This window comes from Nonomuraea sp. N2-4H, from assembly GCF_045291505.1.
In the GTDB taxonomy this organism is placed as follows: domain Bacteria; phylum Actinomycetota; class Actinomycetes; order Streptosporangiales; family Streptosporangiaceae; genus Nonomuraea; species Nonomuraea fastidiosa.
In genome coordinates this window covers 57,317-114,114 of the sequence record NZ_CP147987.1, presented here as the reverse complement: position 1 = coordinate 114,114, position 56,798 = coordinate 57,317, and the positions used below count along the sequence as shown (strand labels likewise).

The 56,798-nt window shown below is 70.3% G+C and carries 54 protein-coding genes (1 of these 54 cut by a window edge); 23 read left to right on the top strand and 31 right to left on the bottom strand.

Annotated features, from left to right (window positions below; genetic code table 11):
- The first annotated feature begins 262 nt into the window (after positions 1–262).
- The 5 genes from WBK31_RS00535 to WBK31_RS00515 all read left to right on the top strand — a co-directional run bounded on the left by WBK31_RS00535 (position 263) and on the right by WBK31_RS00515 (position 5,357).
- Positions 263–1,252: a sigma-70 family RNA polymerase sigma factor gene (locus WBK31_RS00535; protein WP_364059236.1), complete on the top strand. Its 990-nt coding sequence runs from the start codon at positions 263–265 to the stop codon at positions 1,250–1,252.
- A gap of 42 nt (positions 1,253–1,294) precedes the next feature.
- Complete coding sequence (locus WBK31_RS00530) at positions 1,295–2,407, top strand: steroid 3-ketoacyl-CoA thiolase (protein WP_378785073.1); 1,113 nt, start codon at positions 1,295–1,297, stop codon at positions 2,405–2,407.
- Between the two features lie 44 nt (positions 2,408–2,451).
- Entirely contained in the window at positions 2,452–3,486 is a 1,035-nt protein-coding gene (locus WBK31_RS00525) for an MBL fold metallo-hydrolase (protein ID WP_364059242.1), read from the top strand.
- A gap of 25 nt (positions 3,487–3,511) precedes the next feature.
- The gene (locus WBK31_RS00520; protein ID WP_364059245.1) at positions 3,512–4,192 is read left to right on the top strand and encodes a FadR/GntR family transcriptional regulator; all 681 of its coding nucleotides are present in this window, start codon (positions 3,512–3,514) and stop codon (positions 4,190–4,192) included.
- A 217-nt stretch (positions 4,193–4,409) separates the two neighbouring features.
- Positions 4,410–5,357, top strand: a complete 948-nt coding sequence (locus WBK31_RS00515) for a DNA polymerase ligase N-terminal domain-containing protein (RefSeq protein WP_364059248.1) — start codon at positions 4,410–4,412, stop codon at positions 5,355–5,357.
- A gap of 204 nt (positions 5,358–5,561) precedes the next feature.
- Here WBK31_RS00515 and WBK31_RS00510 read toward each other — a convergent pair whose 3' ends face one another.
- The 7 genes from WBK31_RS00510 to WBK31_RS00480 all read right to left on the bottom strand — a co-directional run bounded on the left by WBK31_RS00510 (position 5,562) and on the right by WBK31_RS00480 (position 13,103).
- Positions 5,562–6,500 carry an aldo/keto reductase gene (locus WBK31_RS00510; protein ID WP_406674164.1) on the bottom strand — a complete coding sequence of 313 codons (939 nt, stop codon included), beginning with the start codon at positions 6,498–6,500 and terminating at the stop codon, positions 5,562–5,564.
- A complete protein-coding gene (locus tag WBK31_RS00505) occupies positions 6,500–7,489 on the bottom strand; it encodes an ABC transporter permease (RefSeq protein WP_364059254.1) in 990 nt (329 codons plus the stop codon). The genes WBK31_RS00510 and WBK31_RS00505 overlap by 1 nt, the downstream gene beginning before the upstream one ends.
- A complete protein-coding gene (locus WBK31_RS00500; protein WP_364059257.1) occupies positions 7,486–8,964 on the bottom strand; it encodes a sugar ABC transporter ATP-binding protein in 1,479 nt (492 codons plus the stop codon). Before WBK31_RS00500 ends, WBK31_RS00505 begins: the two co-directional genes overlap by 4 nt.
- The gene (locus WBK31_RS00495; RefSeq protein ID WP_378785076.1) at positions 8,964–9,986 is read right to left on the bottom strand and encodes a sugar ABC transporter substrate-binding protein; all 1,023 of its coding nucleotides are present in this window, start codon (positions 9,984–9,986) and stop codon (positions 8,964–8,966) included. The genes WBK31_RS00500 and WBK31_RS00495 overlap by 1 nt, the downstream gene beginning before the upstream one ends.
- Before the next feature lie 218 nt (positions 9,987–10,204).
- Entirely contained in the window at positions 10,205–10,945 is a 741-nt protein-coding gene (locus WBK31_RS00490; protein ID WP_364059263.1) for an SDR family oxidoreductase, read from the bottom strand.
- The gene (locus tag WBK31_RS00485) at positions 10,942–12,261 is read right to left on the bottom strand and encodes an enolase C-terminal domain-like protein (protein ID WP_406674163.1); all 1,320 of its coding nucleotides are present in this window, start codon (positions 12,259–12,261) and stop codon (positions 10,942–10,944) included. Before WBK31_RS00485 ends, WBK31_RS00490 begins: the two co-directional genes overlap by 4 nt.
- The gene (locus WBK31_RS00480) at positions 12,258–13,103 is read right to left on the bottom strand and encodes a fumarylacetoacetate hydrolase family protein (protein ID WP_364059269.1); all 846 of its coding nucleotides are present in this window, start codon (positions 13,101–13,103) and stop codon (positions 12,258–12,260) included. The genes WBK31_RS00485 and WBK31_RS00480 overlap by 4 nt, the downstream gene beginning before the upstream one ends.
- A gap of 455 nt (positions 13,104–13,558) precedes the next feature.
- Between WBK31_RS00480 and WBK31_RS00475 the strand changes: the two genes are divergently transcribed.
- On the top strand, positions 13,559–14,743 hold the full coding sequence (locus WBK31_RS00475) for a cytochrome P450 (protein WP_364059272.1): 1,185 nt from the start codon (positions 13,559–13,561) through the stop codon (positions 14,741–14,743).
- A gap of 1,077 nt (positions 14,744–15,820) precedes the next feature.
- Here the strand turns inward: WBK31_RS00475 and WBK31_RS00470 are convergent.
- The 4 genes from WBK31_RS00470 to WBK31_RS00455 form a co-directional block, all read right to left on the bottom strand.
- Positions 15,821–16,522, bottom strand: a complete 702-nt coding sequence (locus WBK31_RS00470) for a DUF559 domain-containing protein (protein WP_406674162.1) — start codon at positions 16,520–16,522, stop codon at positions 15,821–15,823.
- Between the two features lie 570 nt (positions 16,523–17,092).
- Complete coding sequence (locus tag WBK31_RS00465; RefSeq protein ID WP_364059278.1) at positions 17,093–17,503, bottom strand: DUF2000 domain-containing protein; 411 nt, start codon at positions 17,501–17,503, stop codon at positions 17,093–17,095.
- 212 nt (positions 17,504–17,715) lie between these two features.
- Positions 17,716–18,552: an SRPBCC domain-containing protein gene (locus WBK31_RS00460; protein ID WP_406674161.1), complete on the bottom strand. Its 837-nt coding sequence runs from the start codon at positions 18,550–18,552 to the stop codon at positions 17,716–17,718.
- Positions 18,545–19,123 (bottom strand): helix-turn-helix domain-containing protein, encoded by a 579-nt coding sequence (locus WBK31_RS00455; protein ID WP_364059284.1) that lies wholly within the window; start codon positions 19,121–19,123, stop codon positions 18,545–18,547. Before WBK31_RS00455 ends, WBK31_RS00460 begins: the two co-directional genes overlap by 8 nt.
- 52 nt (positions 19,124–19,175) lie before the next feature.
- On the opposite strand from WBK31_RS00455, the gene WBK31_RS00450 reads away from it, so the two are divergent.
- On the top strand, positions 19,176–20,009 hold the full coding sequence (locus WBK31_RS00450; protein ID WP_406674160.1) for an AraC family ligand binding domain-containing protein: 834 nt from the start codon (positions 19,176–19,178) through the stop codon (positions 20,007–20,009).
- A 208-nt stretch (positions 20,010–20,217) separates the two neighbouring features.
- On the opposite strand, the gene WBK31_RS00445 is transcribed toward WBK31_RS00450, so the two are convergent.
- Entirely contained in the window at positions 20,218–21,243 is a 1,026-nt protein-coding gene (locus WBK31_RS00445) for a GDP-mannose 4,6-dehydratase (RefSeq protein ID WP_364059290.1), read from the bottom strand.
- 250 nt (positions 21,244–21,493) lie between these two features.
- Between WBK31_RS00445 and WBK31_RS00440 the strand changes: the two genes are divergently transcribed.
- The 4 genes from WBK31_RS00440 (at position 21,494) to WBK31_RS00425 (ending at position 25,691) form a co-directional block, all read left to right on the top strand.
- Positions 21,494–22,747, top strand: a complete 1,254-nt coding sequence (locus tag WBK31_RS00440) for a glycosyltransferase family 4 protein (RefSeq protein WP_364059293.1) — start codon at positions 21,494–21,496, stop codon at positions 22,745–22,747.
- Positions 22,747–23,457 (top strand): methyltransferase domain-containing protein, encoded by a 711-nt coding sequence (locus tag WBK31_RS00435; RefSeq protein WP_364059296.1) that lies wholly within the window; start codon positions 22,747–22,749, stop codon positions 23,455–23,457. The genes WBK31_RS00440 and WBK31_RS00435 overlap by 1 nt, the downstream gene beginning before the upstream one ends.
- A complete protein-coding gene (locus tag WBK31_RS00430) occupies positions 23,454–24,503 on the top strand; it encodes a prenyltransferase (protein ID WP_406674159.1) in 1,050 nt (349 codons plus the stop codon). Before WBK31_RS00435 ends, WBK31_RS00430 begins: the two co-directional genes overlap by 4 nt.
- Positions 24,504–24,710: 207 nt before the next feature.
- Positions 24,711–25,691 (top strand): DUF1702 family protein, encoded by a 981-nt coding sequence (locus WBK31_RS00425; RefSeq protein ID WP_364059302.1) that lies wholly within the window; start codon positions 24,711–24,713, stop codon positions 25,689–25,691.
- A 24-nt stretch (positions 25,692–25,715) separates the two neighbouring features.
- Here WBK31_RS00425 and WBK31_RS00420 read toward each other — a convergent pair whose 3' ends face one another.
- The gene (locus tag WBK31_RS00420; protein WP_364059587.1) at positions 25,716–26,345 is read right to left on the bottom strand and encodes a class I SAM-dependent methyltransferase; all 630 of its coding nucleotides are present in this window, start codon (positions 26,343–26,345) and stop codon (positions 25,716–25,718) included.
- A gap of 85 nt (positions 26,346–26,430) precedes the next feature.
- Here WBK31_RS00420 and WBK31_RS00415 point away from each other — a divergent pair, with 85 nt between their 5' ends.
- From WBK31_RS00415 to WBK31_RS00405, 3 genes are read left to right on the top strand one after another with little or no spacing between them, the layout of a single operon-like run.
- The gene (locus WBK31_RS00415) at positions 26,431–26,883 is read left to right on the top strand and encodes a pyridoxamine 5'-phosphate oxidase family protein (RefSeq protein ID WP_406674158.1); all 453 of its coding nucleotides are present in this window, start codon (positions 26,431–26,433) and stop codon (positions 26,881–26,883) included.
- On the top strand, positions 26,880–27,071 hold the full coding sequence (locus tag WBK31_RS00410) for a ferredoxin (RefSeq protein WP_138716482.1): 192 nt from the start codon (positions 26,880–26,882) through the stop codon (positions 27,069–27,071). The genes WBK31_RS00415 and WBK31_RS00410 overlap by 4 nt, the downstream gene beginning before the upstream one ends.
- A gap of 42 nt (positions 27,072–27,113) precedes the next feature.
- On the top strand, positions 27,114–28,205 hold the full coding sequence (locus WBK31_RS00405) for a Zn-dependent alcohol dehydrogenase (protein ID WP_406674157.1): 1,092 nt from the start codon (positions 27,114–27,116) through the stop codon (positions 28,203–28,205).
- A 179-nt stretch (positions 28,206–28,384) separates the two neighbouring features.
- Here the strand turns inward: WBK31_RS00405 and WBK31_RS00400 are convergent, their stop codons facing one another.
- From WBK31_RS00400 to WBK31_RS00365, 8 genes are all read right to left on the bottom strand, one after another.
- Positions 28,385–29,392 carry a sugar phosphate isomerase/epimerase family protein gene (locus WBK31_RS00400; RefSeq protein ID WP_406675432.1) on the bottom strand — a complete coding sequence of 336 codons (1,008 nt, stop codon included), beginning with the start codon at positions 29,390–29,392 and terminating at the stop codon, positions 28,385–28,387.
- On the bottom strand, positions 29,389–30,540 hold the full coding sequence (locus tag WBK31_RS00395; protein ID WP_378785083.1) for a Gfo/Idh/MocA family protein: 1,152 nt from the start codon (positions 30,538–30,540) through the stop codon (positions 29,389–29,391). The genes WBK31_RS00400 and WBK31_RS00395 overlap by 4 nt, the downstream gene beginning before the upstream one ends.
- A 17-nt stretch (positions 30,541–30,557) precedes the next feature.
- Positions 30,558–31,607: an ABC transporter substrate-binding protein gene (locus tag WBK31_RS00390; protein ID WP_364059315.1), complete on the bottom strand. Its 1,050-nt coding sequence runs from the start codon at positions 31,605–31,607 to the stop codon at positions 30,558–30,560.
- Positions 31,604–32,611 carry an ABC transporter permease gene (locus WBK31_RS00385; RefSeq protein ID WP_406674156.1) on the bottom strand — a complete coding sequence of 336 codons (1,008 nt, stop codon included), beginning with the start codon at positions 32,609–32,611 and terminating at the stop codon, positions 31,604–31,606. Before WBK31_RS00385 ends, WBK31_RS00390 begins: the two co-directional genes overlap by 4 nt.
- Complete coding sequence (locus WBK31_RS00380) at positions 32,611–34,095, bottom strand: sugar ABC transporter ATP-binding protein (RefSeq protein WP_364059321.1); 1,485 nt, start codon at positions 34,093–34,095, stop codon at positions 32,611–32,613. Before WBK31_RS00380 ends, WBK31_RS00385 begins: the two co-directional genes overlap by 1 nt.
- Positions 34,096–34,107: 12 nt before the next feature.
- On the bottom strand, positions 34,108–35,265 hold the full coding sequence (locus WBK31_RS00375; protein ID WP_364059324.1) for an ROK family transcriptional regulator: 1,158 nt from the start codon (positions 35,263–35,265) through the stop codon (positions 34,108–34,110).
- Between the two features lie 245 nt (positions 35,266–35,510).
- The gene (locus WBK31_RS00370; protein WP_364059327.1) at positions 35,511–36,383 is read right to left on the bottom strand and encodes an SDR family oxidoreductase; all 873 of its coding nucleotides are present in this window, start codon (positions 36,381–36,383) and stop codon (positions 35,511–35,513) included.
- A 96-nt stretch (positions 36,384–36,479) separates the two neighbouring features.
- Positions 36,480–37,538 carry an MBL fold metallo-hydrolase gene (locus WBK31_RS00365; RefSeq protein WP_406674155.1) on the bottom strand — a complete coding sequence of 353 codons (1,059 nt, stop codon included), beginning with the start codon at positions 37,536–37,538 and terminating at the stop codon, positions 36,480–36,482.
- 46 nt (positions 37,539–37,584) lie between these two features.
- Between WBK31_RS00365 and WBK31_RS00360 the strand changes: the two genes are divergently transcribed.
- A complete protein-coding gene (locus WBK31_RS00360; protein ID WP_364059333.1) occupies positions 37,585–38,430 on the top strand; it encodes a glutathione S-transferase C-terminal domain-containing protein in 846 nt (281 codons plus the stop codon).
- Between the two features lie 275 nt (positions 38,431–38,705).
- Here WBK31_RS00360 and WBK31_RS00355 read toward each other — a convergent pair whose 3' ends face one another.
- The 3 genes from WBK31_RS00355 to WBK31_RS00345 form a co-directional block, all read right to left on the bottom strand.
- Positions 38,706–38,864 carry a hypothetical protein gene (locus tag WBK31_RS00355; protein WP_364059336.1) on the bottom strand — a complete coding sequence of 53 codons (159 nt, stop codon included), beginning with the start codon at positions 38,862–38,864 and terminating at the stop codon, positions 38,706–38,708.
- Positions 38,865–39,173: 309 nt separating this feature from the next.
- Complete coding sequence (locus WBK31_RS00350) at positions 39,174–40,457, bottom strand: MFS transporter (protein ID WP_406674154.1); 1,284 nt, start codon at positions 40,455–40,457, stop codon at positions 39,174–39,176.
- A complete protein-coding gene (locus WBK31_RS00345; protein WP_406674153.1) occupies positions 40,454–41,020 on the bottom strand; it encodes a winged helix-turn-helix domain-containing protein in 567 nt (188 codons plus the stop codon). Before WBK31_RS00345 ends, WBK31_RS00350 begins: the two co-directional genes overlap by 4 nt.
- A 74-nt stretch (positions 41,021–41,094) precedes the next feature.
- On the opposite strand from WBK31_RS00345, the gene WBK31_RS00340 reads away from it, so the two are divergent.
- From WBK31_RS00340 to WBK31_RS00320, 5 genes are all read left to right on the top strand, one after another.
- The gene (locus WBK31_RS00340; protein WP_364059345.1) at positions 41,095–41,739 is read left to right on the top strand and encodes a phenylalanine--tRNA ligase beta subunit-related protein; all 645 of its coding nucleotides are present in this window, start codon (positions 41,095–41,097) and stop codon (positions 41,737–41,739) included.
- Between the two features lie 204 nt (positions 41,740–41,943).
- A complete protein-coding gene (locus tag WBK31_RS00335) occupies positions 41,944–45,576 on the top strand; it encodes a multifunctional oxoglutarate decarboxylase/oxoglutarate dehydrogenase thiamine pyrophosphate-binding subunit/dihydrolipoyllysine-residue succinyltransferase subunit (protein ID WP_364059348.1) in 3,633 nt (1,210 codons plus the stop codon).
- Positions 45,577–45,819: 243 nt separating this feature from the next.
- Positions 45,820–45,999, top strand: coding sequence for a DUF6104 family protein (locus WBK31_RS00330; protein ID WP_364059351.1), 180 nt, complete (start codon positions 45,820–45,822; stop codon positions 45,997–45,999).
- 122 nt (positions 46,000–46,121) lie between these two features.
- A complete protein-coding gene (locus WBK31_RS00325) occupies positions 46,122–46,922 on the top strand; it encodes a DUF4097 family beta strand repeat-containing protein (protein ID WP_364059354.1) in 801 nt (266 codons plus the stop codon).
- On the top strand, positions 46,922–47,674 hold the full coding sequence (locus WBK31_RS00320) for a helix-turn-helix transcriptional regulator (protein ID WP_378785090.1): 753 nt from the start codon (positions 46,922–46,924) through the stop codon (positions 47,672–47,674). Before WBK31_RS00325 ends, WBK31_RS00320 begins: the two co-directional genes overlap by 1 nt.
- A gap of 918 nt (positions 47,675–48,592) precedes the next feature.
- Here WBK31_RS00320 and WBK31_RS00315 read toward each other — a convergent pair.
- The 7 genes from WBK31_RS00315 to WBK31_RS00285 all read right to left on the bottom strand — a co-directional run bounded on the left by WBK31_RS00315 (position 48,593) and on the right by WBK31_RS00285 (position 53,359).
- Positions 48,593–48,844 (bottom strand): oxygenase MpaB family protein, encoded by a 252-nt coding sequence (locus tag WBK31_RS00315; protein WP_406674152.1) that lies wholly within the window; start codon positions 48,842–48,844, stop codon positions 48,593–48,595.
- A gap of 5 nt (positions 48,845–48,849) precedes the next feature.
- Positions 48,850–48,933 (bottom strand): hypothetical protein, encoded by an 84-nt coding sequence (locus tag WBK31_RS00310; RefSeq protein WP_406675431.1) that lies wholly within the window; start codon positions 48,931–48,933, stop codon positions 48,850–48,852.
- A 172-nt stretch (positions 48,934–49,105) separates the two neighbouring features.
- On the bottom strand, positions 49,106–50,062 hold the full coding sequence (locus WBK31_RS00305; RefSeq protein ID WP_364059363.1) for a zinc-binding dehydrogenase: 957 nt from the start codon (positions 50,060–50,062) through the stop codon (positions 49,106–49,108).
- 162 nt (positions 50,063–50,224) lie between these two features.
- The gene (locus tag WBK31_RS00300) at positions 50,225–51,103 is read right to left on the bottom strand and encodes a hypothetical protein (protein WP_406674151.1); all 879 of its coding nucleotides are present in this window, start codon (positions 51,101–51,103) and stop codon (positions 50,225–50,227) included.
- A gap of 45 nt (positions 51,104–51,148) precedes the next feature.
- Complete coding sequence (locus tag WBK31_RS00295) at positions 51,149–51,577, bottom strand: type II toxin-antitoxin system VapC family toxin (RefSeq protein WP_406674150.1); 429 nt, start codon at positions 51,575–51,577, stop codon at positions 51,149–51,151.
- On the bottom strand, positions 51,564–51,827 hold the full coding sequence (locus tag WBK31_RS00290; protein WP_364059372.1) for a hypothetical protein: 264 nt from the start codon (positions 51,825–51,827) through the stop codon (positions 51,564–51,566). The genes WBK31_RS00295 and WBK31_RS00290 overlap by 14 nt, the downstream gene beginning before the upstream one ends.
- Positions 51,828–51,922: 95 nt before the next feature.
- Positions 51,923–53,359: a thiolase C-terminal domain-containing protein gene (locus WBK31_RS00285; RefSeq protein ID WP_406674149.1), complete on the bottom strand. Its 1,437-nt coding sequence runs from the start codon at positions 53,357–53,359 to the stop codon at positions 51,923–51,925.
- Between the two features lie 293 nt (positions 53,360–53,652).
- Here WBK31_RS00285 and WBK31_RS00280 point away from each other — a divergent pair, with 293 nt between their 5' ends.
- From WBK31_RS00280 to WBK31_RS00270, 3 genes are all read left to right on the top strand, one after another.
- Positions 53,653–54,828, top strand: coding sequence for a trypsin-like serine peptidase (locus WBK31_RS00280; RefSeq protein WP_406674148.1), 1,176 nt, complete (start codon positions 53,653–53,655; stop codon positions 54,826–54,828).
- Between the two features lie 301 nt (positions 54,829–55,129).
- Complete coding sequence (locus tag WBK31_RS00275) at positions 55,130–56,239, top strand: trypsin-like serine protease (protein ID WP_364059381.1); 1,110 nt, start codon at positions 55,130–55,132, stop codon at positions 56,237–56,239.
- Between the two features lie 198 nt (positions 56,240–56,437).
- Positions 56,438–56,798: the beginning of a hypothetical protein gene (locus WBK31_RS00270; protein WP_364059384.1), read on the top strand. 800 nt of this gene lie beyond the right edge of the window; 361 of the gene's 1,161 nt are visible here — the first part of the coding sequence; it begins with the start codon at positions 56,438–56,440; its stop codon lies beyond the right edge, outside the window.

Below are 56,798 nucleotides of genomic sequence, written 5' to 3'. Positions count from 1 at the left end.
CGGCACGCCACCCCAAGCGGCCAGCCACCCCGAGCAGCGCGCCGCTCCAAGCGGTGGGCCACCCCTGGCAGTGAGCCTCCGCAACCGTGAGCTGCTCCGCAGCAGGGGGCTGCTCACGAGCGGCCGGTCACCCCACGCGACGCACCACCCCCACGCGGCCGGTCACCCCGAGCAGCCGGCAGCCCCGAGCACGGGGGCCGGGACAGCCGGGCGGTGAGCGGACTGGGGCGGTTCTGTCGGTGGCGGGAGCTATACAGGGGGTATGACCGACAAGCCGACGAGCGAGGACTTCCTTCGCTTGGCTGATCCGATGCGGCGCGAGCTGTTCGCGCACTGTTACCGCATGATGGGCTCGGTGCACGACGCCGAAGACCTCGTGCAGGAGACGTACCTGCGTGCGTGGAAGGCGTACGAGGGCTTCGAGGGGCGTTCGTCCCTGCGCACGTGGCTCTACCGCATTGCGACGACCACGTGCCTGACCGCGCTCGACAGCCGTAACAAGCGCCCGCTGCCGACCGGGCTCGGCGCTCCCAGTCAGGAGGCGACCGCGCCGCTCGTCCGCGACGAGGAGGTGCCGTGGCTGGAGCCGGCGCCGGATGACCTGCTGGGCGCCGGGGCCGACGACCCGGCGGCGATCGTGACCTCGCGCGAGAGCATCAGGCTCGCGCTGATCGCCGCGCTGCAGCACCTGCCGCCCCGCCAGCGCGCGGTGCTGGTGCTGCGCGACGTGCTCAAGTGGAAGGCCGCCGAGGTGGCCGAGGCGGTGGGGGTCTCGACGGCGGCGGTCAACAGCCTGCTGCAGCGGGCCCGCGCCCAGCTCGACGAGGTGGCGCCGAGCCTCGACGACCCGGTGGAGCCGCTGACGCCGGAGCAGCGGGAGCTGCTCGACCGTTACGTCGCCGCGTTCGAAAATTACGACGTCGACGGCCTGGTCCATCTGTTCACCGAGGACGCTGTCTGGGAGATGCCGCCGTTCGTCGGCTGGTACCAGGGGCCGGAGACGATCGCCGAGCTCACCAGGACGCAGTGCCCGGCCGAGCGGGCGGGCGATCTGCGCCTGGTGCCGGTGGCGGCCAACGGCCAGCCGGCCTTCGCGGTCTACCTCCGCAAAGACGGCGTCTACGGTCAGTTCGCCATCATGGTGCTGACCCTGTCGGGCGACCGCGTCAGCCACGTCGGCATGTTCTTCGAGGAGAAGCTGTTCGAGGCGTTCGGCCTCCCGCCGAAATGGGAGGGTTCCGAAACAAACTAGAACCGATTACAGTCGCGCCAGAGCATCCTTCTGGAGGCGGCTATGGGCACACCCGTGATCGTCGAGGCCGTACGCACCCCCATCGGCAAGCGGGCCTGGCTGGCGCACCTGAAACCGCAACAGGTTCTGGCCACGGCGCTGAACGGGCTGATCGACCGCGCGGGCATCGACCCCGCGATCGTCGGGCAGGTGTTCACCGGCTGCGTGACGCAGGCGGGCGAGCAGGGCGGCCACGTCGGCAGATACGCCTGGCTCTACGCCGGCCTGCCCCACGAGACCGGCGTCACCACGGTCGACGCCCAGTGCGGCTCGTCGCAGCAGGCGGTGCACCTCGCGGCGGCGCTGATCGCGGCGGGCGTGATCGAGGCCGGCGTGGGCTGCGGCGTCGAGGTCATGAGCCGGGCGCCGCTGGGCAGCAACGTGCGGCCCGCCGAGCCGCGTCCCGACGACTGGAGCATCGACCTGCCCGACCAGTTCACGGCGGCCGAGCGCATCGCGCGGCGGCGCGGGCTGACGCGCGAGCGGCTCGACTGGTTCGGGGCCCGCTCGCAGCGGCTCGCCGCCAAGGCGTGGGCCGACGGGCGGTTCGAGCGGGAGATCGTGCCGGTCGGCGACGTACGCAAGGATCAGGGCCTGCGCGAGACCACCGTCGAGGGCCTGGCCGGGCTGAAGCCGGTGGTGGAGGGCGGGCTGCACACCGCCGGCACCTCGTCGCAGATCTCCGACGGCGCGGCGGCCGTGCTGGTGATGAGCGAGGAGGCGGCGCGGCGGCACGGCCTGCGTCCCCGGGCGCGCATCCTGGCCCAGGCGCTGGTCGGCGCGGAGCCGTACTACCACCTCGACGGGCCGGTGGCGGCGACGGCGAAGGCGCTCGCGACGGCGGGGATGACGATCGGCGACATCGACAGGTTCGAGGTGAACGAGGCGTTCGCGTCGGTCGTCCTGTCCTGGGCGAGCGTGCACGAGCCCGACTTCGACCGGGTCAACGTCAACGGCGGCGCGATCGCGCTCGGCCATCCGGTGGGCGCGACCGGCGCCCGCCTGATCACCACGGCGCTGCACGAGCTGGAGCGCGCGGACCTCGGCACCGCGCTCGTCTCGATGTGCGCGGGCGGCGCGCTGGCCACCGCGACCATCCTGGAACGCATCGGCTGACCGCCCACCACAAGGCACCACGGAGCACCACGAATCGGGGGCACATGAAGACCAGGCGCAGACCGTACGCGGAGCAGCGTCCGCAGGACCTCGGCGGCGGGGTGTGGAGCGTGCCGGTGCCGATCCCCGGCAACCCGCTCGGCTACACGCTCGTGTACGCCGTCGAGTCCCCCAGAGGCCCCCTGCTGATCGACGCCGGGTGGAACCACCCCGACGCCTGGGACGCCCTCTCCGGCGGCCTGGCCGTGCTGGGCCTCGACGTCACGACGGTGAGCGGGGTGGTCGTCACCCATTTCCATCCCGACCACGCCGGCCTCGCCGGGCAGGTCCGCGAGGCGTCCGCTTGCTGGATCGCCATGCACGAGGACGACGCGGCGCTGGTCAGGCTCATGACCGAGTACGCCGCGAGCGAGCAGGACGACTTCCAGAGCGACATGCTGCGCCGCGCCGGGGCCGACCCGAGCGAGGCCAGGCAGGTCATGGGCACCAGGCCCGTGCCACCTGCCATGCCCGACCGCGAGCTGCGCGACGGCGACCTGGTGGACCTGCCGGGTCGCGAGCTGCGGGCCGTGCACACGCCGGGTCACACGCCCGGCCACATCTGCCTGCATCTGGAGGACGCGGACCGGCTGTTCACCGGCGACCACGTCCTGCCCGACATCACCCCGCATGTGGGCATCTACCCCTACGATCGCGACGACGTCGATCCCCTGAGCGACTTCCTGGACTCGCTCGATCGCGTCGCCGACCTCTCCGCGTCGTGCGGTCCCCTCGACGCGCTCCCCGCTCATGAGTGGATATTTCCGGATGTTGCGGCGCGCGCCGCCGAGATCCGCCACCATCACGAGGAGAAACTGGAACGGCTGCGCGACCTGCTCGCCCGGCAGGCGCAGCCGCTGACCATCTGGGAGGTCGCCGCGATGATGACGTGGAACCGGCCGTGGGGCGAGCTGCCCCCGGCCTTGCGAGGCATGGCGGCCGGGGAGGCCGCCGCCCACCTGCGTACGCTGGAGGCGCGCGGCCAGGTGCGCCGGCACGCAGGGGTCGATCCGGTCCGCTTCCAGGCTCTAAACTCCTAGACATCCGATGTCTAGGGAGAAGAGTGTGGCGGTCACCGACGCGGCCATCGACAAGATCAAGCAAATGATCGTCTCGGGCGAGCTGGCGCCCGGCGACCGCCTGCCCAAGGAGGCCGACCTCGCCGAGCGGCTCGGCCTGTCGCGCAACTCGCTGCGCGAGGCCGTGCGCGCGCTGTCGCTGATCAACGTGCTCGACGTGCGCCAAGGTGACGGCACGTACGTCACCAGCCTGGAGCCCCGGCTGCTGCTCGACACCATGTCGTTCGTGCTCGACCTGCACCGCGACGACACCGTGCTGCAGTTCTTCGAGGTACGTCGCATCCTCGAGCCTGCCGCCACCGCGATGGCCACCGAGCAGATGACCGACGCCGACATCGAGGAACTGCGGGTGATCCTCGAAAAGCTGCCCGATGAGCCGACGGTCGAGGAGCTGGTGGCCAACGACCTGGAGTTCCACCACCGCATCGCGCAGGGCTCGGGCAACAGCGTGCTGTGCTCGTTCATCGAGAGCCTGTCGGGGCCGACCACCCGGGCCAGGATCTGGCGCGGGCTCACCCAGGAGGGGGCGATGGAGAAGACGCGCGAGCAGCACACGGCGATCTACGAGGCCATCGCCGCCCGCCAGGCCGACGTGGCGCGTTCATGGGCGACCGTGCACATCGCGGGCGTCGAGGCGTGGCTGCGCCGGGCCCTGGAAATGGACTGAGCGGACGACCACACATCGGAGGAATCACCCCGCCAGTCAGTGGATCAGCCCGGGAAGGCCCATCCGGCGCCCACCCCGGGCTCTCCCGTGACACCCCGCCCCCGGGCGCTCCCAGGCGGCGCTTCACGGGTCGGTGAGCGGGTGAGTCGGCACCACGTCGGGCTCCAGGTCGCGGTAGACACGATCGGCGGGCTCGGCTGCGGGTAGGACCGGTCTTGTGCCCGGCAAACTGACGAAGTATCGGAGCAAACGCGACCCCAGCCGCACGCCTGAGCCCGTCCCCGGCACCCCATCCGCCACCCCGGGCGGCGACGCGTTCGTCATCCAGGAGCACCATGCCCGCTCCCTGCACTGGGACCTGCGGCTCGAACGCGACGGCGTGCTCGTCTCCTGGGCGGTGCCCAAGGGCCTGCCCGCCGACCCCGGCACCGACCACCTCGCCGTGCACACCGAGGACCACCCGATGGAGTACCTCACCTTCCAGGGCGAGATCCCCCAGGGCGAGTACGGCGGCGGCACCATGACCGTCTGGGACAGCGGCACGTACGAGACGGAGAAGTGGTCGGAGGACGAGGTCAAGATCGTGCTGAACGGCGAGCGGGCCTCCGGCCGGTTCGTGCTGTTCAAGACCAGGGGCGACAACTGGATGATCCACCGGATGGGCGCGGCGGTCCGCGATCCGTTCCCCGACCTCGCGCCCATGGAGCCGACCGAACGGGCCAGGCCGCCAAGGAACGTCGCGGACCACGCCTTCGAGTTCGCCTGGGGCGGGCGGCGGCTGCTGGTGCCGATCGACGGCGGGCGTACCGAGGCGGCCCGCGAGCACCCGTGGCTGCGCGAGCTGGCCGAGTCGTTCGGCAGCCGCACGGCCGTGCTGGACGGCGAGCTGGTCACGCTCGGCGGCGCGGAGCTGCTCGTCTTCTACGACCTGCTGTACGACGACGGCCACGCGCTGACCGGCGAGCCCTACAGCGTGCGTCGGGCCGCCCTGGAGGCGCTCGACCTGGCCGGCGGCCACTGGCAGACCGCGCCGTCGTGGCCAGGGGAGTTCGCGCCGGTCCGGCAGGCCGCCAAGGAGCAGGGGCTGCCGGGGGTGGTGGCCAAGCGGCTCGACTCGCCGTACGAGCCGGGCCCGTCGAAATCCTGGCTGTTCATCCCCTCCTGAACGAAGAGTTTCAGGCCGAGACGCCGGAGCCGCGCGACCACGAAGCCGGAGCCCCCGCCTCCCCCAGCATCCGACTACAGCATCCAACTGCAACGTCCGGCTACAGCATCCAACTACAGCATCCGACTACGGCATCCAACTACAGCGGCCGACCACAGCATCCGGCTACAGCATCCGACCACAGCGGCCGACCACAGCGGCCGACTACAGCAGCCCCTCCGACGCCAGGTCCTCCCACAGCTCGTCCGGCACCGGCCGCGCCCGCAGCGCGGCGTTCTCCCGCACCTCCTGCGGGCTGCGCGCCCCCACGACGATCGTCGCGACCGCCGGGTGCCGCAGCGGGAACGCCATCGCCGCCTGCGGCAGCGTGACGCCGTGGCGCTCGCACACCGCGGCGATCCGCCGGGCCTTGGCCACCACGTGCTCGGGCGCGGGCAGGTAGTCGAAGGTGCCGCCCGGCTCGTGGGTGGCCAGCAGCCCGCTGTTGAACACCCCGGCGGCGAGCACTTTGACACCCCGCCGCGCGCACTCCTCCAGCAGCGGCAGGCCGGACTGGTCGAGCAGCGTGTAGCGTCCGGCCAGCATGACCACGTCGATGTCGGTCTCGCGGACGAAGCGCAGCGGCACCTGCCACTGGTTCATGCCGACGCCGACCGCGCGGATGCGGCCCTCGGCGCGCAGCTCGGCCAGCGCCGGGTACGCCTCCTTGATCGCCTGGTCGGCGTGGTCGTCGGGGTCATGGATGAAGGCGATGTCCACGCCGGGCAGGCCGAGGCGGTCGAGGGACTCCGCCAGCGACGTGCGTACGCCGCCCGCGGAGAAGTCCCACACCCGCTCCAGGTCGTCGGGCTCGGCGAAGCCCAGCTCCTCGCGCCCGCCGGCCTTCGAAGGACGCGAGCCGGCCGGCCGCAGCAGCCGGCCGACCTTCGTCGACAGCAGGTAACCCGACCGGCCGGCCAGCGCCGCGCCGATCCGCCGCTCCGACACGCCGAGGCCGTAGTGGGGGGCGGTGTCGTACAGGCGGATGCCGCTCTCCCAGGCGGCCTCGACGGTGGCGCGCGCCTGCTCCTCGGCCACCGCGTCATAGAGGTTGCCGATGGGAGCGCCGCCGAAGCCGACGCGGGGCAGCTCGATCCGGTCCATCAATCTTGTGCCTTTCCTCCGGCGATTCTGCTGATCATGAGCGCGACGAGGATGATGGAGCCGTAGATGACCGGCTGCCAGAAGCCCGAGACGCCGATGAGCGTGAGGATGTTCTGCACCAGGCCGATCACCAGCACGCCGGTGAGCGCGCCAAGGATCGTGCCCTTGCCGCCGTCCATGCTGACACCGCCGATGACGGCCGCGGCGAACACCATGAAGATCCAGCCGACGCCCTGGTTGTTGCCGATGGCGCCGAGCCTGCCGGTCTCCAGCACGCCGGCCAGCGCGGCGAGCGTGCCGCCCAGGATGAACACGCCGTACAGGACGCGGTCCACCCTGATGCCGGCGGCGCGGGCGGCGTCGAGGTTGCCGCCGATCGCGTACAGCGCGCGGCCGAGCCGAAGGTAGCCGAGGCCGAAGATGCCGGCCGCGAACAGCACGCCGGCGATCCAGATCGAGGCCGGCAGCCCCAGCCACATGGCGCTGCCCAGGTAGAGGATCGACTCGGGGAGCTGGAACAGCGTCTTGCCCTCGGTCGGTCCCTGGAGCAGCCCGTGCACGATGATCAGCATGGCCAGCGTGACGATGAACGCCGAGAGCTGGAACCGTATGATCAGGAAACCGTTGAACGCGCCGATCGCGGCCCCGATGAGCAGCGCCAGCGGGATCGCCAGCGCCCCCGGCAGCCCGATGCCGAACCCGCCGGCCGACACCGGGATGACCAGCATCACCGCGATCGCGGGCGCGGTGCCGACCGTCGACTCCAGCGACAGGTCGAACTTGCCGGCGATCAGGATCATCGCCTCGGCCAGCACCAGCAGCGAGATCGCGGCCTGCTGCTGGAGCACGTTCGTCAGGTTGCCCGGCGTCAGGAAGGTCGGGTCGAGGAACGCGCCGACGACCAGCAGGAGCACGATCACCGGGACGAGCGTCAGATCGCGGAACTTGGCCAGCCGCACCCGAGGGGCCGGAGCCGTCAAAGCAGTCACTCTTCTATGCCTTCCATCACGGCCACGAGCTCGTGGTCACTCCAGCCACGCGGCACCTCCTTGACGACCCTGCCGTGGAACATCACCAGCACCCGGTCGCAGATCCGCAGGTCGTCGAGCTCGTCGGAGACCACCACGGCCCCCGCGCCGCGCTCGACGGCGTCCTCGACGGCGCCGAGCAGGGCCTGCTTGGCCTTGACGTCGACGCCGGCGGTCGGATTGATCACCACCAGCACGGCCGGGTCGTCCACCAGCGCCCGCGCGAACACCACCTTCTGCGCGTTGCCTCCCGACAGGTCGCCCACCGGCTGGTCGGGGCCTTCCGTCTTGATGTCCAGGGAGGCGATCAGCCGCTCGGCCGTGGCGCGCCGCCGCGCGGGCGAGACGACGCCGAAGCGGCCGAGCTTGCGGGCGATCGGGAACGTGGCGTTCTCCCCCACCGACAGCAGCGGCACGAAGCCCTCGTGGTGGCGGTCCTGCGGCACGAACCCGAGCCCGGCCCGCATCGCCGCGGGCACGTCGCCGGGCTTGACCCGGGTGCCGTTGACGGTGACCGTCCCGGCGTCCGCCTTGCGCAGGCCGACCAGGGTCTCGGCGAGGCTGACCTTGCCGCTGCTCGCCGAGCCGGCCAGGCCGACGACCTCGCCGGACCTGACCGCGAGGTCGATGGCGGAGTAGCGGTCGGCCAGCGACAGCCCCTTGCCCTCCAGCACCACGCGCTCGCCCGGCGTGTGCTCGCGGGCCTGGTACTCGGTCGTGGCCTCGCCGGTCATCGCCGCCACCAGCTCGTCGTGCGGCAGGTCGGCGACCGGGCTGGTCAGGACGTGCCGGGCGTCGCGGAAGACCGTGACGCTCTGGCAGATCTCGTAGACCTCGTCGAGGTGGTGGGAGATGTACATCATGGTCACGCCCTGCTCGCGCAGCGAGCGCATGCGCGCGAACAGGCGCTCGATCGCCGGCCCGTCGAGCCGCGCGGTGGGCTCGTCCAGGATGATGAACCTGGCGCCGAACGACAGCGCGCGGGCGATCTCCACGAGCTGGCGCTGCTCGACGCTGAGGTCGCCGGCCAGCGCCTGCGCGTCCACGTCCACCTCGTACGTGTCCAGCAGCTCCCTGGCCCTGGCCCGCAGCGCCCGCCAGTTGATCTTCTGCCCGTCGGACTGGCGGTTGAGGAACAGGTTCTCGGCGACGGTCAGGGCCGGGATGATCGTGGACTTCTGGTAGACGCAGGCCACCCGCCGCCGCCAGGCGTCACGGTCGCCGAGCGGCGGCGCGGGCTCGCCGGAGAAGCGCACCTCGCCCTCGTCCGGGCGTTGCAGCCCGGTCAGGATCGACACCAGCGTGGACTTGCCCGCGCCGTTCCTGCCGACCAGCGCATGCGTCTCGCCCTCGGCGATCGCGATGTGCGCGCCGTCGAGCGCGGTCGTCGGGCCGAAGCGCTTGACCACGTTCCTGGCTTCGACGTGAACGTTCATCACTGGGCCTGGTTGCCCCAGAGGGCCTTGTCGTCCACGTTCTCCTTCGTCACGAGCGGCGCGGGGAGCTGGTCCTCCAGGCCGTTCGGAAGCTGGATGATCGTGCTGTCGTGGTCGGTCGGGCCGGGTTGGAACGTCTTGCCCTCGGCCGCGGCCTTGGCGTAGTAGAGGGCGTACTTGGCGTACAGGTCGGCCGGCTGCGAGACCGTCGCGTCGATCTCGCCCTTGCGGATCGACTCGAACTCCTGCGGGATGCCGTCGTTGGAGACCACGAAGATGTGCTTGGGGTCGTCCGGCGGGACCAGCAGACCCTTCTGCTTGAGCACCTGCAGCGTCGGCGCCAGGTGCACGCCACCCGCGTGCATGTAGATCCCCTTGATGTCGGGGTTCTGCTCCAGGCGGGTCTGCAGCATCGACGCGGCCTTGGTGCCCTCCCACTCGGTCGGCTCGCTGAACACCGTGATGTCAGGGAACTTGGTCTTCATGCAGTCCAGAAACGCCTCCGACCTGTCGCGGCCGTTGATCGAGCCGAGCGAGCCCTGGAGCTGCACCACCTTGCCCTTGCCGCCGAGCTTCTCGCCGAGGAACTCGCAGGCCTTGGTGCCGTACGCGCGGTTGTCGGCGCGTACGACCATGTAGACCTTGCCCTTGTCGGGACGGGTGTCCACGGTGACGACCGGGATCTTCTTGTTCTCCAGCTGCTGCAGGATGTTGGCGACGGCGCCGGTGTCCTGCGGGGCCATGACGATGACCTTGGCGCCCTGGCCGATCAGCGCCTGCACGTTGTTGACCAGCTTGGCCACGTCGTTCTGCGAGTTCGTGGCGGGCATGAGGTCCACCTTGAGCTCTTCGGCCATCTGGGGGACGTACTTGATGTAGGAGTTCCAGAAGTCGGAGTCGGCGCGGGGGTGGTCGATGCCGACCTTTCCGCCGCCGCCTCCTCCTGCCGTCGTGGCGCCTGAACCGCACGCGGTCATAGCCGCCAGCAGGGCCGCTGCCGCGACCGCCCGTCCGAACTTCATGGGGGGTACCTTCCTTAGTCGCCTGGCCCTCCGGCCGGAGGGCCATCGGCCTTGGTCGCCCGGCCCTCGGGGCGGAGGACCGTCGGCTTTTCGTCGCCTGACCCTCGGGGCGGAGGGCCGGTCGGCCGGCGGCCTCGCGGGTCGCCGGCCACAGGTCGGGGCCTTCGCACGTCTCCCGCCGCTCGGCCGGCGGGTCTTCGAGATCGCGGGGTCGTCGGTCAGGTGGATGGACGTAGCCGCAGGCCCTGCATGCCGCCGTCGACCGCGAGCGCCGTGCCCGTGGTCGAGGCGGACTCGGGGCTCGCGAGGTAGGCGATCGCCGCGGCGACCTCCTCGGCGGTGACCAGGCGGCCCATGGGCTGCCTGGCGTTGAGCGCCGCGCGTTCTGCCTCGGGGTCGTCGGCCGCCTCCAGCAGCCTGGCCACCCACGGGGTGTCGGCGGTGCCGGGGTTGACGCAGTTGACCCGGATGCCCTCGCGCAGGTGGTCGGCGGCCATGGCAAGCGTCAGCGACAGCACCGCGCCCTTGGTGGCGCTGTAGAGCGCGCGCTGCGGCAGCCCGGCGGTGGCGGCGATCGAGCAGGTGTTGACGATCGCGGCGTGCTTGGATTGACGCAGGTACGGCAGCGCGGCGCGGGCCACCCTCACCATGCCGACCACGTTCACGTCGAAGACCCGATGCCACTCCTCGTCCGGGTTGTCCTCGATCGTGCCCTGCGCGCCGATGCCGGCGTTGTTCACCAGCACGTCGATACCGCCGAGCCGCTCGGCCGCCTCGGCGACCGCGGCCCGCACCGCGGCGTCGTCCGTGACGTCCGCCTTGATCCCGATGAACGGCTCGCCCGGCGGGTTGAGGTCGAGGCAGGCGACCCGCATGCCGCGTACGTGCAGCGCCGAGGCCGCCGCCAGGCCGATGCCCGAGCCGCCGCCGGTCACGATCGCCTTCAGGCCGTCACTCATGCGTCGTCACCTCCATGGGAGTCCGTCCTCCAGACCTCGCCGCCGGGGAAGGTGTGGGCGGCGATCGACTCCGGGCGCATCTCCGCGCTGAAGCCCGGCCGCGACGGCGCCATGTACCTGCCGTCCTTGATGACCACGGGGTCGACGAAGTGCTCGTGCAGGTGGTCGACGTACTCGATGACCCGGCCGTCCATCGTGCCGCTGACCGCCACGTAGTCGAACATCGCCAGGTGCTGCACCAGCTCGCACAGCCCCACGCCGCCCGCGTGCGGGCACACCGGCACCCCGAACTTGGCCGCGAGGAGCAAGATCGCGAGGTTCTCGTTCAGCCCGCCCACGCGGGCGGCGTCGATCTGCAGGTACGACAGCGCCTCGGCCTGCAGCAGCTGCTTGAACACGATGCGGTTCTGGACGTGCTCGCCGGTCGCCACCGGGATCGGCGCGATGCCCCGCGCGATGGCGGCGTGTCCGAGCACGTCGTCGGGGCTGGTCGGCTCCTCGACCCAGTGGGGGTCGAACTCGCGCAGCGCGTTCACCCATTCGATGGCCGAGCCGACGTCCCAGCGCTGGTTGGCGTCGATCGCGATGGGGAAGCCGTCGCCGCAGACCTCCCTGGCGACCCTGAACCGCCGCCGGTCGTCGTCGAGGTCCGCGCCGACCTTGAGCTTGATCTGGCCGAACCCCTGCTCCAGGGCCTCCTTGCAGAGCCTGCGCAGCTTCTCGTCGTCGTAGCCGAGCCAGCCGGGCGACGTCGTGTACGCCGGGTAGCCGGTCTCCTGCAGCCGGGCGATGCGCTCGGCCTTGCCGCTCTCGGCCGCCCGCAGGATCGCCAGGGCGTCGTCCTTGGTCAGCGCGTCGCTCAGGTAGCGGAAGTCGATCAGCTCGACGATCTCCTCCGGCGACATGTCCGCGAGCAGCCGCCAGATCGGCTTGCCCGCCCGCTTCGCCTTGAGGTCCCACAGCGCGTTGACCACGGCGGAGATCGCCATGTGCATGACGCCCTTCTCCGGGCCCAGCCAGCGCAGCTGCGAATCGTTGATCATCTCGTGGTAGAGCGCGCCGAGGTCCTCGGCGTCCTTGCCGATCACGTACGGCCGCAGCGCCCCGATCGCCGTGGTCTGCACGTCGTTGCCGCGGCCGATGGTGAACGCGAAGCCGTGGCCCTCGTAGCCGTCGTCGGTCTTGAGCACCACGTACGCGGCCGAGTAGTCGGGGTCGGGGTTCATGGCGTCGGAGCCGTCGAGGTGGCGGGAGGTGGGGAAACGCACGTCGTGCGTCTCCATGTCGACGATCCGGTACGCCCCTGCGGCCGTCATGCCTGCCCCACCGTCTGGCGCTGGCGGCCCAGGCCCTCGATCTCCAGCTCCATCACGTCGCCCGCGCGCAGGTACGGCTGGTCGGGACGGCCCATGGCGACCCCGGCGGGCGTACCGGTGTTGATCACGTCGCCCGGCTCCAGCACCATGAACTGGCTCAGGTACCGCACGATCTCCGCCACATCGAAGATCATGTTCTTGGTGTTGCCGTCCTGGCGCAGCTCGCCGTTCACCCACAGGCGCATCGCGAGGTTCTGCGGGTCGCCCACCTCGTCCGCCGTCACCAGCCAGGGGCCCAACGGGTTGAACGTCTCGCACGACTTGCCCTTGTCCCACTGGCCGCCGCGCTCAAGCTGGAACTCCCGCTCGGACACGTCGTTGGAGATCGCGTACCCGGCGACGACCTCCAGCGCCTCCTCCCGGCTGCCGAGGTAGCGCGCCTCACGTCCGATGACGATGGCCAGCTCCACCTCCCAGTCGGTCTTCACGCTGCCGCGGGGCACGAGCACCTCGTCGTACGGGCCGACCATGGTGTTGCTCGCCTTCATGAACACCACCGGCTCCGTCGGCACCGCGGCCCCGGATTCGGCGGCGTGGTCGCTGAAGTTGAGCCCGATGCACACGATCTTTCCCGGCCGCGCGATCGGAGCTCCGACCCTCAGCCCTTCGGCTTCGACGACGGGCAGGTCACCCCGTTCCAGCGCCTCCCGTACCCGCGCCACACCACCGGAGGCGAGAAATGCCCCGTCGATCTCGGGCTCGCCAATGTCACGCAGGTTGCCGGCGTCGTCCATGACCACCGGTCGTTCCTGGCCGACAGGTCCTACTCGCAGCAGCTTCACACCGCATCCTTCGCCTATACATCGGATGTCTCGCCTCACGATGCTCGTGCGGGCATGTGCAACGTGTCAAGGGCCACTCCCCGGAAGGCCGCTCCGAGCACCTCCACGGCGACCCTGGCGCGACCTGTCGTCCGATGTTTCGCCACCACCACGCGAAGGGGTCGGCCAGGCACCCGAGGGCCGAAATACGCCTGAACCGCCTATTTCTGACCCTTCACACCATCGACGACATAATCCCCGAGCCAGAAACCACCGAGGCCCTGACCGAAAACCCGCAGCCTTAAATCCATGCCCATTCCTTGGGATGACCTCCGAGCTCTTGGGCGCAAAATCGGCCACGAAATGGGGATGCAGCGGGAAGAGCCCGCACCCGTCCTTGACGGGCGTACAACCACGTAATAGAACACGTTTCAGGAATCGCTTGACCAAGCGCTTGACCTACGAGGTGACCCCGCGTGCACATCGACCTGGTCGACAGGGACCTTTACGCGACCGCAGGACCCCCTCACGCCCAGCTCGCCTGGCTGCGCGCGAACTCACCGGTCCACTGGCACGACGGCGAGCCGGGCTTTTGGGCCGTGACCCGCTACGACGACGTCGTGCACGTGTCGCGGCACTCCGAGCTCTTCTCCTCCCACCGCAGGCTCGCTCTTTTCGACGAGTTCGAAGAGGACCAGATCGCGCTGCAGCGCCTGATGATGCTCAACCAGGACCCGCCCGAGCACACCAGACGGCGCGCCCTGGTGAACCGGGGATTCACCCCGCGTACGATCGGCGCACTCGAACAGCACATCCGCGACATCTGCGACGACCTCCTCGACAAGGTGTCCGGCGAGGTCGACTTCGTCACCGAGATCGCCGCGCCCCTCCCCCTGTACGTGATCTGCGAGCTGCTCGGCGCTCCCGTGGCCGACCGCGACAAGCTGTTCACCTGGTCCAACCGCATGATCGGCGCCCAGGACCCCGACTACGCCCCCAGCCCGGAGGAGGGCTCGGACGCGGCCATGGAGGTGTACGCGTACGCCAACCAGCTCGCCGCGCAGCGCCGCGCCAACCCCAGGGACGACATCGTCACCCGGCTCCTCCAGCCCAACGAGAACGGCGAGACCCTCGGCGAGGACGAGTTCGACCTGTTCGTCCTCCTGCTTGTCGTGGCCGGCAACGAGACCACGCGCAACGCGGCCTCCGGCGGCATGCTCGCCTTCTTCGAGCACCCCGGCCAGTGGGACCGGCTGATCGCCGACCCCACACTGGGCAAGACGGCCGCCGACGAGATCGTCCGCTGGGTCTCGCCCGTGAACCTCTTCCGCCGCACCTCCACCACCGACCAGGTGCTCGGCGGGCAACAGATCAAGGAGAACGACAAGGTCGTCGTCTTCTACGCCTCCGCCAACCGCGACGCCTCCGTCTTCCCCGACGGCGACGTCTTCGACATCGGCCGCGACCCGAACCCCCACATCGGCTTCGGTGGCGGCGGCGCCCACTTCTGCCTCGGCAACCACCTCGCCCGGCTCGAACTCCGCGTCCTCTTCGAACAGCTCGCCCGCCGTTACCCCCGCATCCGCCAGACCGGCGCGGCCCGCCGCCTCCGCTCGAACTTCATCAACGGCATCAAAGAACTCCCGGTGAGCGTCGGCTGACCGACCCTTCGGACAGGCGACCCGCACGCGGCACGGGCGCCGCACCGGGCGGGTCGGCTGACCGACCCTTCGGACAGGCGACCCGCACGCGGCGCGGGCGCCGCACCGGGCGTACAGCGCACGGGGGAACGGAGCAAGCTCAGGACAGCACGAGCGCCCGCGCGGTGCGCGGCGCGGGCGCCACAGCGGACACTCCGTCTGCGGAGGCAGCCCAAGCGCCTGCGCGGTCCACGCGCTGCGGTCATGCGCTGCGGTCCATGTGCTGCGGTCCGTGTGCTGCGGTGCCTGTGCTTGAGCGGTCCGCGCGCTGCGGTCCATGCGCTGCGGTGCCTGTGCTTGCGGTCCGTGCGTTTGAGCGGTCCCTGCGTCGAGTAGCTCACAAGCCGAGGCGGTGCACGCATCGGATCACCCCCGCACTGGGCGCACGCGAGGTAGCCAGCACGTGAGCTGGGCAGCGCGCACTGGGCACCCCAGGCAGCGGCGACGGCTCGCACACCGGGCGCACGCGTGCTGGACAGGCGCGCTGGGCAACCCAGGCGGCAAGGGCAGCTCGCACCACCAGGCAGCACACCCGCTGAGCGACCCACACGCCGAGGACAGCCCACGCGCCAGGGACAGCCCACGCCCCGAGGACGACCCACCCGCCGGTAGACCCACACACGAGGCCCGTGCGCTGGGGCGACCTACATGCCCGAGACGGCCTGCACGCCGAGAGCAGCCCACACGCCGGGAGCAGCCCAAGCGCCGGGAGCAGCCCACGCGCCAGGGACAGCCCGCGCGTCGAGAGCGGCCGGCGCAACAACCCGCCACATGGCAGACCGCCTGCAGCGACCGGCCCTTACAGCAGCCGCCGACTCCCCTCACCCGCACGGCGATCGGCCCCTCACCGTGACCGGCCCCCGCAGCGAACGACGGAGGTGGGCGGTGTGTTCGCGAAGGTGGCCTCAGGCAGGGGAACCCGTGCGAAGGGGGTAGCCGTCCGCGGGGCCGGCCCGAAGGCGGCCGTGGACAGGGCGAGTCCGCGATCAGGAGGTGACCGGCCGCCCGGGTCAGCCGGAAAGAGGGCTCTGGGAGGGGTCAACGGTAGCGGGATCTTCGGCGGGCGGCGCGGATGCGGGCGAGGATGCGGGTGGTCACTTGGGGGCCGGGTCGCCAGCCTTGCTCGATCAGGGTGTCGGCCACCTGGTGGAGGAGGCCGGCGATCTGGCCGGGGATGACGTCTCGGCGGACGGCGATCACCCGCCAGCCCTGGCGGCGCAGCTCCTCGCGGCGGTCCGCGTCGCGTTGCTGGTCGGTCGGCGAAGTGTGGTGTTCGCGCCCGTCGTACTCCACGGCGACCTTGAACTCCTCCCAGCCCAGGTCGAGATAGGCGCAGCGGTCGTCGCCCAACTGCACCTTGATCTGGGTGGTGGGTCTGGGGAGGCCGCCGTCCACGAGGATGACCCGCAGCCAGCTCTCCCGTGGGGAACCGGCTCCCTTGTCGGCGAGGCTGAGGGTGTCGCGCAGGCGCCAGGAGTTGAGCGGACGATGCCACAGCGCCTCCATGTCGACGCCCCGCCGCGCGAACTGGTCGAGGATGGCCACCGCCTCCATGCGAGGCAGCCAGCGGGCGCAGTCGAGGGCCGTGCGCTCCCTGGTCGTGAGGCGGACGCCCTTGTGGTCGGTGACGTCCTCCTGCGGGAGCGGGGCCAGGTACGTCACGCAGTCGGCGACCGCCAGGTAGCTGGGAGCGATCACTTCGACGGGCCACTCGGACTCGGGGGTGGTCAGAGCCTGCAAGCCCCAGATATGAGCGGCCGTACGACCGCAGGCCACGGCTTGAGGGATGGCCGAAGTGATTCGACGGGCGCGTTCCGTCAGGGACACGGTCGTTCCCATGCCTACGAACGCGGTCGTATCGAGCTGTGAGGATGTGGTCGTTCCGGGGTCTGCGGGTCCGGTCGTACCGGACCCTGAGGATGTGGTCGTTCCGCGGTTTGAGGATCCGGTCGTACCGGCGTCGGGAACGGGTGCGTGCGCGAACGGTTGCCAGGTGGTTGAGCTCCTGAGGGGCTTGGTGGGGTGAGCCATGGGTTGAGGGTGGCGGAGGGTGGCCGGTTGCGGAGGGGCCGAGCGTGGTTCTGTGGATGAAGTGAGGTATCCACAAGCCTGTTGTTCGGCCCTCTCCGTCGGCCAACTTGGCCTCTCCCCGTCGGCCAGCCCGGCCCCTTCCCGGCGGCAAGCCCGGTCCCTCTCCGTCGGCCGGCCGATCCTTCCCGGCGGCAAGCTCGGTCCTTTCCACCCCGGCTTGCCTTTTGGGCCCAGTCGCTTCGCCGCTCATTGGGCTCGGTGAGCGGGGCTCCTGGACCGTCAGGGGTGGAGGGTCAGGCCCTTGAGGGATTTGTCGACGGGGGTCTTGGGGCCGTAGACGGAGACGCCGACCAGGTTGAGGTCCTCGGCCGAGTACGCCCGTACGGCGGCGCGGTTGTCCTCGTCGTTGCCCGTCTTGAACATCTCCTCGGTGTAGACCGCCACGCGCAGGTCCCGCGCCTTCGCCTTCTCCCGGACTTTGCGCAGCTCATCGAGGTCCGCCTGATAGATGACCACGGGCTGGCGGAACATCGGCAGGTACGGGTTCCCCGACCCGTCCTCGTAGTCCTCCCCCATCACCTCGGGCACCCCGCCGGCGATGGCGCTGGCGAGGAAGGCGGTGACGTTCAGGCGTTGCCAGGCGGCGAGGTCCGAGCGGACGACGATGCCGATTTTGGTGTCGAAACGCATGTTCGGCAGCATTCCGGGCCTGGGTGTCATCCGTATAGAACGCTCGTGCGCCACCGCCGGCCCGGCCCCGAGCGCCCAAGCCCGAGCACTCGGGCGCCCCGCCGCGAGACCCCAGCGCGCCAGACCTCAGCGCACCAGACCTCAGCGCACCAGACCTCAGCGCACCAGGCCCCAGCGCACCAGGCCCCAGCGCACCAGGCCCCAGCGCGCCCCTACGCGGCCAGGATCGGCTGCCAGTTCGGGACCTCGTGGTAGCGGCGCAGCTCCGCCAGCCCCGCCACGATCCCGCCCCACGCCGCGTACGGCGGCCGGGACTCGTCGAACCCGCTCTGCACCAGCGTCAGCCGCGTCTTACCGCCGGACCCCTCCAGCTCCCAGGTGCCGACGCCGTTCTCGCCCCAGCCGATGGAGAGCTTGCGGGCGGGCTCCAGCTCCAGGATCTTGGCGGGGTCGGGGTCGTTGTCGAAGCCGCCCATGGCGAACCGCCCGCCGACGTGCGGCTCGATCTCGATGGGGTACCCGAACCACTTGGTGACCGCCTCCGACGACGTCAGCGACTCGAAGATCCGCTCGGGCGAGGCCGCGATCTCGACGCTGGTGCGCAGCTCGGCCGAGGTGAAGTCGGTCTTCTCGGTGAGCGGGCGGCCTTCGAGGTACTCGGCGAGGTTGGCGAGCACCAGGCACCAGTACGTCTGGAGCACGCCCCTGATGCTCTTGCCGGTGATGACGTCCTGGAAGTTGAAGTGCGTCTGCGACAGCGTCACCACGGTGTGGTCGCCGTCGGCCTCCCAGGTCAGCTCGCTGGTGGTCTCCTCGCCGTCGAGCAGCCAGGAGAAGCCCAGCGTGCGCTCGTCGGCGTGCAGCAGCCGCTGGTGCGGCGCGTCGCCCTCGGGCGTCGTACGCCCCCAGAACGCGAAACGTCCCGCCTCGAGGTCGACGTCCACGTGCTCGGCCAGCCAGACGCGCAGCGCGTCGGGGTCGGTGAGCGCGCGGCGCACCTGGTCGGCGGTGGCGGGGATGCGGGCACGAAGAATCATCGGCTCATTCATCGTCTGGTTCTCCTTCTGGCTGGGGTACGGCGTGGGGGTAGCAGGCGACCGCCAGCTTGAAGGCGTCGCCCTCACTGCCGCCGTAGCGGGTGAAAAGGTCTTGCAGCGTGGTCTGAAGCTCGTTCAGGAACTCCTGCCGCCGCTCCGGGAGCACGCGGATCTCGCCGGACAGGCCGATCGACGGGAGCTCGGGGGCGCTGCGGTCGAGCGCCGCGATGTCCGCCTGCACCTCCTCCATGAGGTCGAGCAGGTAGCCGAGGCTCAGCTCGTCGCGGACCTTGCGCAGCCCGATGCGGCCGACGAGGCGCGGCGACAGCCAGTACGACCGTGCGCCGGCCTGGTAGATGCCCTCGTGGACGCCGCGCACCTTGCGCTCGGCCACCTGGTCCACCAGCCCCGCCTCGACCAGCCGTTTGACGTGGTAGTAGACCCGCTGCGGCGTCTGGCCGAGCGCCTGCGCGACCTCTGAGCAGGTGCGGGGCTCGGCCAGCTGCCGCAGCACCTCCACGCGCTGCGGCTTGAGCAGGGCTTCGGCCTGCTCGATCTCTTCCAGGTACAGGACGTCTCTCATTGCAAAAATCATGTTTTACGTAAAAACTGGCTTTGTCAATAGCATGGGAAGGGTGACGCACGACTGGTCCCGCTACTGGAGGTCGCCCGACCGGCCTCTGGAGGCCATGCACGCCCACTTCGAGCGGCACGTCTACCACCGGCACAGCCACGAGACCTACTCGTTCGGGGTCACCGAAGACGGAGCCCAGTCGTTCACGTGCCGGGGTGCGGCGCACACGAGCGCCGCCGGGATGATCATGGCTTTCAACCCCGAGGACCCGCACGACGGGCACGCCGCCAACGCGCTCGGGTTCACGTACCGGATGGTGCACATCGGTCCCGAGCTGGTGGCGGACGCGCTGGAGGACGCGACGGGACGGCGTACGGGTCTGCCCCTCTTCGCCGCACCCGTGGTGGACGATCCGGCCCTCGCGGGCGCGCTACGCGCCCTGCACGCCGCGCTCCTCGACGAGACCGGCCGCGCGACCGCTCTGCGCCGTGACGAGCTGCTCGCCGCCACGATCGCGCAGATCGTACGGCGTGCCGCCGCCTCCCCTATCGCGACCGCCCGCGTACGCCCCCATGCGGTGGCCGCCCGCGCCAGGAGCGTCCTGCACGACCGCCTGACCGACGATCTCACCATCGACGACCTCGCCAGGGCGGCGGGAGCCAGCCGGTACGCGGTCTACCGCGCCTTCCACGACGCCTACGGCCTCGCGCCCAGCGACTACCAGCGTCAGCTCCGGCTCAGGAGGGCCCGCGACCTGATCGCGTCCGGCACGCCCATCGCGCAGGCGGCCGCGTTGGCGGGCTTCGCCGACCAGAGCCACCTGACCCGGTGGTTCACCCGCTGCTTCGGCCTGACGCCGGGGGCCTACCGCGCCGCCATCACCACCAACCGCTGAGCGTCCCCCGGGCACCTCGGTCGCGGTCGGACGTGACACCTCGCGGTCAGGCGTGCCGTCTCGCGATCGAGGGCGCCGCCTCGCACCTCTCGGCCGAAGGCGACGCTAGGAGGCGCCGGCCAACGCCGGAGAAGAGCGCCGGGAAGGAGGCGGAAGGCGCGAGGGAAGGGGCCGGCGAGCGTCGGGGAGCCGCTGGGAAACCTCAGGGTCAGGGCCAGGAGCTGTCGTCGTGGGGGTCGCCGCCGTCCCTGAGCAGCCGCAGATCCGCCTCCACCATCATCGCCACCAGCTCGTCGAACGACACCTTCGGCTCCCAGCCGAGCTGCGCCCGCGCCTTCTTGGGGTCGGCGCACAGCAGGTCGACCTCGGCGGGCCTGTGGAGGGTCGGGTCGGTGACGACGTACTGCTCCCAGTCGAGCCCGGCCGCGCTGAAGGCGGCCTCGACGAGCTCGCGCACCGACTTCATACACCCGGTGCCGATGACGTAGTCCTCGGGATGATCGGCCTGCAGCATCAGGTGCATGGCCTTGACGTAGTCACCGGCGAAGCCCCAGTCGCGCCGCGCCTCCAGGTTGCCGAGCCGCAGCTCGCTGGCCAGCCCGAGCTTGATCCTGGCCACGCCGAGCGAGACCTTCCTGGTGACGAACTCGGCGCCGCGGCGCGGCGACTCGTGGTTGAACAGGATGCCGGAGACGGCGAACATCCCGTAGGACTCGCGGTAGTTCTGGGTGAGGAAGTGGCCGTACGCCTTGGCCACGCCGTACGGGGAGCGCGGGTGGAAGGCGGTGCGCTCGTTCTGCGGGGTCTCGCTGACCTGCCCGAACATCTCGGAGGACGAAGCCTGATAAAAGCGGATCTGTCCGCCGGAGGCCGAGCCGCCCCGCGACACGCCCGAGCACACCCGGATGGCCTCCAGCATGCGCAGCACGCCCATCCCGGTCACCTCGGCCGTGAGCTCCGCCTGCTCCCACGACATCGGCACGAACGAGATCGCGCCCAGGTTGTAGACCTCATCGGGTTGAACGCGTTCCACCGCCGAGATCAGCGACCCCTGGTCGAGCAGGTCGCCCCGCACCACCTGGACGTCGGAGAGCAGCTTGCGCATCCGCGACACGCGCGGGTTCGCCTGACCGCGGGCCAGGCCCCAGACCTCGTACCCCTGCTCCAGGAGATGCTCCGCCAAGTAAGAACCATCCTGGCCGGTGATTCCGGTGATCAGAGCGCGCCTGGCCAAGGGGTCCTCCAACGATCGCCTGCCCCATCCCTCAGGGACGGAATGTACCGCCAAGCACCTCTACGAGGCACCAAGTCGTCTAGAACACGTTCCACCGAACCACACTCGGTCACGAAGATGTCGCAGTTCGCACGCCCTGTGACAGTGTTTGTGAACAATTCCAGCCGACCTACCGAATGGTAGCCTTTTCGGACTAAGGTCATCTGCCACGGTACACGCCCGATCCTGGGCCCTACCGGCGGAGAAAGGGGTGTCCGTGCGGGAGCCAAAGCTGCGGATCGCGCTTCTGTCCTACCGCAGCAAGCCCACCTGTGGTGGTCAGGGTGTCTATCTCCGTCATCTCAGCCGGGAACTCGTCGCGCTCGGGCATCACGTCGAGGTCTTCTCCGGCCAGCCGTACCCCGAGCTGGACGAAGGCGTCATCCTGCAGAAGGTGCCGAGCCTCGACCTCTACCGCGACGAGGACCCGTTCCGCACTCCCAAACTGCACGAGTACCGCGACTGGATCGACTGGCTGGAAGTCGGCACGATGTGGACGGCCGGCTTCCCCGAGCCGCTGACGTTCACCCTGCGGGCCTACCGCGAGCTGAAGAAACGCGTCGGCGACTTCGACGTCGTCCAGGACAACCAGACCCTCGGTTACGGCCTGCTCGGCATCAAGCGGCTGTTCCCCGTGGTCGGGACCATCCACCATCCGATCAGCGTGGACCGCCGCATCGAGCTGGAGGCCGCCGAGGGCGCCAAGAGGCTGAGCCTGCGCCGCTGGTACGGCTTCGTGAAGATGCAGGCCCGCGTCGCCCCCAGGCTCAGCCCCATCCTCACGGTCAGCGAGTCGTCGCTGGCCGACATCCACCGGGACTTCAACGTCCCCCAGGCCAACATGCGGCTGATCCCGCTCGGCGTGGACACCCGCTACTTCCACCCCCGCCCCGAAAAGCCGCGGCGCAAGGGCTCGATCGTGGCGGTGGCCAGCGCGGACTCGCCCATGAAGGGCGTGGCCACGCTGCTGCGCGCGGTGGCGAAGCTGGCCACGGAACGCGACGTGCACCTCACCGTCGTCAGCAAGCCCACCCCCGGCGGCCCCACAGAGCAGCTGGTGCAGGAGCTGTCGCTGCAGGACAGGGTGCGCTTCGTGCACGGCATCTCCGACGACGAGCTGGGCGAGCTGATCGCCACCTCGGAGATCTCCGTCGTGCCCTCCCTGTACGAGGGCTTCTCCCTGCCGGCCGTCGAGCACATGGCCTGCGGCACGCCGCTGGTCGCCAGCCGTACGGGCGCGCTGCCCGAGGTGGTCGGCGACGCGGCCGTGCAGGTGCGGCCGGGCGACGCCGAAGAGCTGGCCGCGGTGCTGCGCCGCCTGCACGACTCGCCCGAGGAGCGCGAGCGCGTGGGCAAGGCGGGCTACGACCGTGTCATGGAGCGCTACACCTGGCACGTCGTGGCCAAGCGGACCGTCGAGGCGTATCACGAGGCCATCGAGAACCACAAGAGGAGAGGCAAGTAGTGCTGACCGTGGACTTCGCCCGCCTTCCCGTGGGCCCCGGCGTGCGCGTGCTCGACCTGGGCTGCGGCGGCGGCAGGCACGCGTTCGAGGCGCTGCGCAGAGGCGCCGACGTGACGGCGTTCGACATGGACCAGTCGGAGCTGGACAGCGTCGCGGCCATGTTCACGGCCATGGACAAGGCGGGCGAGGTGCCGGAGGGCGCCACCGGGGAGATCGTCCAGGGCACGGCGCTGGACATGCCGTTCGAGGACGGCAGCTTCGACCGGGTGATCGCGGCCGAGGTCCTCGAGCACATCCCCGACGACATGACGGCCATGCGGGAGATCTTCCGCGTGCTGCGTCCCGGCGGCACGGCGGCGGTGACGGTGCCGAGCTTCCTGCCCGAGCGGATCTGCTGGGCGCTGAGCGAGGCGTACCACACCGCGCCGGGCGGCCACGTGCGCATCTACACGCTGGCCGAGCTGTCGGCGAAGCTGAAGTCCGTCGGGTTCGAGATCGGGCCGCACCATTACGCGCACGGCCTGCACTCGCCGTACTGGTGGATCAAGTGCGCGGTCGGCGTGAACAACGACGACCACCCGCTCGCCAAGGCCTACCACCAGCTCCTGGTGTGGGACATCATGAAGCGCCCCGCCGCGACCAGGATCGCCGAGAGCCTGCTCAACCCGATCATCGGCAAGAGCGTGGTCCTCTACATCAGGAAGCCATGATCTCCCGCGCGGAGGTCGTGCGGACGGCCGAGAGCATCGCCGCGATCCAGCAGGAGGACGGCGGCGTTCCGTGGCCCGAGGGTCACGTCGACGCGTGGAACCACGTCGAGTGCCTGATGGCGATGTCCGTGGCCGGCCTGCGCGAGCCGGTACGCCGCGGCTACGCCTGGCTGGCCCGCCACCAGCGCACCGACGGCTCATGGCCGATGAAGCTGGTGGGCGGCGAGCCCGTCGAGCGGGGCGGCGAGACCAACCACGCCGCCTACGTCGCGGTCGGCCTCTGGCACCACCACCTCGTCACCGGCGATCGGGGCTTCACCGAGGAGCACTGGCCGATGGTCAAGGCCGCGCTCGACTACGTGGCGGGGCTGCAGACCGAGCGGGGCGAGATCGTCTGGGAGCGCGACGCGCAGGGCAGGGCCGCCTCGTACGCGCTGCTGACCGGATGCTCCTCCATCCACCAGGGGCTGCGCTGCGGTGTGCTGCTGGCCGAGTTCCTGGGCGACCCGCAGCCGCACTGGGAGCTGGCGGCCGGGCGGCTGGCCCACGTGGTGGCGGCGCACCCGGAGGCGTTCGCCGACAAGAGCCGCTTCTCGATGGATTGGTACTACCCGGTGCTGGGCGGCGCCGTACGCGGGCGTCAGGCGGTCGAGCTGCTGGAGCGCGAGTGGGAGACGTTCGTGGTGCCGGGGCTCGGCATCCGGTGCGTCTCCGACCAGCCGTGGGTCACCGGGGCCGAGACGTGCGAGCTGGTGCTGGCGCTCGACGCGCTGGGCGACACCGAGCGGGCCAAGGCCCTCTTCACCGACGTACAGCACCTGCGGCACGAGGACGGCTCGTACTGGACGGGCTGGCAGTTCGCCAACCAGCGGCACTTCCCGCACGAGCGCTCCGGCTACACCGCCGCGGCGGCGGTGCTGGCGGCGGACGCGCTGCTCGGGCTGTCGGGCGGGTCGGGGATCTTCCGCGACGTGGACGGGACCGCCGTGTCCGATCCCGAGGTGTGCGGGTGCGCGGCCGTACGCGGGGCCGAGGAAGGCCGCTGACCGGCGCCCGAGCCCGCCGTACGCACGTCGTACGCACCTCGCACGCGACGGAGAGCCGCTCAGCGCCGCACAAGCGCTTTTGCCGGTTCTTTGCCGGGGAAATCCGGTGCGCCGCCGCCGAACGCCCTAATGCGGTTACTAGCTTCGTGTCTGGCCGTACGAGGCGTCTTCGGGGGAAGCGTGGGCGACACGGGCACAACTTCGTTCTTGGACCAGGTCAGGACCGAGCCGACAACCCTGCCGGCACTGTCGCGCCCGAAAGGGCTGCTGAGGCTGCTGGCGAAGGACCCGCTGGAATCCGATCTGAGCCGGCGCAGGTTCCGGCTCAGGGGCGGCACCGCCCGTACCGTCTTCGGCAAGGCCGAGCAGTCGTACGTCTTCGGCTACAACGCGGCGATCTCCCGCGAGATCGAGAAGGTCGAGGAGATCCCGCAGGAGCAGCGGCCCTTCGGCTACGAGGGCGCCGCCGCGGCGTGCACGGTGCTCGACCTGCTCACTCTGACCCGGGGCCGGCGCCTTCACGAGCTACTGGCCGGCCCCGCCCAGCATCACCGCCACGCCGCCTACCTCGGTGCCGGGCGCGGCTACGCGCTGCTGCGGCTGCGCCCGGTGTGGGGCGCGCGGCGGGCGCATCCGCTGCTGCGCTGGCTGGCCGTGGACGGGTTCGGCTTCCAGTGGGGGCTGTCCAGGACCGACCGCATGGTGGGCGAGCGCATGATGCCCGACCTGCTGACCCGGGCGCACTGCGCGGTGTTCGACCAGGGCCTGGGGCGGCTGCTGTGGTACCACGACTGCGCCTCGCCCGACGACGTGGCGGCGCGGATCGCGAGCTACCCGCCCTCGCGCCGGGCCGACCTGTGGAGCGGGGTCGGGTTCGCGGCGACCTACACCGGCGGCGCCGAGGCCGACGAGCTGTGGTGGCTGACGGAGCACGCGGGGGCCGACGGGTTCCGCGCGTACCTGGCGCAGGGGTGCGCGTTCGCGGTGAGCGCGCGGCTGCGCTCGGGGCTGCTGCCCGACCATGCGGCGCAGGCCGTGCCGATCCTGGCGGGCGCGGAGCCCGACGAGGCCGCCTCCTGGACGGACGAGGCGCTCATCGCGCTCGGGCACGAGGCGCACACGAATGAGGACTTCCAGCGCTGGCAGTCGCGGATCCGCCAGGCGTGGACCCGCAGGCACCGCTACTGACGGGCGCGAGGTGCCAGGTGCGACTCAGATGCCGGGCGCGACACGTTCCAGTACGCGCAGCGACCCCGTCACGGCCACCTCGGCGAACGCGCCGGAGGCCAGCGCCCGCAGATAGACCCGGTACGGGGCCTGCCCGCCGTCGGCCGGGTCGGGGTAGATGTCGTGGAAGACGAGCGCGCCTCCGGTCCTGACGTGGGGCGCCCAGCCCTCGTAGTCGCGGGTGACGGGCTCGTCGGAGTGTCCGCCGTCGATGAACAGCATGCCGAGCGGGGTGTTCCACAGCCTGGCCACCTGCTCGGAGCGCCCGACGATGGCGATCACCTCGTCTTCGAGACCGGCGGCGGCGATGGTGGCGCGGAAGAACGGCAGCGAGTCCATCTTGCCGAAGCGGGGGTCGATCAGGCTGGGGTCGTGGTGCTCCCAGCCGGGCTGGATCTCCTCCGAGCCCCGGTGGTGATCGACGGTGACGACCACGGAGCCGGTCTGGCGGGCCGCCGCGCCGAGGTAGATGGCCGACTTGCCGCAGTAGGTGCCGATCTCGCCGATGGGGCCGAGCTTGCCGTAGCGGCGGGCCGCCTCGTAGAGCGCCAGGCCCTCGTCGTCCGGCATGAAACCCTTGGCCTGCTGGGCCGCGCGCAGCAGCTCTGGCGGCATCGTCATAGCCCTGCACCCTAGCCGAACCGAATAACATTCCGCCGGGCTCTTGCCGGGCCGTTCTGCAACCTGTTCTACTTGGCACGTGAATCAGCGCGCTCGCATCGCGATGCCGGAGGACGAGATCGCCGCGTTCCTCGAAAGCTCCGGCAAGCTGCAGCTGGCCACCATCAACCCCGACGGGACGCCGCACCTCGTCACCATGTTCTACGGCCTCGACGAGGGCCGGATCGCGTTCTGGACCTACCGCAAGTCCCAGAAGGCCCGGAACATCGCCCGCGACCCCCGCGTGAGCTGCCTGATCGAGGCAGGAGAGAGCTACGACGAGCTGCGCGGCGTGCTCGTCTACGGCACCGCCACGCTCGTGGAGGACCGCGACCACGTCATGGCCATCGGCCTCAAGGTCGCCCGCCGCACGACGCCGGGAGTGGCCGACGAGCTGCTGCTCCCCTACGTCGAGAAAACCGGGCTCAAGCGGGTCGCGTACGTCGTCGAGCGCACCAGAGTGGTCTCATGGGATCACAGGAGGCTCAGATGAAGGTGAAGGTCGACGAGCTGGTCTGCGAGGCCAACGCCGTGTGCATGGGGCTCGCACCCGAGGTGTTCGAGGTGGACGACGACGACCAGCTGCACATCCTGCTCCCCGAACCACCCCCCGAGCTGCAGGACCGCGTCCGCCACGCGGTCAGGTCCTGCCCGAAAGCCGCCCTGTCCATCGAAGAATAGCCGCACACGGCGGACCACCCCCAGGCACGAGGAGGAACTTCCATGCGCGCCGCGATCCTGCACGCCGTAGGCACCGACAGCAAGCTCGACCTCCGCGACGACGTCACCCTCGCCCCCGTCGGGCCGGCCGACGTCCGGGTACGGATCCGGGCCACCGGCGTCTGCCACTCGGACCTGTCGGCCATGTCCGGCGTGCTGCCGCAGCCGGTGCCGCTCATCCCCGGCCACGAGGGCGCGGGCGAGGTGGTCGAGGTGGGCGAGCACGTCAGCTCGGTCAAGCCGGGCGACCACGTGGTGATCAGCTGGCGTCCCGCGTGCGGCGAGTGCGACCTGTGCGTGGGCGGTCAGCCGTTCCTGTGCATGAAGTACCTGATCGAGTCCTTCAGCAAGGGCAACTTCCGCTTCGGCGGCGACAACGCGACGGCGTTCGGCATGGCCGGGTGCGGCACCTGGGCGGAGGAGGTGATCGTGCCCTGGCAGGGCGCGATCAAGATCGACGATGACGTGCCGTGGGAGGCGGCGGCGCTGATCGGCTGCGGCATCACGACCGGCGTCGGCGCGGCCATCAACACCGCGAAGGTGCGGCCCGGCTCCACGGTCGTGGTGATCGGCTGCGGCGGCGTCGGCCTGTCGGTCATCCAGGGCGCCAGGGTCAGCGGCGCGCGGACGATCCTGGCCGTGGACCCGCTGGTGTCCAAGCACGAGCTGGCCAGGAAGGTCGGCGCCACCCACACCACCACGCCCGAGCAGGCGGCCGAGGCGGTGAAGGAGCTCACCGGCGGCGCGGGCTTCGACTACGCCTTCGAGGTGGTCGGCAAGTCCGCGACCATCCAGAGCGCCTGGCAGCTCGCCCGCGCGGGCGGCGACGTGATCGTGGTGGGTGCGGGCGCGCTGGACGACATGGTGTCGATCTCCGCGTTCAACTTGCTCTTCGACGGCAAGAACCTGCTGTCCAGCCTGTACGGCGAGGCCGACGTGCGACATGACTTCCCGTACTTCGCCAAGCTCTACAAGGCCGGGCTGCTCGACCTCGAATCACTGATCAGCGCCCGGATCCGGCTCGGCGACCTCAACGACGCCGTCGAGGCGCTGCGCGGCGGCGAGGTGCTGCGCCAGATCGTGGTGATGGACTGACGCCCGGACGCGCTCCGCGCCGCAAGGAGACGCCGGCGTGGTCGGGGCCTCCCGCACAGGGGCCTCCCGCACAGGGGCCTCCCGCACAGGGGCCTCCCGCCCAAGAGGAGAGAAAGCGGACATCCGGACATACGCCTGCCGGCGCCCCCGCAGGGACGCCCGGTCCGGTCCCCCGCCGCTCAGGTGGTGGAGAAAGCGGCGTCGAAGGCCTGGCTCGGCGGCGTGATGGCGTTGAGCCTGCGGATGTAGCTCAGCGCCTCCTTGGCCCCGTCGAGCCGGTCCATGCCGGCGTCCTCCCACTCGATCGAGATCGGCCCGTCGTAGCCGATCGCGTTGAGGGCGCGGAAGCAGTCCTCCCACGGCACGTCGCCGCGGCCGGTGGAGACGAAGTCCCAGCCCCTGCGCATGTCGGCCCACGGCAGGTGCGACGACAGGCGGCCCTTGCGGCCGTCGCCGACGCGGACCCGCGTGTCCTTGCAGTCGACGTGGTAGATGCGGTCCTTGAAGTCGAGGATGAACCCGACCGGGTCGATGTCCTGCCACACCATGTGGGACGGGTCCCAGTTGAGGCCGAACGCCGGCCGGTGGCCGATGGCCTCAAGGGTGCGCACGGTGGTGTGGTAGTCGTAGGCGATCTCGCTCGGGTGCACCTCGTGGGCGAAGCGCACGCCGACCTCGTCGAAGACGTCGAGGATCGGGTTCCAGCGGTCGGCGAAGTCCTGGTAGCCGGCGTCCACCATCGAGGCGGGCACGGGCGGGAACATCGCGACCGTGTGCCAGATCGACGAGCCGGTGAAGCCCACCACGGTCTTCACGCCGAGCGCCGCGGCGGCGCGGGCGGTGTTCTTCATCTCCTCGGCCGCGGCCTGCCGCACCGACTCGGGGTCGCCGTTGCCCCAGATGCGGGCCGGCAGGATCGCCTTGTGCCGCTCGTCGATGGGGTGGTCGCAGACGGCCTGGCCGACCAGGTGGTTGGAGATCGTCCACACCTTCAGGCCGTGCTTTTCGAGCTGGGCGCGCTTCTGATCCACGTAGGAGGGGTCGGACACCGCCTGCTCGACGTCGAAGTGGTCACCCGAGCAGGCGATCTCCAGGCCGTCGTAGCCCCACTCGGCCGCGAGCCTGCACACCTCCTCGAACGGCAGGTCGGCCCACTGCCCGGTGAACAGCGTGATCGGTCTCATCAGTCCTCCACCTCCGTGTAGCGGCTGTTGTCGGCCGCGCTGCGCTCGACCGCCTCCAGCACCCGCTGCACCCGCAGGCCGTCGGCGAACGACGGCGACGGGTCGGTCCCGTTGGCGATCGCTTCCAAGAAGTCCTTGACCTCGTGAGTGAACGTGTGCTCGTAGCCGAGGCCGTGGCCCGGCGGCCACCAGGCGCCGACGTACGGGTGGTCGGGCTCGGTGACGAGGATCCGCTCGAACCCGCCGCCGCCCTCGCTGTACCACAGCTCGTTCATCGACTCGAAGTCGAACGCGAGGCTGCCGCGCGAGCCGTTGATCTCGATGCGCATGGCGTTCTTGCGCCCGTTGGCGAAGCGGGTGGCCTCGAAGGAGGCCAGCGCGCCGCCGGACATCCTGCCGATGAACAGCGCGGCGTCGTCGACCGTGACCTGACCGCGCTCCGCCGAGCCGGTGGCGCCCAGCCCCGCCGACTCGGTGGCCAGCGGGCGCTCCTTGATGAACGTCTCCGTCAGCGCGGAGACGCCCAGGAGGTTCTGGCCGGTGATGAACTGGGCGGCGTCCACGATGTGCGCGCCGATGTCGCCCAGCGCGCCCGAGCCCGCCTTGTCCTTCTGCAGCCGCCAGACCAGCGGGAACTCCGGATCGACGATCCAGTCCTGCAGGTAGACGGCGCGGACGTGGCGGATCTCGCCGACGCGTCCCTCCTCGACGTACCGGCGGGCGAGCGCGACCGCGGGCACCCGCCGGTAGTTGAAGGCCACCATGCTCTTGCCCGGTGCCTTGGCCGCCGCCTGCGTCATGGCCTCGGCCTCCGCGACGGTGTTGGCCAGTGGCTTCTCGCAGATGACGTGCTTGCCGGCCTCAAGCGCGGCGATGGCGATCTCGGCGTGCGAGTCGCCGGGCGTGCAGATGTCCACGATCTGCACGTCGTCGCGTCTGACCAGCTCTCTCCAGTCGGTCTCGACGTCGGCCCAGCCGAGCTGCGCAGCGGCCGCCTCGGTGCGTTCCTTCGACCGTCCCGCGAGCACCGCCATGCGCGGTGCGAGCGGCAGGTCGAAGAACGCTCCGACGCTGCGCCAGGCCTGGGAGTGGACGCGGCCCATGAAGGCGTAGCCGACCATGCCCACGCCGATGGTGGTCTTGTCTGACATGCAACCCCCGATCAGGTTCAGGATTCGAAGCCGAGCGCCAGGTAGTTCTCGACGTTGTCCTTGGTGATGGTCTCGGACGCGAGCGTTATGGACTGGGGCACCTGGTTTTCCACCAGATCACTCATGCCCTTCCCCTGTGCTATCAGACGCGCCAGTTTGATCGCCGAGGAGGCCATGGTCGGGCTGTAGGTGACCGTCGCCTTGAGCACGGACGTGCCCGACTGGATCTCCCGCATCGCGTTCAGCGAGCCGGCGCCGCCGACCATGATGAACTCGTCGCGGCCCGCCTCCTTGATCGCGGCCAGCACGCCGACGCCTTGGTCGTCGTCGTGGTTCCACATCGCGTCGATCTTCTTGTGCGCCTGCAGCAGGGAGGTGGCGACCTCGTTGCCGGTCTCCACGGTGAACTGCGCGTCCTGCTTGGCGGTGACGCTGAAGCCGTACGTCTTCAGCGCGTCCTCGAAGCCCTTGCTGCGCTCCTGGGTCAGCGGCAGGGTGGCGATGCCCTGGATCTCGACGATCACCGGGTTCGACACGCCCTTGTCCTTGAGCTGCTTGCCGATGAAGTGGCCGGCGGCCACGCCCATGCCGTAGTTGTCGCCGCCGATCCACGTCCGGTAGGCCAGCTTGTCGGGGAAGATGCGGTCGAGGTTGACGACCGGGATGCCCGCCTCGGTGGCCTGCAGCGCCACCTGGTTGAGCTGCTGGCCGTCGTTGGGCAGGATCACCAGCGCGTCCACCTTGGCCGCGATCAGCGACTCCACGGCGGAGATCTGCTGGTTGATGTCGTTGGTGGGCTCGACGGGCTTGAAGTCGATGTCGGAGTACTGCTTCGCGGTCGCCTCGGCGTTCTTGGCGATGGCGGCGATCCAGCCGTGGTCGGCGGCGGGGGCCGAAAAGCCGATCGTCACCTTCTCGCCCGGCTGGTCGTTGCCGCCGGTGGCCGCGGCGGACGGCGCGGGCGCCGCGCTGCTCGGCGCCGCCGCCGGTTCGTTGCTGGTGCAGCCCGCCGCCAACAGCACGGCTCCGCCGACGAGGAATCCCCTGCGCGCGACGTGGTCACTCATGGTGCTCTCTCCTTCAGGTTCCGCCGCTGGAGAAGGACGGCGACGACGATGATCAGGCCCTTGGCGATCAGCTGGTCGCTGGTGTTGAGCCCGTTGAGAATGAAGAGGTTCGTGATCAGGGTGAAGATCAGCAGGCCCAGGATCGAGCCCATGATCGTGCCCCTGCCCCCCGTGAGCAGCGTGCCGCCGATGATGACGGCCGCGATGGCGTCCAGCTCGTACAGGTCGCCGTGGGTGGACGAGCCCGTCGTCGTGCGCGCCATGATGAGAATCGCGGCGATGCCGCAGCACAGCCCCGACAGGGCGTACAGCAGCATCGTGTGCCGGCGTACGTCGATGCCGGCCAGGCGGGCGGCCTCAGGGTTGCCGCCCACCGCGTACGTGCGCCGCCCGAAGGTCGTGCGGTTGAGCACGATCCAGCCCAGCACCACGACCAGGGCGAAGATGTAGACCATCAGCGGGATGCCGAGCACGCGGGTGGTCGACAGCTCCACGATGGCGGTGTTCTCGGGCTGGATGAGCTGCGTCTTGCGGTCGGACATGCGCTGGGCCAGGCCGCGGGCGGCGACCAGCATGGCCAGGGTGGCGATGAACGGCACCAGCCGCCCGTAGGCGATGAGGATGCCGTTGACCAGCCCTGCCCAGGTGCCGACGAGGATGGCGCACATGGCCATCACCGCCGGCCCGTACGACTGTGTGGCGACCGTCGTCGCCCACACGCTGGCCAGCGCCATGACCGCGCCCACCGACAGGTCGATGCCGCCGCCGATGATGACGAACGTCGCCCCCACGGTGATGACGCCGATCGTGGCGGCCAGCGACAGGATGCTGACCAGGTTGGAGGCGGTCGCGAAGTTCTCGGGTCTGGTGATCAGGCCGACGATCACCAGCAGCGCCAGCGCGCCGATCAGGCCGAGGTGGCGCATCTCGGTCACCCCGCGGATCGACGGCCGCATCGGCAGCACCGCCTTCGCGGCGGGCTGGTCTGTTGCGGGCTCGCTCATCACGCCGCCCTCCCATTCATGATCATGTCCAGTACGCGATGCTCGTCCAGCTCGGCCGCCTCGCCCTCGTGGATGACCCGGCCCTCGCGCAGCACCAGCACCCGGTCGGCCAGGCCGAGCACCTCGGGCACCTCGCTGGAGACCAGCAGGACGCCGATGCCCTGCTCGGCCAGGTCGCGGATGACCGCGTACAGCTCGGCCCGCGCGCCCACGTCCACGCCCCTGGTCGGCTCGTCGAGCAGGAGCAGCTTGCGGCCGCCGAGCAGCCAGCGGGCCAGCACGGCCTTCTGCTGGTTGCCGCCCGACAGGGTCCTGATCGGGCGTTCGGGGTCGGGCGGGCGGATGTCGAGCATCTCCGCCAGGCGGCGGGCCTCGGCGCGCTCCCGCTTGCGGTCGAGCCAGCCGAATCTGGCGAAGCCCGGCAGCGTGCCCAGCGTGATGTTCGCGGTGACGCTCTGGTCGAGGAGCAGCGCCTGAGCCTTGCGCTCTTCGGGGGCGAGGCCCATGCCCCCGCGTACGGTGCCGACGACGCTGCGCCGCATCGGGCGGCCGTCGAGCAGGACGCGGCCGGTGGCGGGGCGGGCGCCGTACACGGCTTCGAGGATCTCCGAACGGCCGGAGCCGACGAGCCCGGCCAGCCCCACGATCTCCCCGGCCCGCACCGAGAACGACACCCCGGAGAAGACGCCGGGCGAGCTCAGGTTCTCCACCCGCAGCACCTCCTCACCCGGAGGGCGCTCGGCCCTGGGCGGGAAGACGTACTCGACGTTGCGGCCGGTCATGAGCGAGACGATCTCGGAGGTGGGCGTGTCGCGGGCGGACAGGCCGACCGCGACCGTGCGGCCGTCCTTCAGCACGGTCACCCGGTCGCCGATCTCGCGGATCTCCTCCAGGCGGTGGGAGATGTAGACCACGGAGACGCCCTGGGCGGTCAGCTCGCGGATGATGCGGAAGAGGTTCTCCACCTCGTCGTGGGCGAGCGCGGCCGACGGCTCGTCCATGATGATGAGGCGGGCGTCGTGGGAGAGCGCGCGGGCCATGGAGACCACCTGCTTGGCGGCCGGTGACAGCCGCCCGACCTCCGCCGACGGGCGGATCTCCGGGTGGCCGAGGCGTTCCAGCACGGCGGCGGCGGCGCGGCGGCCGGCCGCCCTGTTGACGAAGCCGAAGCGGGCGTGCTCGTGACCGAGGAAGATGTTCTCCGCCACGGTGAGCCCGTCGACCAGGTCGAGCTCCTGGTAGATGGTGGCGATGCCGAGCCTGATGGCGTCGATGGGGCTGCTCGGGCGGGCCTCGGTCCCGTTGAAGGTGATCGTGCCCTCGTCCGGCTGGTGCACCCCTGCGAGCACCTTGATCAGGGTGGATTTGCCGGCGCCGTTCTGGCCGAGCAGGCAGTGCACTTCGCCCGCCCGTACGTCCAGATCGACTCCGTCCAGCGCGCGCACGCCGGGGAACTGCTTGACGATGCCCTTCATGACCAGCATCGGAAGTCCCTTTCAGGCGTTGACGATGCGGTTGATGTTTTCCGGTGACAGGTAGTGCTCGATCGCGAGGATCCCGGCGCCCAGGGCGGCGGCGTTGATCCCCGTACGGCTCGGCGTGATGGACAGGTGATGGGTGGCCAGGGGCAGCGACCTGCGGTAGACGGTCTCCCTGATGCCGGCGACGAGGTGCTCGTGCACCCGCGACAGCGCGCCGCCGATGACGATGACCTCGGGGTTGAAGAAGTTGACCAGGCTGGCGAGCACCTCGCCGATCAGCCGGCCCGCCTCCCTGACCAGGCGCAGCGCCTGGGTGTTGCCCGACTGCACGAGCGCCACGACGTCGGCGCCCGACTCGGCGGGCAGGCCCAGCTCGCTCAGCCGGCGCGCGATGGCGGCGCCGCCGGCCACGGCCTCCAGGCAGGCGCTGTTGCCGCACCGGCAGCCGGCGTCGTCGTGGCCGCTGACCCGGATGTGACCGATGTCGCCCGCGGAGCCCTGGGCGCCCCGGTGCAGCTTGCCGTCGGCCATGATGCCGCAGCCGATGCCGGTGCCGACCTTGACGAACAGCAGGTGCTTGATGTCGGTGAAGGCGTTGCGGTGCTCGCCCAGCGCCATCACGTTGACGTCGTTGTCCACCAGGACGTCGACGCCTTCGAAGTACTCGGGGATGGGGTAATCGTTCCAGCCCGGCATGATCGGCGGGTTGTTGGGCCGTCCAGTGGCGAACTCGACCGGTCCGGGCACTCCGATCCCGATCGTGCGCAGCGCGCTGTGGGGGCGGCCCGCCTGGGCGAGCAGGTGGTCGATGCGCTGGTTCACGTGGGCCAGCACGCTCTCCGGGCCGTCGGCGATGAGCAGGGGGTCCTCGCACTCGGCCAGCACGTTGCCGGAGATGTCCATGAGCGCGACCCGGCAGTGGGTGGCGCCCAGGTCCACGCCCGCGAAGGCGTGGTCCTCGGTGTGCAGGCGGAGCTGGCGCGGCGGCCGGCCGCCGGTGGACTCGCCGCTCTCGGTCTCCTCGATGAGGCCGCGCTCGATGAGGGCGTCCACGCGCTGGGAGATCGTGGATCTGGCCAGGCCGGTGAGCCTCGCCAGGTCGGAACGGGTGGTCGCCGAGCCCGCGCTGATCAGCGTCAGCACGTCGCCGGCGGAACCCGGCTGGGGGGTCATGCCGCGACAATAAGATCGCTGATGCGGCAAATCAAGAGCCTGTATCGACCAAACTCGCCTTACTTCCGCCGAAGATCGAACAAAGACCTGTTTGTTCTCAAAAATCCACCGTTCTGACACAAAAGCCCCCCTCGCCGACGTGCGGCGACGGCGCGGCTCCGGGCCTACGCGCACTCGGGAAGCGGACCGACACGAAGGCCCCGTCGCCGGCGTGCGGCGACGGGGCCCCCGAGGAACGTACGGTGCTAGAGCATGGCCTTCATGGAGTCTCCGGCGGTCAGCACGTACGGCTGCTCGGCCATCACCGACTCCCAGTTGCTCGCGATCGCCTCGGGCGTGATGTCGTCGGTCTTCCAGCCCGGCCCCTCGGCCACGAACACCCGTGCCACCCGGCCGGCGCCGACGCTGAACACCTCGCCGCTCGTCTCGCACGACTCGTGCACGAGGTAGGCGACCAGCGCGCTGACCCGCTCGGGGGTGAACTTGGCCTCGAACTCGGCCGGCAGCAGCGCCTCGGTCATGCGGGTCCAGGCGATCGGCGCGATGGCGTTGGCCTTGATGCCGTTGCGCGCGCCCTCGATGGCGATCGTCTTGGTCAGGCCGACCAGGCCCATCTTGGCGGTGGAGTAGTTGGCCTGGCCGAAGTTGCCGAACAGGCCCGCCGGGCTGGAGGTGTTGACGACGCGGCCGTAGCCCGCGGCCTTCATCAGCGGGTACGCGGCCTGGCTGACCAGGTACGAGCCGCGTACGTGGACGGCCAGCACCGCGTCGAAGTCCTCGACGGTCATCTTGCCGAACGACTTGTCGCGCAGGATGCCCGCGTTGTTGACGACGATGTCCACCTTGCCGAAGGCGTCGACGGCGGTCTGCACGATGGCCCGCGCGCCCTCGGGGGTGGCGACGTTGTCGGTGCTCGCGACGGCCTGGCCGCCGTTCTTCGTGATGAGGTCGACGACCTCGGCGGCGGGCCCTTCCGAGGCGCCGGTGCCGTCGAGCGCGCCGCCGAGGTCGTTGACCACGACCTTGGCCCCGCGCTCCGCCAGCAGCAGCGCGTGCGACCTGCCGAGGCCGTGCCCGGCCCCCGTGATGATCGCGACCCTGTCGTCGAACCGAAGCATCGAACCTCCCAGGCAGGAGAACATCGTTCTAGTACGCCTACGATAACCGGCTCAGGGCGCGCGCCACAGATCCGGCTCGCCCCGCTCGCGATCGCCTTAAGGCGCGTGCCACAGGTCCGGCTCGCCCGGCTCGCGCACCACCCTGCCCTTGGCCTCAAGCCAGGCCAGGTGCGCCAGCGTCTCGTTGTTGGCCGAGCGCCGCATGAACGGCGGGATCGTCTCCCACGGCCGCGACCAGGTGAGCCTGGTGGCGACGTCCCAGCAGGCCGCCGCGCCGCCCTCGGCGAGCACCCGTTCGATCTCGGCGAGGCGCGCGTCGTGGTGCGCCATCACGGCGTCCACCCGCTCGGCCAGCTCCAGGAAGCGGTACTCGTGGGCGGGCAGCACCTCGTCCACCTCCAGCTTGCGCACAGCGGCCAGCGCGTCGAGGTAGTCGGCGAGCGGGTTCGGCCCCGACTGCGGGTGCACGGCCACGATCGGCGTGATCTTCGCGAGCACGTGGTCGCCGGAGAACAGCACCCGCCGCTCGGGCGAGACGAAGCACAGGTGGCCGGGCGAGTGACCGGGGGTCCAGACGGCGCGCAGGTCCCAGCCGGGCAGGCCCAGGTCGTCGCCGTCCTCGACCAGGCGGTCCGGCTTGGCCATGGTGACCACGTGCCTGATCATCATGGACGCGCCGGCCAGCTCGTCCAGCGTCAGCTCGGGCACGCCGCAGCGGCGCAGCAGCGCCCGCTCCCGCTGCACCAGGGCGTCGATCACGTCGTCGTCGTAGCGCTCGCGGATCAGGCGGGCGTCGGCGGGGTGCAGCGCGATCCAGGCGCCCGACACCTCGCGGACCCGCCCGGCCAGGCCGTAGTGGTCGGGGTGGATGTGGGTGACGAGCACCCCCTTGACGTCGGTGATCGCGTACCCGGCCACCCCCAGGCCGGCCACGAGCGCGTCGTACGCCTCGTCGGTGTTCCATCCGGCGTCGATGATCGCGACGCCGTCGGGGAGTTCGAGCGCGTAGACCAGCACGTACCGGAGGGGGTTGATGGGGATCGGCACCGGGATGGACCACAGGCCGGGGCGTACGCGCTCGATGCCGGGAACGCTCCCGCCGGCCCATGCCTCCCGCTGTGCCGCGTTCGCGGGGGTCACCACAAATTTCGCCACACGCCCGAATATAGTTCTGTCACAGAATCGTGTTCTACTAGGGGTCATGAAGCCGAGCCGCGAGATCTCCGATGATGGCCGCTTCGTCCGCCAGCCGAACCGTTTCACGGAACGGCTCGGCCCGCCCGAGCCCGGCCGTTACCGCCTCTACGCCTCCTACGCCTGCCCGTGGGCCCAGCGCGTACTGATCGTCCGCAAGCTCCTCGGCCTGGAGGAGCTGCTCGAGGTCGCCATCACCGACCCCATCCGCGACGAGAAGGGCTGGCGCGTCCCCGGCGGCGACCCCGAATACCTGTCGGAGCTCTACCACGCCACCGACCCCGGCTACACCGGCCGCTACACCGTCCCCTGCATCTGGGACATCAAGGAAAAGCGCATCGTCACCAACGACTTCCCCCAGATCACCCTCGATCTGGAGATGTCCTGGGGCACCTCGCCCAACCTCTATCCTGAGCGCCTGCGTCCCGACATCGACATCATGAACGACCGCCTCTACCACGGGCTCAACAACGCGGTCTACGAGGCGGGCTTCTCGCGGAGCCAGCAGGCGTACGAGGAGGCGGTGGCCCGCGTGTTCACCACCCTCGACTTCCTCGAGGTGCGCCTGGCGGAGTCGGAGTTCCTCTTCGACACGCTCACCGACAGCGACATCCGCCTCTACACCACGCTGGCCCGCTTCGACACCGTTTACTACTCGCACTTCAAGTGCTCGGTCCGGCGGCTGGTGGACTATCCGGCGCTGTGGGCGTACGCGCGCCGCCTCTACGCCATCCCGGCCTTCCGCGAGACCACCGACTTCGACCAGATCAAGCGCCACTACTACATGACGCAGACCAACATCAATCCGAGCCGGATCGTGCCCGTGGGGCCTGAGCTGGACTGGAGCCTCTAGCTCCGGCCACCGGCGGCCCGGGGCCGCCGGCACCGCGACCACGACCCGCCCACACCCTGCCCGGGGCCGTCAGCACCGCGACCACGCCTCACCCACGCCCTGCCTGGGCCGGCCTGGGCGGTCACGACCCGCCCACGCCCAGGCAGGCCGGCCGGGGCGGCCGGCGCGCAGGCCGCCCGGGACGCCCGCCCCTGAGGCCCTCCTCTCTGCCAGGAAGGCGGGCGGTAAGGCCGCCCCCTCTGGCGCGTGCCGCCGGCCTGCCGGGGCCTGCCTTTTTATGCGGTCAGAAGCCTGTCGCCGCCCTCCTCGGCCAGAACCTCGGCAGGCGTGGGCGCCTCCGGGTCCAGATCGATCAACCACTCCATGTAGAGCGACAACGAGATCCCGCGCCGCTTGGCGGCCAGGTCGAATCGCTTCTTGAGCACTTCCGGCACACGGGTCTGCAAAGGCACATTGCCCCCACCGGTCCCCTTAGGCCGCTGCACTCTCCCTGGTATTCCTGGCATGCCGAGGATCATCGCGCATCTACCAGGACCGATGCATTCAAGTGATCGGCGTGTCGCAAGAATTCTTTCCCGATCCGTGAACCAACGTGGAGCAACAAAGCCGCAAATCCGGAACGACCGGCACCATTCGGACGGGGTCGGGGGCCGCCTTGCCGGATCCCCCGGCGTGGGGGCATTCAGCCCGCCCGGACGACGACAGCCCGCCCGGACGACGACCGAGCAGGCCGCGGATCGGCATCAACCCGAGCCGGATCGCGCCCGCGGGGCCTGAGCCGGACTGGAGCCTTGAGCCACCGGCAGCCGTACGAAGAACAGGACCGAGGCCAGCAGCACCACGACCACGACCGTCCACGCCCACGCCAGGCCCGCCTGGGCGGCCAGCGCGCCGAGCGCCAGGTTCCCCACCGCGCTGCCGCCCTGTAACGCCAGCGAGCCGGTCGAGGTCACGGTGGTGCGCTCGGCCGCGGTCACCGCGTTGTGCGTCAGCTCCAGGCAGAGCACCGAGGTGATCGCGGCGCCGACGAACAGCACGACGTAGGCCACACCGGCGCTCGCCGTACCCGCGAGTCCGTCGAGCGACGACGTGGCGGCGAGCGCCGCGACGGCGAGCGCGCTCAGCAGCGTCCCTGCCATCGCTCCCCGCGCCGAGCCGCCCGCCAGCGCGGCCGTACGGGGCGCGAGCGCGCTGCCCGCCGCGCTGCCGGCGAACCCGAGCGCCGCGACCACCGCGTAGAACAGGCTGCCCCGCTCGGCCGTGCCCGCCAGCTCGGCCAGCCGGCCCGGCGTGAGCAGCTCGACGCTCACCAGCATGAGGCCGGAGACGGCGGCGGCGCCCATCATGCGGCGCAGCACCGGCGCTCCCGCCGCCAGCCGGACGCCGCCCACGACCGTGGCGGGCACCTCGCGCAGCACGCCGCCGAGCGACCTGCGCGCGCGGGCCGGCTCGGGCAGCGCGAACAGCACCACGACCAGCAGCGCCGCGGCGGCCACCACCCCCGCAAGCGGCGGCGCGGCCAGCGGGAACATCAGCGACGACGGCACCAGCAGCGGCAGGCAGCCGCCGCCCAGCACGCCCGTGCACAGGGCGACGGACTCCATCATCGCGCCCTTGGCCAGGCCGGGCTTGAGGTCGGCTTCCCGGCCCTCGACGGCGTGCAGCGTGTCGACGTACCAGGAGGTGGCCGGGCCGCTCGACAGCGCCCGCGCCACGCCCTTGAGCACGCCGCTGGCCAGGAACATCCAGAACGTCGTGGAGACGCTCATCAGCACGAGCGCCGCCACGGTGAACGCGGCCGATGCGGCCAGCACCACGCGCCGCCCCACGACGTCGGACAGCCCGCCGGTGGGCAGCTCCAGGCTCACGGTGACGACCGAGAACACCATCGTAGCCAGCCCGATCTCCGCCAGGCCGAGCCCGCGCTCGCTCATCAGCAGCACCATGACGGTCATCTGGAGCCCGGTGGGCAGCCAGGTCAGGAAGCTGACGAGCATGTAACGCCGCAGAGCCGAGCGCGCGGTCACGTCCGTTCCTCCCGCTTTTGCGGGAAGCCGCCCACGAACAGGTGGACGGGGCGGCTGTCCTGCGCGCCCGCGTACCGGGCGGTGAGCTCGCCGAGCAGCTCCTCGGCCCGCCTCATGAACTCGGCGAGCGCCTGCGGCGGCAGCTCGGCGAAGTGGTCGTCCACGCCCGCCGCCTCGACCCACTCCGGCAGCCAGTCGTCCTCGTCGAACCCCAGGATCCGCTCCGCCAGCACCTCGGCCTGCCGGGTCCTGATGACCTCGACCGCCTCGCGCCCGCCCGGCACGCCGACCATCTCACGGCTGTTCCACGAGGTGTAGCGGTGGCGGGCGCGCCAGCGGCGCTCGCGGCCGTCACGGCCGCCCGGGTCCTCCTCGATGAAGCCGTACTTGAACAGCTCGCGCAGGTGATAGCTGGTCGAGCCCGAGCTCTCCCCCGTCTTGCGGCCCAGTTCGCTGGCCGTGGCGGGCCCTTCGGTGCGCAGCAGGCCGAGCAGCCGGCCGCGCAGCGGGTGTGCGACCACCTTGAGCGCCTGCGGATCACTGATCTTGTAGCGGTCCTCCATGCCGCCGACGATAACCCGCAAAAGCAATTTTGCAAAGGTACTTTTGCGGTTTTGCGCGCTCCTAGACTGTGGGGATGCTCGACGACATCTGGGTTGACGACTCCGTCTTCGCACTCCGCCCCGACTTCGCGGTGCTCGCCATGACCGCACACGGCCTGCGCAACGGGCCCACGGACGACAGGTCGCGCGGCTGGCTGAAAGAGGCGGCCGAGGTGGAGGTCCAGACGGCCAAGATCGACGCCTGGAAGGACGCCTACCGCGCGTTCGGCGCCAAGCCGTCGCGCACCAGGCCCTCGGTCGACGCGCTCACCCGGCGCATGCCGCTGCCGGAGATCAACCTGGCGGTCGACGCGTACAACTCGGTGAGCGTCAAGCACGCGCTGCCCATCGGCGGCGAGGACCTCGACCGCTACTCAGGCCCCGCCCGGCTGGTGCGCGCCACCGGCGACGAGCCGTCGGAGGAGGCGCTCGGGCAGCCCGAGCCCGGTGAGGTCATCTGGCGCGACGACATCGGCGTCACCTGCCGCCGCTGGAACTGGCGCCAGGTCGTGCGCACCCGGCTCACCGAGGAGACCACCAACGCGATCTTCCTGCTCGAACGCCTCGAGCCGATGTCGCTGGAGGAGCTGGAGCAGGCAGGCGATGAGCTGGCCGCACTCCTCAGGGAGCTGTCGCCGGACGTCAGCATCGCGCGCAGAGTACTGACATCCGGGAAATAAACCTCCGCCCACGGTGTTGATACCAAAGAGTAATAAAGGCTGCACCACCCGGATTGACGAGGGGGGCGTGACGTCTTTGCACGGTCCTGAGACGATCGTTCGAGGCGGCACGCCCTCTTGGGCGCGCGCTACCGGTCTGGGCGAGTAGCCTTGGACAGGTTCTCTAACATCAACGCCGATCTGCGGAAGAGGGCGATTTCCGCCGTGTCGTCTGAGTCGTCGCGGACAAACCCGCTGGCAAGCTTTGGTCAGAACGAATGGCTTGTCGACGAGCTGTATCAGAAGTACCTCCAAGATCCTGAGTCTGTCGACAAGGCCTGGTGGAACTTCTTCGCTGACTACAACCCTGACTATGGACCGGGCCGATCCCCGGCCAGGGAGGCGGCGAACGGCAGTGTGACCGCGCCCGCGCCTCCCCAGGCGCCGAAGGCGCCACCGGCCGAAAAGCCGAAGCAGCCGGCCACCCCGGTGCCCCAGGGCGCCGAAGAGGTCAGGCTGCGCGGCGCGGCGGCACGCACGGCCGCCAACATGGACGCGTCGCTGTCGGTGCCGACCGCGACCAGCGTCCGCGCCATCCCGGCCAAGCTGCTCATCGACAACCGCATTGTGATCAACAATCACCTCAAGCGGGGTCGCGGAGGCAAGGTCTCCTTCACGCACCTGATCGGGTTCGCGATCGTCAAGGCGCTGAAGACCATGCCGGAGATGAACTACTCCTACGCGGAGATCGACGGCAAGCCCACCCTGGTCAAGCCCGAGCACGTCGGGTTCGGCCTGGCGATCGACGTCCAGAAGAGCAACGGCGAGCGCCAGCTCCTCGTGCCCTCCATCAAGGCCGCCGAGCAGATGGACTTCCGGCAGTTCTGGATGGCCTACGAGGAGATCGTGCGCAAGGCCCGGGCGGGCAAGCTCGGGGTCGACGACTTCACCGGCACCACCATCTCGCTGACCAACCCCGGCACCATCGGCACCGTCCACTCCGTCCCCCGCCTGATGCCCGGCCAGGGCACCATCATCGGCGTCGGCGCCATGGAATACCCGGCCGAATACCAGGGCGCATCGCCCGACACGCTGTCGCGCCTGGCCGTCTCCAAGGTCATGACGCTGACCAGCACCTACGACCACCGGATCATCCAGGGCGCCCAGTCGGGCGACTTCCTGCGCCAGATCCACCGGCTGCTGCTCGGCGAGGACGGCTTCTACGACGAGATCTTCGAGGCGCTGCGGATCCCGTACGAGCCGGTCCGCTGGGTCCAGGACATCTCGGCCTCCCACGACGACGACGTGGCCAAGTCCGCTCGCGTGCTGGAGCTGATCCACGCCTACCGCGTGCGCGGCCACCTGATGGCCGAGACCGACCCGCTGGAGTACAAGCAGCGCAAGCACCCCGACCTCGACATCCAGAGCCACGGCCTGACGCTGTGGGACCTGGAGCGCGAGTTCGCCACGGGCGGTTTCGGCGGCCGTCCGCTGATGAAGCTGCGCGACATCCTGGGCGTGCTGCGCGACTCCTACTGCCGTACGGTCGGCATCGAGTACATGCACATCCAGAACCCCGAGGAGCGGGCCTGGATCCAGGAGCGGGTGGAGAAGCCGCACAAGTCGCCCGCGCGTGACGAGCAGCTCAACATCCTGTCGCGGCTCAACACCGCCGAGGCGTTCGAGACCTTCCTGCAGACGAAGTTCGTCGGCCAGAAGCGCTTCTCGCTGGAGGGCGGCGAGTCCCTCATCCCGCTGCTCGACTCGGTGATCAGCAAGGCCGCCGACGAAGACCTCGACGAGGTCGTCATCGGCATGGCCCACCGCGGCCGCCTCAACGTGCTCGCCAACATCGTGGGCAAGTCCTACGCGCAGATCTTCGGCGAGTTCGAGGGCAACATCGACCCGCGCACCGCCCACGGCTCCGGCGACGTGAAGTACCACCTGGGCGCCACCGGCACGTTCACCGCGCCGAGCGGCAAGACCATCACCGCGTCCGTGGTCGCCAACCCCTCCCACCTGGAGGCGGTCGACCCGGTGCTCGAGGGCGTCGTCCGCGCCAAGCAGGACCTCCTCGAGCGCGGCGAGGAGGGCTTCACCGTCCTTCCCGTCCTCGTCCACGGCGACGCGGCCTTCGCCGGCCAGGGCGTCGTGGCCGAGACGCTCAACCTGTCGCAGCTGCGCGGCTACCGCACCGGCGGCACCGTCCACGTCGTGGTCAACAACCAGGTCGGCTTCACCACCTCGCCCGCCTCGTCCCGTTCGTCGGTCTACGCCACCGACGTCGCGCGGATGATCCAGGCGCCGATCTTCCACGTCAACGGCGACGACCCCGAGGCCGTGGTGCGCGTGGGCCGGCTGGCCTACGAATACCGGCAGGCGTTCCGCAAGGACGTCGTCATCGACCTCATCTGCTACCGCCGCCGCGGCCACAACGAGGGCGACAACCCCGCCTTCACCCAGCCGCTGATGTACGACCTCATCGACGCCAAGCGCTCGACCCGCAAGCTCTACACCGAGGCCCTGATCGGCCGCGGCGACATCACGGTCGAAGAGGCCGAGCAGGCGCTGCGCGACTACCAGGCCAAGCTGGAGCAGGCGTTCACCGAGGTCCGCGAGGCGGCGAAGAAGCCTCAGGAGGCGGCCGCCATGCGGGTGCCGCCGGCCGAGGTCGTCAAGTGGTCCCACGCCGACACCCACACCGCGATCACCGACGAGACGCTCAAGCGCATCGTCGACACCCAGCTCAACCTCCCCGAGGGCTTCACGCCGCACCCGCGTCTCGCGCCGGTGCTGCAGCGCCGCGGCCAGATGGTGGAGCAGGACGCGATCGACTGGGCGATGGGCGAGACGCTGGCCTTCGGCTCGCTGCTCATCGACGGCCACCCGGTGCGCCTGGTCGGCCAGGACTCCCGGCGCGGTACGTTCACCCAGCGCCACGCCGTCCTCGTCGACCGCATGACCGGGGCCGAGCACACCCCGCTCAAGGCGTTCAACGAGGGCACCACGAAGTTCTACGTCTACGACTCGCTGCTCAGCGAGTTCGCGGCGCTCGGCTTCGAGTACGGCTACAGCGTGGTCCGGCCCGACGCCCTGGTCTGCTGGGAGGCGCAGTTCGGCGACTTCGTCAACGGCGCCCAGACGATCATCGACGAGTTCATCGCCTCGGGCGAGCAGAAGTGGGGCCAGAAGTCCTCGGTCGTGCTGCTGCTGCCGCACGGCTACGAGGGTCAGGGTCCCGACCACTCCTCGGCCCGCATCGAGCGCTTCCTCCAGGTCTGCGCGCTCGACAACATGACCGTCGCCCAGCCCACCACGCCGGCCAACTACTTCCACCTGCTGCGCTGGCAGGTGCAGTCGGGCCGGCGTAAGCCGCTGGTGGTCTTCACGCCGAAGTGGCTGCTGCGCCACAAGGCGGCCACGTCCAAGGCGTCCGACTTCACCTCGGGCACCTTCCAGCCGGTCCTCGGTGACACCACCGTGGACCCGGCGAAGGTGACCAAGGTGGTGCTCAGCTCCGGCAAGATCTACTACGAGATGCTGGCGCAGCGCGAGAAGCTCGGGCGCGACGACGTGGCGCTGGTCCGGCTGGAGCGGCTCTACCCGTTCCCGGCGGAGGAGCTGGCCGCCGAGCTGGGCCGCTACGGCGCGCAGGCCGAGCTGGTCTGGGCTCAGGACGAGCCGGTCAACATGGGCCCGTGGCCGTACCTCACGCTCAAGCTGGCCGAGGACCCGCAGACGCTGGGCGGCCGGCCGATCCGGCGGGTGTCGCGTACGCCCAACAGCTCGCCGGCGACCGGTTCGCACAACCAGCACGACCGTGAGTCCGAGGAGATCCTGCGCCAGATCTTCGGCTGATCTCGTGCGAGCTCGCGTGATCACCCGCGTTTGATCATCGACTCGCGAACGCCGGCTCGTGATCACCGGCTCGTGATCACCGGCTCGTGATCACCGGCTCGTGATCGCCGGCTCGTGATCACCGGCTCGCGTGACCTCCGGTGAGCCCCCTGCCTTCGGTGGCCGGGGGCTCACTGCTGTCACGGCAGGCTAAAGTCAGGGCGGGGCGCTGGGGCGCGCCCCAGGAAGGTTCGAGGGAGGACGATGTACTTCACCGATCGGGGGATCGAAGAGCTGGTCGAGCGGCGCGGCGAGGAAGAGGTCAGCCTGCTGTGGCTGGGCGAGCGGCTGCGCGAGTTCGTCGACCTCAACCCCGAGTTCGAAACGCCGATCGAGCGGCTGGCCACGTGGCTGGCGCGGCTGGACGACGACGAGGACGAGTGACCGCACGCCCGGGGCCACGGCGGTAGTCTCGAAAACAGGACGCGATACATCTTGAGTTCGACTCGAACGCGACATATCGTGTTTTGCGTAGAGACGATGTCCGTGGAGAAGGGGTGGGAAGCATGCCGCAGTGGACGATCGACGCGCCGGACCGGCTCACGTTCGACCAGGTCGACGACCTCGATGTACGCATCGTCGCCGGCCGGCTCGACGTCCTGGCCAGCGACGGCTCGTCCACCCTGGAGGTCGCCGAGATCGACTCGGCCTCCCCGCTGCTCGTCACCTACGAAGAGGAGACCCGCACGCTCACCGTCGCCTACCGCGACCTCACCTGGGACGGCCTGCTCGGCTGGCTGCGCCGCGACAAACGCAGAACCGTGCTGTCCATCGCCGTCCCCAGGACCTGCCGGGTCAAGGCGGGCGTGGTGACGGCCCCGGCCGTGGTCGCCGGGTTCGAGCGGGTCACGAACGTCAAGAGCGTCTCCGGCGACATCGTGCTCGACGGCGTCAGCGGGGAGGTGCTGGCCAACACCGTCTCCGGCGCGGTCGAGAGCCGGGCCATGGAGGGCGATCTGTCGTTCATCAGCGTCTCAGGCGACCTCACCGTGGCCAAGGGCACGCCGCGGCGGCTGAAGGCCAGCACCGTCTCCGGCCGCATCACCGCCGACCTCATGCTCCGCCCCACCGGGCATGTGACGCTCAACAGCGTCTCCGGTGACATCCTGGTCAGGCTGCCCAAGAACGTGGAGGCGGACGTCAGCGTCAAGTCCACCTCCGGGCGGCTCGTCAGCACGTTCGAGGAACTGTCAACCAAGAGCGCTCCCGGCAGCAAGTCGATGTCGGGACGACTCGGCGGCGGCATGGCCTCCCTGTCGGCCATCACGGTCAACGGCGAGGTCGCGCTGCTCAAGGGAGAGAGGTAATGAGCCCTGTCTTCGGTCACGGCCGGCTCCGGCTGTACCTGCTGAAGCTGCTGAGCGAGAGCCCGCGCCATGGCTACGAGGTCATCCGGCTGCTCCAGGACCGCTTCCTCGGCGTCTACTCGCCCTCTCCCGGCACCATCTACCCGCGCCTGGCCCGGCTGGAGGAAGAGGGCCTGGTGACCCACGAGGTGGTCTCGGGCAAGAAGGTCTTCTCCATCACCGACAAGGGACGCGACGAGCTCAACGACCGGCTCGACGAACTCGCCGACCTCGAACAGGAGATCTCCGCCTCCGTCCGCGACATCGCCCGCGAGGTCAAGGAGGACGTCCGCGACACCGTCAAGTCGCTGCGCGAAGAGCTGACCCGGATGGCGCGGGACGTACGCACCGGGACCGCCGAGGACGCCCGGCGGCAGCGACAGCGGCAGAAGGAGGCGCTCAAGCGGCTGCGCGACGAGCAGAAGCGCCAGTGGATGGAGCACGCCTCGCACTGGCAGGACGAGAGCGAGCGGCTGCGCAGAGAGTGGCGCAGGATCTGGCAGGAGGCGTGGAGCACGCTCGGCGGCCCGCCGTCCGACGGCCCCGCCGACCGCGCCGCCCTGGACGCCGAGCTGGGCGAGCTCCTCGCCGACTTCGTCGGGCAGGCCCGCCGCGAGGCATCGCAGGCCCGGCTGACCCCGCGGAAGCTCGCCGACCTCCGCGCCGCCCTCGACGCCGCCTCCCGCAACGTAAGAGAAATCCTCGAACGTTGACCACCGGGCCCGCCCCGAAACCCACGCCCCCGACCACCGGGGCCCGCCCCGGGACCCGCGCCCCGACCACCGGGAGCCGCCCCGGGACCCGCGCCCCGACCACCGGGAGCCGCCCCGAGACCCGCGCCCCGACCACCGGGGCCTGCCGGGAGTCGCACGCCCTGAACCTCTGCGGCTCGCCGGGGCCGGGCACGCGAACAGGCCGCCCTCGGCCAGGCGCGCGCAGCGGTCACCGCTGACCAGCCATGCGCCGGTCACCCCTGACCAGCCATGCGCCGGTCACCCCTGACCAGCCATGCGCCGGTCACCCCTGACCAGCCGTGCGCCGGTCACCGCTGACCAGCCATGCGCCCCGGCCGTCCTGCGCCGCCCGCAGCCACACGCAGGCCAGGCGGCGCGGATCGACCGCCTTCCCGCACACGGTCCGACGGCCACTGGCGCGAATCGACCGCCTTCCTTTGACCGGTCCGACGGCCACAGGCGCGTTCCGCCCAGACGCCCACCGACCTACGCCCCGACCACCGCTGAGCACGATCCCGCCAGATCTCCTACGGCCCCGCGCACCAGCCGCCCTCCGGCCAAGTGCCCGAAGCCTCACCCCTCGCCCGGCGCAACACCCCGCCGCCCCGCTATGGGCGGTGCGCGACCAGACGCCCACCCCACAGCATGGAGCGCGAGACAGCATGGAGTGCGAGCCGGGCGCGCTCGAGCAGGCGTGCGAGCCGGGCCCCGGCGATCCCACGTCGTCAGCCCCAAGGTGGGGGCCGCCTACCGGCAGGCGGGAGTCAGGCGGCGTCGCGGCAGGAGCGGCGTTCGGCGCGGCGGGCGTGGTAGGCGAGGGCATGTAGCGGAGGCGGTACCGCCGGGGCGGCAGGTCGGGCGGCACCTCACGTTCGGGCACCCGCAGGCCCGCGCGAGTCATATCGCCGCGAGCTGCCGCGACTCCTCGTAGAAGCGCCGCTGCTGCTCCTCGGTGTACGGCGTGCCGAAGTACCGGTTGAGCGCGATGAAGCGCTCGAACAGCGCCAGATGCACCCACGCCCACGCCTCACCGTTGAGGGCGTGGTAGCGCCGCCCGCGCGCGTCCACGCCGCCGATCGGCGCGTGTAACCGCCGCGGCCGCCGCCCCTCTGCGGGCCCTTCGGCCCCGCCGTACACCCACTTCTGCACGGAGATCAGCGTGCGCTGCAGCCGCCCCCCCAGGGATCCTGCCGGTACGTGGAGTGCTCGGCGACCGCCGCCCCCACCGCCGGATGCATGGTCTGAAGCACCAGCGCGCTGCCGGCACGAGGAGGTTGCGGTACTCGCCGGCGGTGTCCCAGTGCATCGAGCCCGGGCCGAACGGCACAACGTCCATGCTGATCACTCCTGGGTGATGGGCCCATCCCCTCTGTATCGCCCAGAAGCCAGCAGAAGTAACTTGTCACTTATTCACCGGGTAAAGACGATCTTTCCGAAGATCTCGCCCGACGCCAGGGCTGCGAAGCCGTCGCGCGCCTCCGTCATCGGCATCACCCGGTCGACCACCGGCCGCACCCCGGTCTGCTCCAGGAACACCGCGAGCCGCCGCAGCTGCTCCAGCGTGCCCATCGTCGAGCCGACCACCGACAGCTGCAGGAAGAAGACCCGCTGCAGGTCGGCCGGCGGCACCGCGCCGCTGGTCGCCCCGGACACCACGATGCGCCCGCCCGGCTTGAGCGACTTGAGCGAGTGGCTCCAGGTGGCCTGGCCGACGGTCTCCATCACCGCGTCCACCCGCTCGGGCAGCCGCGCCCCCGGCTCGAACACCTGGTCGGCGCCCAGCTCCAGGGCCCGCTGCCGCTTGCTCTCCGAGCGGCTGGTGGCCCAGATGCGGTATCCGGCCGCCCGGCCGAGCGCGATCAGCGCCGTCGCCACGCCGCCGCCCGCGCCCTGCACGAGCACGGTCGAGCCGGGCTGCAGCCCGGCCTTGTCGAACAGCATCCGGTACGCGGTCAGCCACGCCGTCGGCAGGCAGGCGGCGTGCTCGAAGCTCAGCGCGGCGGGCTTGGGCACCAGGTTGCGGCGCGGCACCGCCACCCGGTCCGCGAACGTGCCGTCGTGCACCTCCGACAGCAGCGACCGCTTCGGGTCGAGCGTCTCGTCGGGGCCCGAGCCGATCACGGAGTGCACGATGACCTCGTTGCCGTCCTCGTCCACGCCGGCGGCGTCGCAGCCCAGCACGATCGGCAGGCGGTCCTGAGTGATGCCGACGCCCTTGAGCGTCCACAGGTCGTGGTGGTTGAGCGCGGCGGCGCGTACGGTGACCGTCGTCCACCCGTCCGGCACCTTCGGCTCGGGGTGCTCGCCCAGCGTCAGCCCGGTGAGCGGATTGTCGGGATCGATCTGTGTGGCGGTAACGGCGAACATGGCCGCACCCTACTTCAGCCCATCCCGTCACCCCAGCCCCGCACCGGCGCGGCCACCAGACCGCGCTCAAGTGAGCATGCGCACGCGCGACCGCGCGCCCGCCGCTCAGGTGGGCCGTCCCGCGACCAGCCGCCCGCGCTCAGCCGCCGGCCACGGACGCGCTCAGGTGAGCGTGACGCGGAGCTGGTCGAGCACCGTGCGCCGGAACTCGGGTGGCCCGGTGACCGCGACCAGGACGTCACCCCGGCACACCATCTCGCCGCGCCGCCCGGGCCCGTCGATCACGGCCGGCATCCGCGCCCTGTCGGCGCAGTCAGGCGTCGGAACGAGGGCCACCCGCTCCCCCAAGCCGCCGAACCAGAGCTGCGGCCCCACGGGACGGCCCTGCACGACCGTGCCCGGCGCTGCCAGCCGGACTCCCTTGCCGGCCGAGAGCACGAGGTAGCCGTCCTTGGTCACCCGTCCCTTCACCTGGCGGGCCATCGTCATCCGCTGCTCGAACGTCAGCCCCTGCCCGACGTCGTGCAGGGCGAGCCGCCACCGCCCGAACGCGAACAGCAGCACCTGCCCGCGCGCCCCGCTGCCCGCAGGACGCGGCCAGAGGGTGACGTTGGGCGTGAAGTTCCTGATCGGTTTGCCGCCCCGGGTGATCTCGATCTCACCGGCGTAAGGGGCCACGAACTGCCGGAAGCGGCCGTCCACCCACGCGCTCCAGAACGGCCGCGACCCCATCTCCGCGAGCCCCAGCTTAGCCGGGTAGCGCACCTCGGCGCGGGTGCCGTCGGGGAAGACGACCTCGAGCAGCTCGTCGCCGCCCTTGCGGGCGGGCCGCGCGGTGAGAATGTTGGGCGCGCTCTCGACCCTGGTGAGCGACCAGATGGGCGCGGGCGTCGGCCCTTCGGCGTCGGTCTCGGGCTCGGGCTCCCGGCTGGTGAGCACACTGACGGCGCAGATGGCCACGAGCGCCACCACCACCGTCCACTCGACCCATCGGCGGTGGCCACGCTCGTCTGACTCGATGACGTCGAACCGGTCCGCCACGACGTTCCTAGCCGAGTAGTGCTGGCGTGCGCCCTTGTGCTCAGTTCAGTTGAGCGGCGACCGCCAGCGCAACCCCTCGAACCGGGCGAAATCCCTGTCGCAGGTCACGAACTCACATCCGTGCTCGATGGCCAGCGCGGCGAGATAGGCGTCGGGAATGAGCTTTCTCCGGGCGTCGGTCTGCCTGAAGAGCCTGGTGAAGATCTCCCAGTGACGCTTCCCTGGAGTGACGACGATGGCATGAGGCTGATTTCGCACCTGGTCGGCGAAGGTGAGGATCTTCCGCATGTCCGGCGGATCCTGGTGAATGGCTCCGTTGCTGAGCACGCGGATGAACCCGTTGATCACAAAGTCGGAGACCGCGTAGGCGGATTCGCCGTTGACCTGTTCATCGATCAGCTTGTGGCAGACGACGTGGTGCGGCGCCTCCGTACGGAAGGCGTTGACGAGGATGTTGACGTCAGCGAGCTGCATCGGCCTCCGCCTTTCCGTATCCCTCGATGTCGTCTTGCTCCATCAGGTGGTAGATGAGCTCAGGGGTCAGGTCGATCTCCGGCTTGAGCCGCGCGTCGCTGGTGACGAGCTCCACGCGGGGCCGTTCGGCCGCCTCCGTGGCGCGGTTGAGCAGTTGCCGCAAGGCGTCCTCCATCACTGAGGTGAGACTCCGTCCGTTTCTGGCCGCGTACGCCTTCGCCTCGTTGAGGAGCGCCTCGTCGATGCGCACGGTTGTCCTCCGCATGACTCCAGCGTGAGCCCGTGACATAAAAATGTCAACCACGGATAGTAGTCACTCGAACACGGCTTCGCATCCGCTTTCCCTCACCACCTGGCCACATTGACCTTGCCGTCCGTGCTCACCCGCACCTCCTGGCCCACCAGCTCACGCTGCTCGGCCTCGGTCGCCAGCGCCTCGTCCTCGATCACCGCGTACGCCCGCCCGCCGGGCACCTCCACCACCGCGAACCCCTTCTCCACGACGCCGTCCCGCCCGTGCGCCACCGTGTACCCGGCCACCACCCCGGAGCCCGAGCAAGCAGAAACCACGGGTACCTCGCGCGCGACGTGCACGGGCGAAGGGTCGCCGAGCCGCCCGCCGGGCTCGCTGGACCACACCGCGCACGTGTGCTTGGTCAGGTGCATCCCGACGCCGGTCACCATCCCGTGCCCGGGCCTGGCGCGCAGCAGCCCGGCCATGGTGGCGGTCGCGTGCAGCACGTAGTCGCTGGCGGGCCCGCCCGCGTACGGCAGCCCGCCCGTGACGGTGAGCCCGCGCGGATCGCACGGGTCGAGCCCGAACGCGTCGCACGCCTGGCGCAGCGCGATGGCGAAGCAGCTGTAGACGTCGAGTGCGTCCATGTCGCCGAGCTCCAGCCCGGCACGCTCGAAGGCGGCACGTGCGGCGGCCCCGGCGGCGGTGGACGAGGCGAGGTCGGGCCGCGCGGCCACCTCCCAGGTGTCCTCGGCGTACGCCCACCCGCGCAGGTAGATCCGCTGCTCCTCAGGCACGCCCAGCCGGTCGGCGAGCCCGGCACCGGCCAGCACGACGGCCGCCGCCTGGTCGACTTCGAGCACGGCCACGGTGGAGCGCGTATACGGCCAGCCGACGAACCGCCGGTCGGCGGCGAGCTCGTCGGCGGTTCGCGCGGTCCTGCGCCAGGCGTAGGGGTTGGCGGCGGCCACCTCGGTCATCGGCGCCATGATCCGGGCCCGCTCGCTCATCTCCTCTTCGATGGTGAGGCCGAGCCGGGCCCTGCGGGCGGTCTCCATGATCGGGTACGTGTGCACGGGCATGAACAGCCCGTGCGCGAGCGCCGACGGGTGCGGCGGGCGCTCCCATCCGTACGGCGGCTTGGGGTCGGCGGGGTGGCTCCACGGCGCGTGTTCCCCCGCCTTCCGGTACGCCCGCCGCGTGGCCAGCGCCTCGGCCCCGGCGACGAGCGCGCTGTCGAACTCGCCCGCCGCGATCCCGGCCGCCGCCTCCCCGATGAGCCGCTGGGGCGCGGTGCCGCCGACGGCCGAGTAGGCGCGGTGGCGCGGGTGGGCCCCGAGACGCTCGGCGAGGCGGCCGACGGGCGAGTCGTACTGCCAGGAGTCGGTCCAGACGATCTGGATCGAGCCGAGCCGGTCGGGTGGCAGCCGCGCGTCCTCGGCGGCCTCGCGCGCGACCGACTCCCACAGATCGAGCGGTTCAGGGCCGGGTTGCTCGCGAATCGTGCGCTGCGCGATGCCGATGAGACAGGGGGTGCGTGAATCCATGAGCACAGCTAACCAGAACATCGCTCTGTTGATAAGCACCGCATATCGAGTGGCGCACGCTAATGCCCGTTACAGCTGTTGCCAGTGACATTAAACACAGCCTCGACCAGCAGAGATGCCCATCACGAATACATGCATATTCGCTATTCAGATAACAGAACGGAACCGTCCCATGCTTTTTCTCGTCGCTTTCTGGAAGCCCGCTCAAGCCATTCATTAGCGTTTCGGGCGTTTTCCTGGCCCACCGGGGCGCAGCACCCCGCTCTGGGCCGCCGAAAGCTGAGAGGAGCTCCATGTCTTCCCGAGCAAGGCGCATCGCGATCCCCCTCGCCGGCCTGATGGCCATCGGGCTCACGGCAGGGACGGTCAGCAGCGCCGCGGCCGGCACCGCCGGTACCGCGACAAGCACCGCCGCCGCCACGACCACCAGCAGCAGCACGGCGCGTTCCGACGTCGTCTCCAGGAACGCGGCCACCCCCGCGGAGCAGGCCGTCCGGTTCTGGACCCCCGACCGCGTCAAGCGGGCCACCGACCACAACGACGGCCTCGACCTCACCACCAAGGGCCTCAAGCGCGCCGGCGGCGAGACCCCCGACGGCCCATCCGGCTCCGTCCCGCCCATCGGCGCGGAGAAGGCCAAGAGCACGAAGAGCAAGCAGGTCAACCTGCCCAACACCGTGGGCCGGGTGTTCTTCACGCTGCCGAAGGCCGACCCCCGTAACCCCAAGAACTGGCGCTACTGCTCGGCCACATCCGTGCAGGGCAAGTACCGCAACCTCGTGGCGACCTCGGCCCACTGCGTGTACGACACGAAGAAGAACACCTTCTACGACAACTGGGTCTTCATCCCGTCGTACTGGGACGGCGACACCGCCTGGACCGGCAAGGCCCCCTACGGCATCTACGCCGCCAAGACCTTCAACGCCCACGACGACTTCGTGGTGAAGGAGGACTACGACTACGACTACGCGTTCGTCAGCGTCTACAACGGCATCAAGGTCGACTGGGAGAAGGCCGGCAAGCGCTGGCGCTGGACGGTCAAGAACGTCGGCAGGCTCGGCGACAACGTCGGCGGCCAGGGCTTCACGTGGAACAGGAGCACCAAGCTGAACGTGTTCTCGTTCGGCTACCCGGCGGGCCAGCACCCCGACGGCGACAGGCCGTACACCGGGCGGACCATGAAGTGGTGCTACGGCAAGACCAAGCCGATGCCGGAGTCCAAGAAGTACAACCTCCAGGAGCACTTCGGCGTCAAGTGCGCCTTCACCGCGGGCGCGAGCGGCGGCCCGCTGCTGGTCAACTACAACAGCGCCGCGCGCACCGGCTACCTCGTCGGCGTCAACAGCGTCGCGTGGGACACCGACGGCAACGACCGCTACGACCACATCTCCTCGCCGTACTTCAACGGCGACACCTACAAGGTCTACAAGGCGGCGGCCAACCGCTGGACGGGCAACATGCCGCGCTGATCGAACGGCGCCTCAGGCCCCGGTTCCCCTGGTTCCGGGGCCTCTCGCCGTGCACGGAAAGCCGCCGCGGGCGGCTCGCGCGCGGTACTGCGTCACGCGCAAATTCGGGTACGCTGACACCACCCCTGACCTGCGCGAACGCCGCAAGATAATGATCATTTACGCGTATCGTCGCGCTATCACTGACGACATCCTTATAGCTCACGATGCACTCTTGATCAGGTAACGAATCTCTATCCGAGCTGCAATAGAGTCTGTACTTCTGGAAAAATCCACCGTTACCACCCGAGAAAGGCAATTCATGATCCCCCGAGCCAGGCACCTCGCGGCCGCTGCCCTGGGCAGCGCGCTGCTTGTGCTGCCTGCGCTCACGACGCCCGCGCACGCGGAGGCCAGGACGGCCGCGGTGGCCGCCCCCACGAGCAAGGTCTACGCCGCCCCGCTGGCCAAGACCGCCGCGGACGTCAAGCGGGTGGCCGAGTACTGGAAGCCCGAGCGGCTGAAGAAGGCCGACAGCTTCAACCCCGCCACGCCGGGCACCTCCGAGAACGTCTCCACGACCACCACCGCATCCGCCGCCCCCGTGGCGGCGGTCCGGCGTTCGACGGCAGCGCAGAGCGTGAACGCCGTGCCGCCGCGCAAGGGCGGCGCCGCGCGGACCATGGGCAAGGTCTTCTTCCGGTTCGGCGACAAGGAGTACTGGTGCTCGGCGGCCTCGGTCGCGGCCAGGAACCGCAGCGTCGTCGCCACGGCGGGACACTGCGCGTACGACTCCCGCCACGCCAAGCCCGCCGACTACTGGATCTTCGTCCCCAACCCCGGCCCCAACGGCGAGACGCCCGACGGCATCTACGTCGGCTCGTCGATCGCCCTGCACGAGGACTGGTCGGGCAAGGCCGACTACGACTACGACTACGCGTTCGTCACCGTGCACCGGGGCTTCACCTGGACGGCCAAGAACGGCGGCTACGTCATGCAGGACGTCGGCCGGCTCCAGGACAACGTGGGCGGCCTCGGCATCGAGCTGAACAAGAAGCCCGGCACGTACTCGGTGGCCGCGTTCGGCTACCCGGCGGGGCTGCAGCCCGACGGCTCGGCCCCGTTCAACGGCAAGACGCTGCGCAAGTGCCCGGAGCGCACCACCCGCTTCACCGTCGCGCCGAGCCGCGACCTGCAAAAGGGCGTGGAGCTCGCGCCGTGCGACTTCAGCCCCGGCGCGAGCGGCGGGCCCTGGGTGATCGGTTACGACGACACGCGCCGGCTCGGCAGCCTCAACGGCGTCAACAGCCTGACCTGGAACAGGGACGCCAAGGGCGGCTATGACGCGGTGTCGTCGCCCTACTTCGACACCACCACCGGAGAGGTCTACCGGCACGCCGCCAGGCTGACCACCCCGGCAAATGTGACGTAGATCATAGCAACCGATCGAGCCACTCAGGTGTCCAGCGCCTTCTCTGTCACGAGACGATCACGGCGCGCTTGGAACGTGCGGGGATGATCTCCAGCAAATTCCCAGGAAGAGGATCAAAGCTGTAGGTTCCGGGCTGTCCGTTTGCTGAGTTCAGGAGGGGCAAGAGGCACCTCCCTGCCAGCGCAACCTGGAGTTACGTTGAAGCGAATCCTCCTGCCCGCCGGCGGCGCCCTTCTGGCGACCGGCCTGATCGCCTCCAGCCTGCCCGTCACCGCGCAGGCCGCCGGCCGCGTCGCCCACGACCCGATGGCCCGCAACTCTTCCGCCGCGGTCTCCATCGCCTCCTTCTGGCTCGCCGCGAACGGTGCGGCGCTGCGTTCCGCGACCCAGTACACGTGGGACTCGAAGGAGGTCAGGAAGGTCGTCTCCAAGGGCGGCTACACCCCTGACGGCCGTCCTGGCACGACCGCGCCGACCGGTGGCACGAAGGCGGCGGGCGGCCAGAACGTGAACCTGCCCAAGACCGTCGGCAAGGTCTTCTTCGTCGACGCGAACGGCA

Coding starts and splice junctions, on each gene's coding strand:
- WBK31_RS00535 (WP_364059236.1), top strand. CDS start 263: ATGACCGACAAGCCGACGAGCGAGGACTTCCTTCGCTTGGCTGATCCG.
- WBK31_RS00530 (WP_378785073.1), top strand. CDS start 1,295: ATGGGCACACCCGTGATCGTCGAGGCCGTACGCACCCCCATCGGCAAG.
- WBK31_RS00525 (WP_364059242.1), top strand. CDS start 2,452: ATGAAGACCAGGCGCAGACCGTACGCGGAGCAGCGTCCGCAGGACCTC.
- WBK31_RS00510 (WP_406674164.1), bottom strand. CDS start 6,500: ATGGACCGGATCGAGCTGCCCCGCGTCGGCTTCGGCGGCGCTCCCATC.
- WBK31_RS00500 (WP_364059257.1), bottom strand. CDS start 8,964: ATGAACGTTCACGTCGAAGCCAGGAACGTGGTCAAGCGCTTCGGCCCG.
- WBK31_RS00495 (WP_378785076.1), bottom strand. CDS start 9,986: ATGAAGTTCGGACGGGCGGTCGCGGCAGCGGCCCTGCTGGCGGCTATG.
- WBK31_RS00490 (WP_364059263.1), bottom strand. CDS start 10,945: ATGAGTGACGGCCTGAAGGCGATCGTGACCGGCGGCGGCTCGGGCATC.
- WBK31_RS00485 (WP_406674163.1), bottom strand. CDS start 12,261: ATGACGGCCGCAGGGGCGTACCGGATCGTCGACATGGAGACGCACGAC.
- WBK31_RS00465 (WP_364059278.1), bottom strand. CDS start 17,503: ATGCGTTTCGACACCAAAATCGGCATCGTCGTCCGCTCGGACCTCGCC.
- WBK31_RS00460 (WP_406674161.1), bottom strand. CDS start 18,552: ATGAATGAGCCGATGATTCTTCGTGCCCGCATCCCCGCCACCGCCGAC.
- WBK31_RS00455 (WP_364059284.1), bottom strand. CDS start 19,123: ATGAGAGACGTCCTGTACCTGGAAGAGATCGAGCAGGCCGAAGCCCTG.
- WBK31_RS00430 (WP_406674159.1), top strand. CDS start 23,454: ATGATCTCCCGCGCGGAGGTCGTGCGGACGGCCGAGAGCATCGCCGCG.
- WBK31_RS00420 (WP_364059587.1), bottom strand. CDS start 26,345: ATGCCGCCAGAGCTGCTGCGCGCGGCCCAGCAGGCCAAGGGTTTCATG.
- WBK31_RS00410 (WP_138716482.1), top strand. CDS start 26,880: ATGAAGGTGAAGGTCGACGAGCTGGTCTGCGAGGCCAACGCCGTGTGC.
- WBK31_RS00405 (WP_406674157.1), top strand. CDS start 27,114: ATGCGCGCCGCGATCCTGCACGCCGTAGGCACCGACAGCAAGCTCGAC.
- WBK31_RS00395 (WP_378785083.1), bottom strand. CDS start 30,540: ATGTCAGACAAGACCACCATCGGCGTGGGCATGGTCGGCTACGCCTTC.
- WBK31_RS00390 (WP_364059315.1), bottom strand. CDS start 31,607: ATGAGTGACCACGTCGCGCGCAGGGGATTCCTCGTCGGCGGAGCCGTG.
- WBK31_RS00385 (WP_406674156.1), bottom strand. CDS start 32,611: ATGAGCGAGCCCGCAACAGACCAGCCCGCCGCGAAGGCGGTGCTGCCG.
- WBK31_RS00380 (WP_364059321.1), bottom strand. CDS start 34,095: ATGCTGGTCATGAAGGGCATCGTCAAGCAGTTCCCCGGCGTGCGCGCG.
- WBK31_RS00375 (WP_364059324.1), bottom strand. CDS start 35,265: ATGACCCCCCAGCCGGGTTCCGCCGGCGACGTGCTGACGCTGATCAGC.
- WBK31_RS00370 (WP_364059327.1), bottom strand. CDS start 36,383: ATGCTTCGGTTCGACGACAGGGTCGCGATCATCACGGGGGCCGGGCAC.
- WBK31_RS00360 (WP_364059333.1), top strand. CDS start 37,585: ATGAAGCCGAGCCGCGAGATCTCCGATGATGGCCGCTTCGTCCGCCAG.
- WBK31_RS00345 (WP_406674153.1), bottom strand. CDS start 41,020: ATGGAGGACCGCTACAAGATCAGTGATCCGCAGGCGCTCAAGGTGGTC.
- WBK31_RS00340 (WP_364059345.1), top strand. CDS start 41,095: ATGCTCGACGACATCTGGGTTGACGACTCCGTCTTCGCACTCCGCCCC.
- WBK31_RS00330 (WP_364059351.1), top strand. CDS start 45,820: ATGTACTTCACCGATCGGGGGATCGAAGAGCTGGTCGAGCGGCGCGGC.
- WBK31_RS00325 (WP_364059354.1), top strand. CDS start 46,122: ATGCCGCAGTGGACGATCGACGCGCCGGACCGGCTCACGTTCGACCAG.
- WBK31_RS00320 (WP_378785090.1), top strand. CDS start 46,922: ATGAGCCCTGTCTTCGGTCACGGCCGGCTCCGGCTGTACCTGCTGAAG.
- WBK31_RS00310 (WP_406675431.1), bottom strand. CDS start 48,933: ATGCATCCGGCGGTGGGGGCGGCGGTCGCCGAGCACTCCACGTACCGG.
- WBK31_RS00305 (WP_364059363.1), bottom strand. CDS start 50,062: ATGTTCGCCGTTACCGCCACACAGATCGATCCCGACAATCCGCTCACC.
- WBK31_RS00295 (WP_406674150.1), bottom strand. CDS start 51,577: ATGCAGCTCGCTGACGTCAACATCCTCGTCAACGCCTTCCGTACGGAG.
- WBK31_RS00285 (WP_406674149.1), bottom strand. CDS start 53,359: ATGGATTCACGCACCCCCTGTCTCATCGGCATCGCGCAGCGCACGATT.
- WBK31_RS00280 (WP_406674148.1), top strand. CDS start 53,653: ATGTCTTCCCGAGCAAGGCGCATCGCGATCCCCCTCGCCGGCCTGATG.
- WBK31_RS00275 (WP_364059381.1), top strand. CDS start 55,130: ATGATCCCCCGAGCCAGGCACCTCGCGGCCGCTGCCCTGGGCAGCGCG.